At 68.6% G+C, this 52,496-nt stretch carries 70 protein-coding genes, 2 tRNA genes and 1 pseudogene (1 of these 73 running past the window's edge); 61 read left to right on the top strand and 12 right to left on the bottom strand.

The annotated features are described in order from the left end of the window. Together STRTUCAR8_RS17820 and STRTUCAR8_RS52565 are read left to right on the top strand one after the other, a co-directional pair. Window positions 1-20, top strand: the 3' end of a protein-coding gene (locus STRTUCAR8_RS17820) for a hypothetical protein (RefSeq protein ID WP_006377247.1). 289 nt of this gene lie to the left of the window's left edge; 20 of the gene's 309 nt are visible here — the last part of the coding sequence; its start codon lies off the left edge, out of view; it ends in the stop codon at window positions 18-20. A 2-nt stretch (window positions 21-22) separates the two neighbouring features. Continuing rightward, window positions 23-163 (top strand): hypothetical protein, encoded by a 141-nt coding sequence (locus STRTUCAR8_RS52565; protein ID WP_158697415.1) that lies wholly within the window; start codon window positions 23-25, stop codon window positions 161-163. A 642-nt stretch (window positions 164-805) separates the two neighbouring features. Here the strand turns inward: STRTUCAR8_RS52565 and STRTUCAR8_RS52560 are convergent. The 5 genes from STRTUCAR8_RS52560 to STRTUCAR8_RS17800 form a co-directional block, all read right to left on the bottom strand. Then, on the bottom strand, window positions 806-958 hold the full coding sequence (locus STRTUCAR8_RS52560; protein ID WP_006377204.1) for a hypothetical protein: 153 nt from the start codon (window positions 956-958) through the stop codon (window positions 806-808). 74 nt (window positions 959-1,032) lie between these two features. Continuing rightward, window positions 1,033-1,413: a DUF6221 family protein gene (locus STRTUCAR8_RS48305; protein ID WP_006377160.1), complete on the bottom strand. Its 381-nt coding sequence runs from the start codon at window positions 1,411-1,413 to the stop codon at window positions 1,033-1,035. After that, window positions 1,410-1,685: a hypothetical protein gene (locus tag STRTUCAR8_RS17810; RefSeq protein ID WP_006377199.1), complete on the bottom strand. Its 276-nt coding sequence runs from the start codon at window positions 1,683-1,685 to the stop codon at window positions 1,410-1,412. The genes STRTUCAR8_RS48305 and STRTUCAR8_RS17810 overlap by 4 nt, the downstream gene beginning before the upstream one ends. Window positions 1,686-1,744: 59 nt before the next feature. Continuing rightward, a complete protein-coding gene (locus STRTUCAR8_RS17805) occupies window positions 1,745-3,043 on the bottom strand; it encodes a helix-turn-helix domain-containing protein (RefSeq protein WP_006377174.1) in 1,299 nt (432 codons plus the stop codon). A gap of 163 nt (window positions 3,044-3,206) precedes the next feature. After that, window positions 3,207-3,443, bottom strand: a complete 237-nt coding sequence (locus STRTUCAR8_RS17800) for a hypothetical protein (protein WP_006377165.1) — start codon at window positions 3,441-3,443, stop codon at window positions 3,207-3,209. Window positions 3,444-3,685: 242 nt separating this feature from the next. Between STRTUCAR8_RS17800 and STRTUCAR8_RS52555 the strand changes: the two genes are divergently transcribed. The 11 genes from STRTUCAR8_RS52555 to STRTUCAR8_RS17755 all read left to right on the top strand — a co-directional run bounded on the left by STRTUCAR8_RS52555 (window position 3,686) and on the right by STRTUCAR8_RS17755 (window position 9,510). Then, a complete protein-coding gene (locus STRTUCAR8_RS52555) occupies window positions 3,686-3,856 on the top strand; it encodes a hypothetical protein (RefSeq protein WP_006377176.1) in 171 nt (56 codons plus the stop codon). After that, window positions 3,853-4,095 (top strand): hypothetical protein, encoded by a 243-nt coding sequence (locus STRTUCAR8_RS17795; protein ID WP_006377188.1) that lies wholly within the window; start codon window positions 3,853-3,855, stop codon window positions 4,093-4,095. The genes STRTUCAR8_RS52555 and STRTUCAR8_RS17795 overlap by 4 nt, the downstream gene beginning before the upstream one ends. Next, window positions 4,092-4,346, top strand: coding sequence for a hypothetical protein (locus STRTUCAR8_RS17790; protein WP_006377238.1), 255 nt, complete (start codon window positions 4,092-4,094; stop codon window positions 4,344-4,346). The genes STRTUCAR8_RS17795 and STRTUCAR8_RS17790 overlap by 4 nt, the downstream gene beginning before the upstream one ends. 97 nt (window positions 4,347-4,443) lie before the next feature. Continuing rightward, complete coding sequence (locus STRTUCAR8_RS52550; RefSeq protein WP_158697414.1) at window positions 4,444-4,584, top strand: hypothetical protein; 141 nt, start codon at window positions 4,444-4,446, stop codon at window positions 4,582-4,584. Next, window positions 4,584-4,787 carry a hypothetical protein gene (locus tag STRTUCAR8_RS17785; protein WP_006377201.1) on the top strand — a complete coding sequence of 68 codons (204 nt, stop codon included), beginning with the start codon at window positions 4,584-4,586 and terminating at the stop codon, window positions 4,785-4,787. Before STRTUCAR8_RS52550 ends, STRTUCAR8_RS17785 begins: the two co-directional genes overlap by 1 nt. A gap of 90 nt (window positions 4,788-4,877) precedes the next feature. Beyond that, complete coding sequence (locus STRTUCAR8_RS48300; protein WP_006377189.1) at window positions 4,878-5,780, top strand: GIY-YIG nuclease family protein; 903 nt, start codon at window positions 4,878-4,880, stop codon at window positions 5,778-5,780. Window positions 5,781-5,782: 2 nt separating this feature from the next. After that, window positions 5,783-7,222, top strand: coding sequence for a DUF2637 domain-containing protein (locus tag STRTUCAR8_RS48745; RefSeq protein ID WP_044472394.1), 1,440 nt, complete (start codon window positions 5,783-5,785; stop codon window positions 7,220-7,222). A 14-nt stretch (window positions 7,223-7,236) separates the two neighbouring features. Then, window positions 7,237-7,527: a hypothetical protein gene (locus tag STRTUCAR8_RS17770; protein WP_006377149.1), complete on the top strand. Its 291-nt coding sequence runs from the start codon at window positions 7,237-7,239 to the stop codon at window positions 7,525-7,527. Between the two features lie 110 nt (window positions 7,528-7,637). Beyond that, a complete protein-coding gene (locus STRTUCAR8_RS52165; protein WP_199791691.1) occupies window positions 7,638-8,096 on the top strand; it encodes a hypothetical protein in 459 nt (152 codons plus the stop codon). Continuing rightward, window positions 8,093-8,677: a hypothetical protein gene (locus tag STRTUCAR8_RS17760; RefSeq protein ID WP_006377207.1), complete on the top strand. Its 585-nt coding sequence runs from the start codon at window positions 8,093-8,095 to the stop codon at window positions 8,675-8,677. Before STRTUCAR8_RS52165 ends, STRTUCAR8_RS17760 begins: the two co-directional genes overlap by 4 nt. Next, entirely contained in the window at window positions 8,674-9,510 is an 837-nt protein-coding gene (locus STRTUCAR8_RS17755) for a hypothetical protein (RefSeq protein WP_006377184.1), read from the top strand. Before STRTUCAR8_RS17760 ends, STRTUCAR8_RS17755 begins: the two co-directional genes overlap by 4 nt. 60 nt (window positions 9,511-9,570) lie before the next feature. Here STRTUCAR8_RS17755 and STRTUCAR8_RS17750 read toward each other — a convergent pair whose 3' ends face one another. The 3 genes from STRTUCAR8_RS17750 to STRTUCAR8_RS17740 all read right to left on the bottom strand — a co-directional run bounded on the left by STRTUCAR8_RS17750 (window position 9,571) and on the right by STRTUCAR8_RS17740 (window position 10,515). Continuing rightward, window positions 9,571-9,756, bottom strand: coding sequence for a hypothetical protein (locus tag STRTUCAR8_RS17750; protein ID WP_006377157.1), 186 nt, complete (start codon window positions 9,754-9,756; stop codon window positions 9,571-9,573). Window positions 9,757-10,057: 301 nt separating this feature from the next. Next, window positions 10,058-10,321, bottom strand: a complete 264-nt coding sequence (locus STRTUCAR8_RS17745; protein ID WP_006377237.1) for a hypothetical protein — start codon at window positions 10,319-10,321, stop codon at window positions 10,058-10,060. After that, window positions 10,318-10,515, bottom strand: coding sequence for a hypothetical protein (locus STRTUCAR8_RS17740; RefSeq protein ID WP_006377182.1), 198 nt, complete (start codon window positions 10,513-10,515; stop codon window positions 10,318-10,320). Before STRTUCAR8_RS17740 ends, STRTUCAR8_RS17745 begins: the two co-directional genes overlap by 4 nt. Window positions 10,516-10,636: 121 nt before the next feature. Here STRTUCAR8_RS17740 and STRTUCAR8_RS17735 point away from each other — a divergent pair, with 121 nt between their 5' ends. From STRTUCAR8_RS17735 to STRTUCAR8_RS52535, 41 genes are all read left to right on the top strand, one after another. After that, on the top strand, window positions 10,637-10,978 hold the full coding sequence (locus STRTUCAR8_RS17735; protein ID WP_044472386.1) for a hypothetical protein: 342 nt from the start codon (window positions 10,637-10,639) through the stop codon (window positions 10,976-10,978). A gap of 59 nt (window positions 10,979-11,037) precedes the next feature. Then, the gene (locus tag STRTUCAR8_RS17730) at window positions 11,038-11,748 is read left to right on the top strand and encodes a hypothetical protein (protein ID WP_006377175.1); all 711 of its coding nucleotides are present in this window, start codon (window positions 11,038-11,040) and stop codon (window positions 11,746-11,748) included. A gap of 93 nt (window positions 11,749-11,841) precedes the next feature. Next, window positions 11,842-12,381: a hypothetical protein gene (locus STRTUCAR8_RS17725; protein WP_006377210.1), complete on the top strand. Its 540-nt coding sequence runs from the start codon at window positions 11,842-11,844 to the stop codon at window positions 12,379-12,381. Between the two features lie 26 nt (window positions 12,382-12,407). After that, the gene (locus tag STRTUCAR8_RS17720) at window positions 12,408-12,887 is read left to right on the top strand and encodes a hypothetical protein (RefSeq protein WP_006377173.1); all 480 of its coding nucleotides are present in this window, start codon (window positions 12,408-12,410) and stop codon (window positions 12,885-12,887) included. Between the two features lie 151 nt (window positions 12,888-13,038). Continuing rightward, a complete protein-coding gene (locus tag STRTUCAR8_RS17715; RefSeq protein ID WP_006377186.1) occupies window positions 13,039-13,542 on the top strand; it encodes a hypothetical protein in 504 nt (167 codons plus the stop codon). A gap of 31 nt (window positions 13,543-13,573) precedes the next feature. Further along, the gene (locus STRTUCAR8_RS17710; protein WP_044472383.1) at window positions 13,574-13,996 is read left to right on the top strand and encodes a hypothetical protein; all 423 of its coding nucleotides are present in this window, start codon (window positions 13,574-13,576) and stop codon (window positions 13,994-13,996) included. An 88-nt stretch (window positions 13,997-14,084) separates the two neighbouring features. Beyond that, the gene (locus STRTUCAR8_RS17705; protein ID WP_006377150.1) at window positions 14,085-14,729 is read left to right on the top strand and encodes a hypothetical protein; all 645 of its coding nucleotides are present in this window, start codon (window positions 14,085-14,087) and stop codon (window positions 14,727-14,729) included. 128 nt (window positions 14,730-14,857) lie between these two features. Further along, window positions 14,858-15,103, top strand: coding sequence for a hypothetical protein (locus STRTUCAR8_RS17700; RefSeq protein WP_241784692.1), 246 nt, complete (start codon window positions 14,858-14,860; stop codon window positions 15,101-15,103). Window positions 15,104-15,197: 94 nt separating this feature from the next. Next, window positions 15,198-15,270, top strand: a tRNA-Met gene (locus STRTUCAR8_RS17695). A gap of 143 nt (window positions 15,271-15,413) precedes the next feature. After that, window positions 15,414-15,486, top strand: a tRNA-Trp gene (locus tag STRTUCAR8_RS17690). Next, on the top strand, window positions 15,460-15,861 hold the full coding sequence (locus tag STRTUCAR8_RS48945; RefSeq protein ID WP_078507231.1) for a hypothetical protein: 402 nt from the start codon (window positions 15,460-15,462) through the stop codon (window positions 15,859-15,861). Before STRTUCAR8_RS17690 ends, STRTUCAR8_RS48945 begins: the two co-directional genes overlap by 27 nt. Continuing rightward, window positions 15,861-16,025 carry a hypothetical protein gene (locus STRTUCAR8_RS52545; RefSeq protein WP_006377196.1) on the top strand — a complete coding sequence of 55 codons (165 nt, stop codon included), beginning with the start codon at window positions 15,861-15,863 and terminating at the stop codon, window positions 16,023-16,025. Before STRTUCAR8_RS48945 ends, STRTUCAR8_RS52545 begins: the two co-directional genes overlap by 1 nt. Before the next feature lie 20 nt (window positions 16,026-16,045). Continuing rightward, window positions 16,046-16,342: a hypothetical protein gene (locus STRTUCAR8_RS17680; RefSeq protein ID WP_006377168.1), complete on the top strand. Its 297-nt coding sequence runs from the start codon at window positions 16,046-16,048 to the stop codon at window positions 16,340-16,342. A gap of 17 nt (window positions 16,343-16,359) precedes the next feature. Next, the gene (locus STRTUCAR8_RS17675; protein WP_006377242.1) at window positions 16,360-16,557 is read left to right on the top strand and encodes a hypothetical protein; all 198 of its coding nucleotides are present in this window, start codon (window positions 16,360-16,362) and stop codon (window positions 16,555-16,557) included. A gap of 20 nt (window positions 16,558-16,577) precedes the next feature. After that, window positions 16,578-16,952 carry a hypothetical protein gene (locus STRTUCAR8_RS17670; RefSeq protein WP_006377223.1) on the top strand — a complete coding sequence of 125 codons (375 nt, stop codon included), beginning with the start codon at window positions 16,578-16,580 and terminating at the stop codon, window positions 16,950-16,952. 10 nt (window positions 16,953-16,962) lie between these two features. Beyond that, complete coding sequence (locus STRTUCAR8_RS17665; protein WP_006377203.1) at window positions 16,963-19,053, top strand: hypothetical protein; 2,091 nt, start codon at window positions 16,963-16,965, stop codon at window positions 19,051-19,053. Window positions 19,054-19,081: 28 nt separating this feature from the next. After that, complete coding sequence (locus STRTUCAR8_RS17660) at window positions 19,082-19,531, top strand: hypothetical protein (protein WP_048818775.1); 450 nt, start codon at window positions 19,082-19,084, stop codon at window positions 19,529-19,531. Continuing rightward, window positions 19,531-20,196 carry a hypothetical protein gene (locus tag STRTUCAR8_RS17655; protein ID WP_006377206.1) on the top strand — a complete coding sequence of 222 codons (666 nt, stop codon included), beginning with the start codon at window positions 19,531-19,533 and terminating at the stop codon, window positions 20,194-20,196. The genes STRTUCAR8_RS17660 and STRTUCAR8_RS17655 overlap by 1 nt, the downstream gene beginning before the upstream one ends. Window positions 20,197-20,214: 18 nt before the next feature. Continuing rightward, window positions 20,215-22,923 (top strand): LAGLIDADG family homing endonuclease, encoded by a 2,709-nt coding sequence (locus STRTUCAR8_RS17650; protein WP_006377163.1) that lies wholly within the window; start codon window positions 20,215-20,217, stop codon window positions 22,921-22,923. Continuing rightward, window positions 22,920-24,491, top strand: a complete 1,572-nt coding sequence (locus STRTUCAR8_RS17645) for a phage portal protein (RefSeq protein WP_006377193.1) — start codon at window positions 22,920-22,922, stop codon at window positions 24,489-24,491. The genes STRTUCAR8_RS17650 and STRTUCAR8_RS17645 overlap by 4 nt, the downstream gene beginning before the upstream one ends. 207 nt (window positions 24,492-24,698) lie before the next feature. After that, window positions 24,699-25,598 (top strand): HNH endonuclease signature motif containing protein, encoded by a 900-nt coding sequence (locus STRTUCAR8_RS55660; protein WP_078507230.1) that lies wholly within the window; start codon window positions 24,699-24,701, stop codon window positions 25,596-25,598. Between the two features lie 52 nt (window positions 25,599-25,650). Next, window positions 25,651-26,553: a hypothetical protein gene (locus STRTUCAR8_RS17630; RefSeq protein WP_158697412.1), complete on the top strand. Its 903-nt coding sequence runs from the start codon at window positions 25,651-25,653 to the stop codon at window positions 26,551-26,553. Window positions 26,554-26,565: 12 nt separating this feature from the next. Next, on the top strand, window positions 26,566-26,973 hold the full coding sequence (locus STRTUCAR8_RS17625) for a hypothetical protein (protein WP_006377233.1): 408 nt from the start codon (window positions 26,566-26,568) through the stop codon (window positions 26,971-26,973). Window positions 26,974-26,978: 5 nt separating this feature from the next. Next, entirely contained in the window at window positions 26,979-28,817 is a 1,839-nt protein-coding gene (locus tag STRTUCAR8_RS17620) for a DUF6582 domain-containing protein (RefSeq protein ID WP_006377200.1), read from the top strand. A 154-nt stretch (window positions 28,818-28,971) separates the two neighbouring features. Further along, window positions 28,972-30,345 carry a hypothetical protein gene (locus STRTUCAR8_RS17615; RefSeq protein WP_006377202.1) on the top strand — a complete coding sequence of 458 codons (1,374 nt, stop codon included), beginning with the start codon at window positions 28,972-28,974 and terminating at the stop codon, window positions 30,343-30,345. A gap of 77 nt (window positions 30,346-30,422) precedes the next feature. Continuing rightward, entirely contained in the window at window positions 30,423-30,743 is a 321-nt protein-coding gene (locus tag STRTUCAR8_RS17610) for a hypothetical protein (protein WP_006377169.1), read from the top strand. A 3-nt stretch (window positions 30,744-30,746) separates the two neighbouring features. Next, on the top strand, window positions 30,747-31,415 hold the full coding sequence (locus tag STRTUCAR8_RS17605) for a hypothetical protein (RefSeq protein ID WP_006377219.1): 669 nt from the start codon (window positions 30,747-30,749) through the stop codon (window positions 31,413-31,415). 14 nt (window positions 31,416-31,429) lie between these two features. Continuing rightward, window positions 31,430-31,921: a hypothetical protein gene (locus STRTUCAR8_RS17600; protein WP_006377209.1), complete on the top strand. Its 492-nt coding sequence runs from the start codon at window positions 31,430-31,432 to the stop codon at window positions 31,919-31,921. A 79-nt stretch (window positions 31,922-32,000) separates the two neighbouring features. Next, window positions 32,001-32,261: a hypothetical protein gene (locus STRTUCAR8_RS17595; RefSeq protein ID WP_006377235.1), complete on the top strand. Its 261-nt coding sequence runs from the start codon at window positions 32,001-32,003 to the stop codon at window positions 32,259-32,261. Next, on the top strand, window positions 32,258-33,421 hold the full coding sequence (locus STRTUCAR8_RS17590) for a phage tail tube protein (RefSeq protein ID WP_006377239.1): 1,164 nt from the start codon (window positions 32,258-32,260) through the stop codon (window positions 33,419-33,421). Before STRTUCAR8_RS17595 ends, STRTUCAR8_RS17590 begins: the two co-directional genes overlap by 4 nt. Before the next feature lie 88 nt (window positions 33,422-33,509). Next, a complete protein-coding gene (locus STRTUCAR8_RS17585) occupies window positions 33,510-33,914 on the top strand; it encodes a hypothetical protein (RefSeq protein WP_006377148.1) in 405 nt (134 codons plus the stop codon). 110 nt (window positions 33,915-34,024) lie between these two features. Continuing rightward, window positions 34,025-34,177, top strand: coding sequence for a hypothetical protein (locus STRTUCAR8_RS52540; protein WP_158697411.1), 153 nt, complete (start codon window positions 34,025-34,027; stop codon window positions 34,175-34,177). Window positions 34,178-34,180: 3 nt separating this feature from the next. Next, window positions 34,181-34,639: a hypothetical protein gene (locus STRTUCAR8_RS17580; RefSeq protein WP_006377218.1), complete on the top strand. Its 459-nt coding sequence runs from the start codon at window positions 34,181-34,183 to the stop codon at window positions 34,637-34,639. A 50-nt stretch (window positions 34,640-34,689) separates the two neighbouring features. After that, complete coding sequence (locus STRTUCAR8_RS17575) at window positions 34,690-38,421, top strand: phage tail tape measure protein (RefSeq protein WP_006377213.1); 3,732 nt, start codon at window positions 34,690-34,692, stop codon at window positions 38,419-38,421. Between the two features lie 48 nt (window positions 38,422-38,469). Beyond that, a complete protein-coding gene (locus STRTUCAR8_RS17570; protein WP_006377230.1) occupies window positions 38,470-41,883 on the top strand; it encodes a hypothetical protein in 3,414 nt (1,137 codons plus the stop codon). A 15-nt stretch (window positions 41,884-41,898) separates the two neighbouring features. Beyond that, a complete protein-coding gene (locus tag STRTUCAR8_RS17565; protein ID WP_006377240.1) occupies window positions 41,899-42,447 on the top strand; it encodes a hypothetical protein in 549 nt (182 codons plus the stop codon). A 22-nt stretch (window positions 42,448-42,469) separates the two neighbouring features. Beyond that, window positions 42,470-42,724 carry a hypothetical protein gene (locus tag STRTUCAR8_RS17560; protein ID WP_006377234.1) on the top strand — a complete coding sequence of 85 codons (255 nt, stop codon included), beginning with the start codon at window positions 42,470-42,472 and terminating at the stop codon, window positions 42,722-42,724. A 97-nt stretch (window positions 42,725-42,821) separates the two neighbouring features. Then, window positions 42,822-43,721 (top strand): hypothetical protein, encoded by a 900-nt coding sequence (locus STRTUCAR8_RS48290; RefSeq protein WP_006377245.1) that lies wholly within the window; start codon window positions 42,822-42,824, stop codon window positions 43,719-43,721. Between the two features lie 2 nt (window positions 43,722-43,723). Further along, window positions 43,724-43,990, top strand: a complete 267-nt coding sequence (locus tag STRTUCAR8_RS17550) for a hypothetical protein (RefSeq protein ID WP_006377153.1) — start codon at window positions 43,724-43,726, stop codon at window positions 43,988-43,990. A gap of 14 nt (window positions 43,991-44,004) precedes the next feature. After that, window positions 44,005-44,352, top strand: coding sequence for a hypothetical protein (locus STRTUCAR8_RS17545; RefSeq protein ID WP_006377229.1), 348 nt, complete (start codon window positions 44,005-44,007; stop codon window positions 44,350-44,352). Window positions 44,353-45,019: 667 nt separating this feature from the next. After that, a complete protein-coding gene (locus STRTUCAR8_RS52535; protein WP_006377154.1) occupies window positions 45,020-45,172 on the top strand; it encodes a hypothetical protein in 153 nt (50 codons plus the stop codon). 471 nt (window positions 45,173-45,643) lie between these two features. Here STRTUCAR8_RS52535 and STRTUCAR8_RS17535 read toward each other — a convergent pair whose 3' ends face one another. Beyond that, window positions 45,644-45,826 carry a hypothetical protein gene (locus STRTUCAR8_RS17535; RefSeq protein ID WP_006377227.1) on the bottom strand — a complete coding sequence of 61 codons (183 nt, stop codon included), beginning with the start codon at window positions 45,824-45,826 and terminating at the stop codon, window positions 45,644-45,646. Between the two features lie 130 nt (window positions 45,827-45,956). Between STRTUCAR8_RS17535 and STRTUCAR8_RS17530 the strand changes: the two genes are divergently transcribed. Genes STRTUCAR8_RS17530 through STRTUCAR8_RS17520 form a run of 3 tightly spaced genes read left to right on the top strand, consistent with a single transcriptional unit; the run spans window position 45,957 to window position 46,986 of the window. Continuing rightward, window positions 45,957-46,469 carry a hypothetical protein gene (locus STRTUCAR8_RS17530; RefSeq protein ID WP_158697410.1) on the top strand — a complete coding sequence of 171 codons (513 nt, stop codon included), beginning with the start codon at window positions 45,957-45,959 and terminating at the stop codon, window positions 46,467-46,469. Beyond that, window positions 46,469-46,672, top strand: coding sequence for a hypothetical protein (locus STRTUCAR8_RS17525; RefSeq protein ID WP_006377215.1), 204 nt, complete (start codon window positions 46,469-46,471; stop codon window positions 46,670-46,672). Before STRTUCAR8_RS17530 ends, STRTUCAR8_RS17525 begins: the two co-directional genes overlap by 1 nt. 32 nt (window positions 46,673-46,704) lie before the next feature. Then, window positions 46,705-46,986, top strand: a complete 282-nt coding sequence (locus STRTUCAR8_RS17520) for a hypothetical protein (RefSeq protein ID WP_006377158.1) — start codon at window positions 46,705-46,707, stop codon at window positions 46,984-46,986. Window positions 46,987-47,232: 246 nt separating this feature from the next. Here STRTUCAR8_RS17520 and STRTUCAR8_RS17515 read toward each other — a convergent pair whose 3' ends face one another. Next, on the bottom strand, window positions 47,233-47,412 hold the full coding sequence (locus tag STRTUCAR8_RS17515; protein WP_044472376.1) for a hypothetical protein: 180 nt from the start codon (window positions 47,410-47,412) through the stop codon (window positions 47,233-47,235). A gap of 180 nt (window positions 47,413-47,592) precedes the next feature. Here STRTUCAR8_RS17515 and STRTUCAR8_RS17510 point away from each other — a divergent pair, with 180 nt between their 5' ends. Genes STRTUCAR8_RS17510 through STRTUCAR8_RS17500 form a run of 3 tightly spaced genes read left to right on the top strand, consistent with a single transcriptional unit; the run spans window position 47,593 to window position 49,721 of the window. Further along, window positions 47,593-48,786: a helix-turn-helix transcriptional regulator gene (locus STRTUCAR8_RS17510; RefSeq protein WP_044472375.1), complete on the top strand. Its 1,194-nt coding sequence runs from the start codon at window positions 47,593-47,595 to the stop codon at window positions 48,784-48,786. Between the two features lie 57 nt (window positions 48,787-48,843). Continuing rightward, window positions 48,844-49,308, top strand: a complete 465-nt coding sequence (locus tag STRTUCAR8_RS17505; RefSeq protein ID WP_241784691.1) for a hypothetical protein — start codon at window positions 48,844-48,846, stop codon at window positions 49,306-49,308. Continuing rightward, window positions 49,305-49,721 carry a hypothetical protein gene (locus tag STRTUCAR8_RS17500; protein WP_006377211.1) on the top strand — a complete coding sequence of 139 codons (417 nt, stop codon included), beginning with the start codon at window positions 49,305-49,307 and terminating at the stop codon, window positions 49,719-49,721. The genes STRTUCAR8_RS17505 and STRTUCAR8_RS17500 overlap by 4 nt, the downstream gene beginning before the upstream one ends. Window positions 49,722-50,012: 291 nt before the next feature. On the opposite strand, the gene STRTUCAR8_RS17495 is transcribed toward STRTUCAR8_RS17500, so the two are convergent. Beyond that, window positions 50,013-50,255 (bottom strand): helix-turn-helix transcriptional regulator, encoded by a 243-nt coding sequence (locus STRTUCAR8_RS17495; protein WP_006377236.1) that lies wholly within the window; start codon window positions 50,253-50,255, stop codon window positions 50,013-50,015. Between the two features lie 303 nt (window positions 50,256-50,558). Continuing rightward, window positions 50,559-52,193: a recombinase family protein gene (locus STRTUCAR8_RS17490; protein ID WP_006377179.1), complete on the bottom strand. Its 1,635-nt coding sequence runs from the start codon at window positions 52,191-52,193 to the stop codon at window positions 50,559-50,561. A gap of 42 nt (window positions 52,194-52,235) precedes the next feature. Here STRTUCAR8_RS17490 and STRTUCAR8_RS17485 point away from each other — a divergent pair. Further along, window positions 52,236-52,454: pseudogene (locus STRTUCAR8_RS17485) on the top strand (pyridoxamine 5'-phosphate oxidase family protein); the annotation flags it as partial. Window positions 52,455-52,496 lie beyond the last annotated feature (42 nt).

The raw sequence follows: 52,496 nt of genomic DNA, 5'->3' as shown, positions 1-52,496 counted from the left end.
CCACCAGCGAGGAACAGTAGCCGTGACCATCGAGGGCATCGACGAAGACGACGCGTGCACCGGCACCTGCTGTACGGAACCCAGGCGCCGGCCCGGACTCCTCGCCCGCATACGGGCCGTACTGCGCGGTCGGCTGACGCGCCGTCGGGACGTGGCATCCTGACGGTGGCAGTGCGGTCCCCGGGGACCGTCCGATCGGCTGCCAGACGCGCTGGCCCGCGAACCAGTGCAACGCCTTCCGCCCCGCGCCTCCTTGAGGCCGGGGCGGTCGTGCGCCTGGCATCCTGAACGTGCGAGCCCACTGCGGCGAGGGCTCGTCTCCGTGGCGTCCGGCGCCCTCCGGAGTAACCCGCCGCATGGCCCGTCCGTCTGCTCGCAGGAAACTGGGGCACCCGGGATGTTGCCGGTTCAACAGCCGGGCGGGCCGCTGGCGCTCCCCGCGTGGAGCCCAGAGGCGGTGGCCGACTCACCAACGTAGGCGCGACCGCCAGCATCCGAGAGCCCGGCCCGCGTGGTCGGGCTCTCGCGTTGCCCGGAGACGCTGAAGGCCGGGCCCATGCGAGGGAGCCACCCTCAGAGCCCGGCCGTGCGAGGTTTCCCAACCCGTGTCCAGCACGCACAGTCCAGCACGGGCGCCGAGGGCGCGCCAGAAACCCCTACGGGCAGGGACTCCGGGCGTTGTCACAGGGCGGGCGTACGATCGTGGCGCGTCCCCGGTCCGGCTGGCTCGCCTCCTGGACGCGCTGCTACAGCACGACACCCCCGACCGTCACGCTCGGTCGGGGGTGTCGCTGCGTGCGGATACTCAGTCGTCCCAGTCGCCGCCGGGGACACCGGGCAGGCCGAGCGCCTCACGCCGGTTGATCTCCGCGATCACCACGTTGGCGGTCTCCTCATCCATGGTGGCCATGGTGGGCTGCACCTCGGCGTCGGTCTCGTCGATCAGTGGCTCGTCCATCGTGTCTCCTCGGGTTGGGGTTCCATCACAGCGCAAGATCCGTTGGGGTCTCTAACGCCTGACTAACGGTCCGGCTATCCGGCGGCAGCGACCGCCTCCGCGTAGCCCGGCCGGTGGGAGTACCCGAGCGCCATCTCCCGCAGCGTCTGCTGTGCGAAGTGCACGAGGCGCGGGATACCGGACAGCATCTCCTCCTGGCAGCGGATGACCGTGCGTCGGCGCCCGTCGATCTCCCGCAGCACCCGGGCCGGAGACCACTCGGCGATGTGTGGCGCGTCGCGGTCGTCAGGCGTGCAGACCAGTGCACCGGTGGCAGTGCGGACGTTCGTGCAGCATTCGCACGACGCCTGCTCGTCGGCCTTCCATCCGCCGCCGCCATCACACGCCGCCCGCGCGATCCGCTCATCCTCGGCGAACTGGGCGCCGAGCCACTGGGCCAGATCCACGCCGCTCACGTCGTCGCCTCCGTCGCGTTCAGCAGCTCGTCCAGCTCCGGGTTGTCCTCCACCAGCTTCGCCGCGACGTCGTGCCCGGAGGACTGCTCCAGACGCCAGAGGACATCGCGGAGCACGGCCGCCCGGAACGCGTCGATGAGCTGCTCCGCCTCACACAACGACGCACCCACCTTCCCCGCAGCCGTGTCGTACGGCGGAGTGTTCAGGGCGCGCAGGAGCGCGAGACGCGGGTTGTCCGGTGGGGAGTCGGTGGACGGCTGGGTGGTGGTCATGGCGGTACTCCTTCGGGGGGGCGCCCACGACGGTAGCGGGCGCGGAACGGTGGCGCTGGTCAGTACCACTGGAGTGCGGGATGACATCCCGAGCAGCACGACGGGCGGAGTTCGCCGGAGCCGTCGTCGGTGTCCCGCATGCGGGTGATCTCGTCACAGTCCGGGTGACCGCAGTGCGGGTACTTCTCCCAGCCGTCGGGGCGTTCACCCGCATCTGCCTGCTGCCGGATGCGGTCCCAGGCGTCGTTGGGATTCTGGGGCCGGTAGCCGCCGCGCCGGGCGTCAGCTTCGGCCTGCAACTGGCGGCCGACACTGAGGGCCTGGTGCACCCGCTGGTCCGTGACGGAAGGCCTGGAGGCGGGGTCTCCTCCCTGGCCGAGCTGGTCGGCGAGCTGGAGCCAGCCCGCGACGGTGGCATCCGTACCTGTGAGGCCGCCCCACTGCTGCTGCTTGTTCAGCCAGTGCGCCTCGTGCTCGGCGAGGTCCGTCCAGGCGAGGTTCGTCTCCGCCATGTCGGCAGCGATCAGGGCGAGTTCGTCGACGCTCTTCCCGGCGCGCAACCGGGAGCCGGCGGATGTCCGCACCCGGGCGACGGCCTTCGCGGACGGCTCGCTGCCGTTGCTGCTGCGCTTGTAGGCCTCGACCCATGAGGCGGTCACCTGGGCGGCGGGGTCGGGCTCGGGTTGGTGGTGGTCTTCGAAGGAAGGAAGCATCTCTCTCTCGTGAACGGGATCGGGCTCCGGCCGCTGAGCAGGGAGCGGCGAGAGAGAAGTAGGCGGCTCAAAAATAGGAGGATCAAAAGAGGAGGTTCGGGGGTCTTGAAGTCCCCCCGTCCGGGACTCAGAGTCCCCCCGTGCCGGACTTGAAGTCCCCCCGTGGCCGGGCTCCTCCGGCTTGGAGCGAGGGGACTGAGAGTCCCCTCGTGCCGTCTTCGGTCTCGGCACCCCCGCATCCTTCCGCCGCACCTTGGCCGCCGCCTCCGCGATGTCCGGCCGGTCCGCCGGTGTCAGCGGCGGGAGGCCGCGCTTCTGCCGCTCCTCGTTCACTCGCTCCGGGTCGGAGAACCACGAGTACGGGATCATCAGGTCGTACACGACGGGCCGCCGGTCCGCCCGGATGTACTGCGCCGCACCCTGGTCACCGGGCGCGATCAGCTTCCGCTTGACCAGGCGCTGGATCACCCGCTGCACCGTCTTCGGATCGGCGAGGGCCAGTGCCGCGATGGTGTCGCGGGACGGGAAAGCCGTGCAGCCGTCCGCCCCGCCCGCATGCTCGCCGAGGACGACGAGGACCAGGCGCTCCATGCTGTCGGCGACCGGCGCATCCTTCAGCGCCCACAAGATCGGAGCGAGGCTCATCGGGCGCTCACCGCCGAGGCGGCGTAGCCGAGCAGGAATGCTTTGGGTACCCTCATGCGCACAGAGCGCCTTTCCTGTTGGTGCGGTTCTGTAGATCTGCGGGCTGGAACCCGCTGGTCATCCGGCCGGGGTGGTGAGACACCCCGGCCGTTGCGTTGTCCGGCTACTTGGCGGCGGGTGGTTGTTTCGACGGGCCCCTTCCGGCCCATGTGCGCTCGGCCAAGTACTTCTTGACCGGCGCCCATGGCATCGCCCAGGAGTTCCCGATCTTCATCCACTGCTCCTCTGGCACCGGCCAGGCTGGATCGGTATCCGCCATCTTCCGGACGCCTTGGCGCGTCAGGTGGCCGGTGAAGCCGTGCTCGACCGCCAGCCGTGCGATGTCCGTGAAGGTCACCATCTGAGGTTCTGACCTCCCCTCATTGCTCGCCGACATGCCCACAGTTTCCCATAGTAGTTGTCAATGCGCCACTACTCCCGTACTGTCGTCCTTGCACAACACGAAGCCCCGGCAGGTGGTGACAGATCTGCCGGGGCCGCACGAGAACCGGGCCCGGCGGTGACACGCCGGGCCCGGCTAGACCCCGGCGAGCGGTGACACGCCCGCACGGGACGCCCACCCCTGAGCAACCAGGAGTAGACATGCGTGATCGTAGTGGCGCTTTGCCCACTGAGCACAGCCCCGGCGCGCACGACCCGAAGGACTGCCGCCTCTGCGCCACCCTCCGGCACCCCGCGCAAGCGAAGAACCGGCGCGCGCTCACCGCGCACCTCAAGACCAACCCGCTCCCGCGTCAGGCGGCCAGCGCATGAGCGAGCAGCCGAACACCACGCCCGACGACGGCACCCCCGCCAACGACCCCGCCGCCGCACTCCACTGGGCGGCCGTCGCCATCGGACTCGCCGAAGCCCGCGAACAGCAAGGCAACCCGCTCACCGGCGACGAACGCGCCGAGCTCGACCGCTACCAGAACGCGGCCCGCGCCCACGGGATCACCGAGCAGCAGATCCGCGAGCACCTCGCCGAGTACCGGCAGGCGGTCGCCCGATGAACGAGCCGCAGAACACCGAGCCGTGGCCGGATGGCGTGCAGCTGCGCTTCGGAACTCTCCTCGGCGCCACCGTCGACATCCGCCTCCACGGCTACAACGACCACGCAGGCCGCCCCGCCCAAAGCGCCCAAGCCAAATGCACGGGCTGCGGCGACGGACACGGCAACGACCAACTCGGCCGCGTCCGCGACTGGGCCCAAACACACGCCGCCATGTGCCGCGGGCTGCCCCGACCGCAGGTGACGACGTGAGCCGCCCGCCCGGACGCGCCGCAACCCGCGCGATGACCGTCGTCGCCATCCTCGCCACCGGAGCCCTGTTCGCGGCCGTCGTCTGCGGGTGGCGCTGATGAGCGACACCTACGACGACACCGAGACCGAACCCGAAGCCGACGACACGGAAGACCTCACCCCTACGGACGGCGAAGACCCGCAGCCGCCCTACGAACCGCCCATCGGCCACACCTGGGCCAGCTGGACGGACCGCTAATGGCCTGGTTCCGCCGCACCGAACAGTCCACCCGCACATATCCCGCCGCCGGAGCCAGCGTCACCGGCGATGCCAGCCGCTTCCGACGGGCCAAGACCAGCGGCGCACGACAAGCCGGAGCCGAAGCCGAACGGTGGGAGCAGCGAGACCGCGCCCGCGATCGCACAGACGGCGGCTGGCGCATCACCAACTGGCGCGACTGACCCACCCATAAACCGCCGGCCCCCTCGCGCCTCCGTTCCCCCACGGCCGCGAGGGGGTCGGCCTCCGCTCCAGAACAGGACCACACCACCGTGATCACCGCACCCCAGCAGCTGGGACGACTCGACGCCACCCTCGAACGCGTCATCCGCGGCATCGCCCTGGCGTTCCAAGTCGGCGCAGCCGCCGTCTACCTGACCATGTCCCTGCGCCCGTCCGCATGGCGGCAGGTAGCCGACACGACCCCCGCGGGCGGCGCCTGCATGTGGGCGTTCGCCGTCTGCTTTCCGATGGTCTGGGCGGCTGGCCTATGGCTGGAGTACGGGCATTTCTATGACCGGTCAGCCCGGAGCGACTTCCGGAAGCTGGGGCTCATCGGTCATGTCGGCGCCCTGGCCGTTGCCGTCGTCGGCGCATCGGCGAGCTCGTACCGGATTGCTCTGTGGATCGTCATCGGCGCGGTAGCGGTCACGGCGAGCATCACGTGGACGGCGTGGATGCAGACCAGGCTCCTACCCGACGAGGACCAGGCCGTCATCGACGCACTCCTCTCCCGGGAGGCCGCGCAACGCGCCGCCGTCTTCGACGCGAGCCAGCGGGAGCAGCGACGCGAACGGCTCGCTGCGGTCATGGCTGGCCTCGGCTACACCCTGACCGACGCTCCGGCCCAACCCGCCGCGCCGGCCGATGTCCCGGCCGCCAAGTGGACGGTCCCCGCGGGCAAGCACGCCCCGTACGTGTACTTCATCCGCAACGGCAACCGCATGAAGATCGGCACGACGACCGACCTGAGGCGCCGTATCCGCACTCTCGCCCTCCGCGCCGAGAACATCGCGCTCCTCTTCGAAGGCGACCAGCGCCGCGAACGCGAGTTCCACAAGCAGTTCGCCGAGCAGCGCATCGGCACCACCGAATGGTTCGCCTACGAAGGCGACCTTGCCGACTTCGTCCACGAGCGCACCGCCCTCATCGCCGAAGAGGGGAAGTCGAAGTGACCATGCCTCCTGCCGGCGTCGGTGCGGGTAGCCCTCTCCGGCCTCTGACCCGCACGCAGAAGATCCTCACCGGCATCGTCGTCGGCTCGGTCCTCATCATCGCCGCCCTCGGCTTCATCGGCTCCTACAGCGCCGTCACCGACCTCGCCGCAGCCAAGGGATTCGGGAAGTTCGCCCGCGCGTTCCCCATCGCCGTCGACGCCGGCATCATCGCGTTCCTCGCCCTCGACCTCCTCCTCACCTGGCGCCGCATCACCTTCCCCCTCCTGCGCTACACCGCGTGGGCGCTGACCGCAGCGACGATCGCGTTCAATGCGGCGACCGCATGGCCGGACAAGCTCGGCGTCGGCATGCACGGCACCATCCCCGTCCTGTTCGTCATCGCCGTCGAGGCCGCCCGGCACGCCATCGGCCGCATCGCCGACATCACCGCGGACAAGCACCTCGAAGGCCCGAATGCCTCCCGGTGGATCCTCAACCCGGTCGGCACGTTCGTCCTCTGGCGACGGCAGCGCCTGTGGGAGATCCGGAAGTGGGCGACCGTCCTGGAGCTGGAGCGGGAGCGCCGCATCTACCGGGCGCAGCTCCGCCGCGAGCACGGCCGCGGATGGCGCCGGAAGGCGACCGCCGCACAGCGGTTGGTTCTCGAACTGTCCGCCGACGGCATGTCCGTCCAGGAGGCCATCGACCGGCCGCACATCGAAGCGCGGAAACAGGCCGACGCCGAAGCGAAGCGGGAAGCCGAAGCACGGTCGAAGGCCGAAGCGGAAGCGGAAGCCAGGCATGAAGCTGAACTCCGTCAGGCCGAAGTCGACGCGAAGCGCCGGGCCGAAGTAGCCGAAGCCGAAGCGGCCGAAGCGCGCGCCCGGGCCGAAGCCGAAGCGGCGGCCGAAGGGCTGCGCCTCGAAGTCGAATCGAAGCAGCGGGCCGAAGCTGAAGCCGGCCGGATCCTCGCCGCCGAAACCGAAGCGAAGCTCGCCGACATCGCCCGCGGGCAGCAGAACGCCGAAGCCGAAGCCGAACTGAACCGGCAACGCCGGGTCGCCGAGCAGGAGCGCCTTCAGGTCGAAGCGGCACGTCAGGCCAGGGAGAAGGCCGCCGCCGATGCTCTGGCGCGGCGGGAGCAGGAGGCGCGCGACCGCGCCCAGCGCATCGTCGCCGAAGCCGCGGCCACTTCGGGCACCACTTCGACTATGGCCAGCGACACCGCCAACGCTTCAGGTTCGGCTTCGACCCCGGTGTCCGCCATCACCGGCCCGCGCGCCAAGAAGCAAGCCGAAGTCGAAGCGGTCCTCGCCCGCATGGTCGAAGCGGGTGATCCCGAAGCGGTCTCCCTGAAGTGGATTCAGGAGCACTTCGACCTGAAGCAGACCACCGCGTACGACCGGCTCGTCACCGCGCAGCGGCTGTACGAGAAAGCCAAGAACTCGAAGTCCGCCTGAACCCGGAGCCCGTCATGCTGATCGCAGTCCTCTGTCTCGCCGCGCTCGCCCCGGGCGCGGCCACCGCCTGGCTGCTGCGCGAACGCGGCACGCTGATCGCCGTCCTCGCCGGGGCCGGGGTGACGGTCAGCCTGCCGTTCCTGCTGGCGTGCTCGCTGGTCGCGTTCCCGCCCCTCGGTGTGGCCATTGCCGCGGTTGCGGCCCTCGCGGCATTGAAGGCGTACGACGACGGCCGGGTGTGGATCGGCACCGCCTGGACCGCCGCCATGCTGATCGCCTGCGCGTGCGCGGGGTGGCCGCGGTGAGCAGCAGCAAGAACACGCCGATCACCCCGACCAGGATCATCCCTGCGGGAACGTCGCTCCCCGCGCCGGCCAGCCCACCGCCCCCACCGCCTGCTCCTCCACCACCTCCCGTGCAGCCTCCGGACTGGTGGCGCTCCAGACTGCCGGACCCGCCCCCTCCCGTACCTCCCGTACCGGTCGACGTCCACGTCACCGTCACCGTTGACCTGCAAGGACCCCTGGATCCGCCCCCGGATCCGTGGTGGCGGCGGGTCCGCTGGGGCTACCACGCCCTGATGGTTCTGCTCGCGTTCCCGGTGAGCGGGCCGTGGGCGGCAGTCCTGGACAGCGTCCGCCACCAGGAAGGCCTGCCCGCAGCGTGGGTGATGGCCGCCATCGTGTGGGCGCTGGTCGCGGTCTGGGACAACGTCTCCCGCATTCGCGCCCTGCACGCCCACCCCGAAGCGTGGCTCCCGAAGATTCGCGCCCGGGTCGCGCGGCTCCTGCTGTATGCGGTCATCACCGCGACCGTTCTCACCCTCCCGATCACCACCCTCGTCTACTGGATCACCGGAGTCGACACACCATGAGCGCCGTCACGCTGGCCGTAAGCCAGTACACGACCACCACCATCTCCACCGCCGGATTCGCCCTCGGTCTCGCCCTCCTCGGCACCGAACTGTGGCGCTGGCACAAAGGCGGCAAAAGCGGCGGCAAGGGAATCGGTGATGACGGTGGCGGCAAGGCGAAAGACCCCAAGGCGCTCATCCCGCTCGGGTTCGGCATCGTCTGCGGCATCCTGATGATCGCCTGCCCCGCCGGGCTCCTCGGCACCATCGCCGACTTCCTCCGCTGGGGCGGCAACTCGGTGGGCGACGTCGCCATGAAGTGGCTGACCGGCACCCCGAGTCAGCAGATGGGCACCGCCGCCACGCCCCGCATCGACGGGTACGGGGCCATCGTCGTCGCAGCCCTGTTCACCGTGCTCTTCCTGCTCCGCAAGACCTTCGCCAAGCTCATCAAGGGCAAATGGTGGAAGGGCGTGCTGGTCGGGGTCCTGCTGTGCGTGTCCACTGGTACCGCCGCCATGCTCGCCGACCAGATCGTGCAGGGCGCCAACGGCCTCGGCGCGTGGGCGATCGACGGGATCGCGAAGGGGAAGCTGACGTGAGGGCCCCGACCACCGTGCAGTGGCTGCGCACCGCCGTGCACCGCATCGCGATCGGCTCCGGGCGGCGCGCCACCTACCTGGCTGCCTGGGTAGTACGCCGGGCGCGCAGCCTCTGGTCCGGCGCCCGCAAGTGGCTCGACGAGGGCACAGGGATCGGCTGGCTGCTGCGGGCAGGCGTGCTGCTCGGTGCCGCCGCCATCCTCCGGAAGGTCGCCGTCGCGCTCGCGGCCGGCATCTACCACCGGGTCGAGAACGGGGGAGCACCCTGGCTGTTGTGGGGTGCCGCCGCCTGCTGGGTCGTCTCCGCCTACCGGGCCGGCGCCGACGACTGGAAGCCGAAGCGGCCGGCCGCGCCCGCCCCTGTTGACGAGGAGCAGGAGCAGCCGCCTCCGAAGGATGAGGCCGGCGGCGAGGAGAAGCCTGCCGTCGTCGAGCAGCCGAAGGCGCCACCCGTCTCTCCGGTCGAGCTGGTCGCCGCAGTCCGCGATGTCGGCACCCCGCACGCACAGCTCAAGCCCCTCGCCGAGCACCTCCGTACGACCACCGACGCGGTGCGTGCCGCTGCGGCCGGGATTGGTTGGCCCGTGAAGGATGTGCGGATGGAGGGCCGCTCCTCGTCGGCCGGGCTGCGCTGGGACGACTGCCCCTCCCCCGAGCAGGCCTACCCCTCTCCGGGCGTCGTTGGTGCAGGTCAAGCTGCAACCGACGACAACGACGACAGGCCGGGAGAGGGGCGCGAGAAGGGGTTGCGGGTAGTGGCCATCGGACAGGGCGGGGTGGTCGTTCAGCGCCTCGCCGAGATGGTTCGACATCACTCGCTGCGGAAGCCGTAGCCTGCTGCCACACTGGAAGCCCGGCCCTGCGACGCAACCCCCCGTCGTCGCGGGGCCGCCTCACGCCCTGTCGGGCTCTTCGTCGGGTACGGGCCGGAGGACGGCACGCCCGATCCAGCCGGGCGGCATCGTGTCGGTGATCCCGCCGGCGGGCTTGGCGCCGAGGTGCTGGCAGACGAGGTCGAGGTACTGCTGGCAGATCGCCCGGGTTTTCCCGCGCACCATGAAGGCCACCTCGTCGTCCATGCGGCCAGTGTGACGGCAGGGTCTGACAGTGGGGGTGGAAACGCGAGAGACCCCGCCCGGGATGCGGTCCCGGGCGGGGCCTTCGTCATGCGGTCTCGCTCTTGAACTCGTAGACCGTCGCTCCGTCATCGGCGTGGATTGTGCGGCCGTCCCAGTTCCGACCGCGCCAGTAGTGGGCCGTGCTGGTCGGTGCTATTGGCGTGTCGGGGGGAACTGGCAGGCTGATGACGTCGGGAGTTCGCCGTCTCCCACGTCAGCGTTTGGCCATCGTGGGGACCTCCGCTGATATGGATGCGCGCGCTCATGTGGTGGTCTCCTCGTCCGGGCGCACCGGGCCCGCGCCGTAGAAGCCTTCCAGTTGCACGTTCAGCTCCGCCAAGTCCGGATGCTCGGCCAGCTCACGCATCTCCGACTCCGTGAGCAGTTCGGCGAAGCGCCGCATGGACCGAGTGGCCAAGGCTGCTTCGGCCGCCGTGTCCAACTCGGCGGCGCGCTTCCTGTGCAGGCCCGCCAGGATGCGCAACTGGCGCGCTCTCAGCTCGTACCGGTCCGGCTGCCCGCTCATCCGTGCTGCTCCTCGCTGCCCACCGGGCTCGAGCGTTGCCGGTCCTTCTTCTTCAGCCAGTCATGCAGGGCTTCGATGATCACGTCCGCATATGGACGCTTCTCTGCCTCGGCGTGCTTCACGACCTCGTCCCATAGCGGGATCGGTGGCCGGAAGGTCTTGACGGGGGTCTGGCCAGTCTTGGGCCGGGCCATTGGATGCTCCCTAGGTGTCGTATTACAGGAACTAGCATCCACCTGCGCAAGTCGCTTGACAACCCTGCCGGTCCGGGTGCATTCTCGTATTACAGAAACCGCACCGCAGCAGGGGGACAAGATGACCGACCGCACCCGCACCGCCCGCCGCATCCTCGCCCAGCGCACCCGCACCAACCGCGCCGCCGCGAAGATCCGCCGCAACGGCGTCGGCACCCTCGCCACCCACTGCATCGCCGCCGGACTCGCCCCCAAGGAGGCGCGCTCAGTCGCCGGGTCCCTCCGCAAGAACGCGGACAAGGCCGACGTCACTGGACAGGCCGGAATCAGCTACGCCAAGAACATCAAGGCCCACACCTGCACGAGGTACACGCCCGCCGAGGTCGCCCGCATCGCGGTCATCTACCGCCCCCGCAAGCCCGCCTACAAGGTCGCCGCCGCCAGGCTCGCCCTCGCCGCGTAGATCACTCCACGACGAAGCAGACCACCCAGACCCGCAGCACGCACCGTCAGGAGACCGCGTTGAGCACCATCGAACTCGCCACCGTCAGCATCATCGGAACCGCCCTCGTCCTCGCCCCCATCGACCCGCAGCCCATCCGCGACCTCAACACCCCGACCCCCGACCCGGAGCCCGAGCCGGTCGTCTTCGACGAGAAGCTCGCCCGCCAGGTCCGGGACGCGCTCGACCTCCGGTACTGGAAGCCGAGCGCCGAGCACGGCGAGACCGAGACCCGCATCATCCTGTGGTCCCAGTTGGAGCTGAACGACCTGTACGAGCGCGTCGGCGGCACCGTCACCTCCCGCCAGGTCGAACGCAGCATCAGCGACGGCACGAAGTGGACCGCCGAGGAGATCACCGTCACCATCGACGTACCCGCAGTCGGCCCCGTCGAGGCGACGACCGACTGGTGCGACGGCCTGGAGAAGTACGGCAGCCGCGACGACCTGCCCCTCATGCAGGCTCTCACCGGTCCGAAGCCGGAGATCCTGAAGACCGTACCCGCGAACGGGCGCGCGCTCGGCTACGACCAGTACGCCATCACCCCCGGCGCCCCCCTGCCCGACGACCGCACAATCGCCACCGTCGAGGACCCGCTCGGCTCGTCATGGCGGGTCACCGACGACCAGGGCGCCGTGCACCGGCTCCACAAGCACGGCGAGCTGATCCGCTACACGTCCGGCACCGTCAGCTTCATCGAGCCGGAGTGGGCCGGCTGGTCCTCCGACTGATCACACCCAGGGGCCCGCCGTCCACGGGCCCCGCCACCGCCCGCGTCCAGCTGCTCGCCGACGCACTCGCCGCTTGATCCGAAGGAGCCCGCCATGGCCTACACCCCCGCCCCCGGTGACCGCATCACCGTCACCCGCACCCCCGGCAACCACGGCCCCGTCGGCGTCATGACCGGAACCGTCCTCGACGTCCTCACCATCGGGGGCATCGACGGGATCCTCTACTTCAAGAACGACGAGGGCGGTCGCGCCTACCTCGCCACCAACGAGCAGATGGCCGAGATCGGGAAAGTGCAGACGATCGAGCGGGCACCCGGCTGGCGGGGCCCGCTCACGGCAGCAGGCGCGCCGGCCTCCGACCCAACACCCGACCCTGAACGGATACCCGCCATGGCCAGTCACTTCGTGGACTGCATCACGATGCAGTCGTACGCGCTCCCCGCCTCCCCGTGCACCTGCCCTCCGTGGGTGGGACTCGACCCGGACGGCTGGTACCGCCTCGACTGTTCCGACCCCTCCAATCCCCGGATCGTCGAGTACGGCGACGAAGACCGCGACGACGAGGCGCCGCTGACTCTGGACGATGCGATCCACGAACTCCAGGCCTGCGAGCAGCAGGACGACCCCGCCTGACCGCCCGACCCGACAGGATGAACCACATGCCCGTATATGAGACTCAAGCCGAACTGGACGCAGCCGAAGCCGCCTACCGCCGCGCCGACGCCATCGAGGAAGCCTGTAAGGCCACCGGAAGGCCGTGCGAGCACACCGGGAACCATCACGTTGAAGCCGCCCACCGGAGGGGCCTGCACCTGCGCGCCGCCAACGGCATGTTCCACAGCGGCATCCGGGCCGTCACTCTCTTCGGCTGTCGCTGGTGCGGTCACGTCAAGGACGGGCACTGCGGCGGCTTCCACACCGGGCACGGCCTGCACACCTGGGAGCAGCCGACGGACGCCCAACTCCGAGCCCGGAAGATCGTGGCCGGGCTCGACCCGGACGTCGACATCCCGCTCCTGGCCGACCCGCAGCCCTACGAGTCCGAGTGCCGCTGCGACCGGGGCGACGAGGACGCCGAACCCTGCGACGCCGACGACTGCGTAATCGCCGAGCTCCTTGAACTCGGCACCCCCCACTGACGCCACAGAGACGCCCGACGCCTGACCCGCCGTATAGCCGAGGGCCCCCTCCCCGTGAGTGGGCCCTCACGCGTGCGCGGTCGCCGAACGGTTCGTCACAACTTAGACACACCGTCACCACCCCGGCACCCCAGGCGACACCATCGCCCGCATGAGACGAACCCTCACCACCACCACAGCCGCCCTCTTCCTCGCCGGACTCGCAGCATGCAGCAGCAACCCGAAACCCGCCGCCGACGCGAAGGCCGGCCCCGCGAGCCAGCCCCTCACCGCCAGCAGCGCCTTCGCGAAGGTCTCCGCCTCGGTGGCGTCCGCGAAACTGTCCGGGACCGTCACGGCAGAGAACGACCCGAACCATCTTCTCGGCCGGCCCAGCCAGTACACGTCGAAGGTCACCTTCGCGGACAGCCGGATCAAGGCGGCCGACATCAGCGGCACGAAGGAAGGCGACGTCGAACGCGGGGGCGCCATCGAAGTGTTCGGGAGCGAGGCCGACGCACAGACCCGGGCGAAGTACATCCAGGCCGTCACCAAGTCACTGCCGGCGCTCGCCGAGTACGACTACGTGCACGGCTCGGTTCTCGTCCGGGTGTCGCACTATCTGACGCCGGCGCAGGCCGCGGGCTACGAGTCGGCGGCGGCCGAACTCGGCTGAGCGTCGGGTGGGGCGGTCGCATACTGGCGGCATGGACCTGGTCCCGATGTCGGTCTTCGAGCGCACGGGCGCCCTCTGGCTGCCGCCGCTCGCCGAGGTGCGCCCCGAGCCGGAGTTGCCCGCCACGATCCGGATCGTCGGCGACCGCCGGATGCAGTGCAAGGACATTCCCGACGAGGCGTTCCTCGGCGCCGTGCGGCGGACGCTGGGCTGGGCGAGCGGTAAGCGGTCGACGGCGGGGGAGGCCTGGCGGATGCGCTGGGACGTCCAGGCCGAGTTGGAGAAGGAGACCGGGCCGCTTCCGCTGAACCTGTTCCTCGCGAAGGCGAGGCGACTTGGGCGGCGCCGCCTCCTCGGTGGCTGTACGGACTGCCTGTGCCGTGGCGACTACCACATCGCAGTCGACTGCCCGTGGCCGACGTGCTGCCCGCCGAGGAATCCCAGCGGGGCGTAACCGCACCCTACTGACCAGCCATTCAGTAGGCGATGCGGCGGACAGTGCACAATTGGGCCCAACACCCTCAGCACCACGGGAGGCCCGCATGCCCGACTCCCCGCTCAACGACTACACCTGGCCCGCCTGCGCCTGCGGACGCCAACTCCGCCACGACGAACTCGCCCGCACCGCCTGCCACCTCTGCCAAGAACGCGCCGACCAAGCACTCCGCACCCTCCCCGGACCTGACGGCCTCTACGCCGCACTCGCCGGCGTCCTCGCCCCCGGCTCCGGAGGCGGCGCCATCCGCGTCGCCAGCTCCCGCACCGCACCCCTCCCACTGCGCCTCGAACCCCTCAGCCTCACCGCGCGCGGCGGCATCATCACCGTCCTCCAGACGTGGCTCGTCGACTGGCATGAGCACCTCGGCTGGCTGCACCCCCGCTGGGAGGGCGGCCTTCAGGAGCAGCTCGACCAGGCCGTGAAGGCACTGCGCATCAACCTCGAATGGGCCGCCACGGAGCATCCGGCGTTCGTCGAGTTCGCGCGGGAGGTCTCGGATCTGGTCCGCCAGTGCGAGCGGCAGATCACCGGCGAGCGGGCCGAGCGGCCGATCGCTGTGGCGTGCCCGTGCGGAACGGTACTGAAGGTCACGGTGTCGACGCCGGGCGCCCGCTGTCGCGGGTGCAGCACGCAGTACGGACGTACCGAAGTACTTGACCTGCCGCTCGCCACCCGGACCGCCGCATAGGGCTATCTCCGGCCCTGGTTGCGCAGGCGATCGCCTGCATGTCACACTGCCCCCGTCCGGAACTACGTGTGTCCGCATCTACTTCAGCCCCCAGCTTCCGGCCGGGGGCTTTCTGTATGTCGGGGGTGATGATGCGCCCGAGCGAGTTGTACGCCGACGATCTGGTCTTCGAGCACGAGGCGACTGCCAGGACCGGCGTACCGGGGCCGGTGATCCGTCAGTGGGCCCGGCGCGGGAAGATCCAGAGGTTTTCGGGTGACGGCCGACTGACCGGCAACGGCCACGAATTCAAGACCATGTACGCCCTTCCCGAGATTCGCGAGCGGGCCAAGACGTACCGGCCGATGCCGCAGCGCAGCCCGGTCGCCGCATAGTCGTCCGCCGCTGGCAACGCTGAGGGTCGGGGTCAGCGGCGGATCAGCAGGAAACCCGATCGGCTCCGACGTGACCGACAGCTAGTCTGAGCGGAGCGCCGTAGAGCAGTTGGTAGCTCGCTGGGCCCATAACCCAGAGGTCGCCAGTTCGAGCCTGGTCGGCGCCACGTAGGGGAAGACGCGGGTTCGAATCCCGTCCAGCCATAGAAAAGGCCGCACGCGGCCTGCTGGTAGCTCAGTGGTCTAGAGCGTCCTCGGGTGATCGCTGGTTGGTCGCGGAGATCTTCACCCCGCGGACCGGCGGTCGCTTTGGTTCGTAGCTCAATTGGGAGAGCAGCGGTCTCCAAAGCCGCCGGTTGCAGGTTCGAGTCCTGCCGGGCCAGCTCAAGGCGGTGACCATGCGCGAGGTCACCCAGACGATCCTGCACGGCGACCCGTCCGGCATCCCCGGGAACTGCCTGCAAGCCGCGGTCGCCTCACTCCTCGACCTGCCACTCGATGACGTCCCGCACTTCATCCTGTTCGACGACTGGCTGGAGCGCCTCGCCGCGTTCTGCATCGAGCACGGCTACCGGCCGATCATGCGAATGCCGGATGTGCCCGTCGCGTACGGCATGGCGTGGGGCCCGTCCGTACGGGGCGTACGGCATGCGGTCGTGTGGGTCGACGGCGAGATCGTCTGGGATCCGCATCCGTCACGTGTAGGCCTGTTGAGGGTCACCGAGTTGATCGCGTTCGAGCCGGTCGGAGGCGCCTGATGACCGCCCGCTCCCGCCTCGCCTTCGTCGCCACCTGCCTGTCCTGCTGCCTCGTGTTCCAAGTCGTCCCGATGTCGATCGTGCTGCCGACGGTCGGGATCTACGCCGCCTGCGTCCTCGCCGCCAGCCTCCCGTACGCCTGGCGCGCGATACGCCGCCGCTGAACAACCTTCGGAGCGCCCCCATGACGAAAAGCCTCGACGAGGCCTCAGAAGACGTTGAGACGCCTGCCGAGGGAATCGCTGCGACCTACGAGGTCACCTTCACTCCCGCCGAGGCGAAGCGCGTCAGGCGCGCGGCTCGGGATGCGGGCCAAACGGTCTGTGCATATCTCCACTCCCTGGCCGTCAATCGGGACTCCCACATGACGATGAACGTCGTCATCAACGGCGGCCTGTCGGACAAAGAGGCCGCACGCCGGGCGATCGCGCACGAGATCCAGCGCGCCCTTGCGACGCCCCACGGCCGCTTCCATCGCTGACTTGGAAGGACCGGACCATGCGCCGTTGCCCCGCCACCGCCCCGCTCGACATCGGCGGCGAGCCTCTCGAACTCCGCTGCGTCCACTGGAGCAAAGACCCCGACGGGCGACACGAGGACGACCACCTCGTGCACACGCCGCCCGCCATGGGCGACGACCACACCTGGACCAACGACAACCCGCTGCCCGCCGAGGAACCGCCAGCAAGCGAGTAGCCGCGAGGCGCGGAGAGGCGGTGACCGTGTCCAGCCTCCCGATGCAGTGGAACACCTCAGCTGCCGCAGGATCCCAATGGGTCGAGTCGTTCACCATGGGCGATCCCGGCGCCCTCGTCGACATTACGGGCCTGGACTGGGAATTCGTCATCCGCCAATCGGTGACCGACACGTCGCCCACGCCGCTCGTCAAGGTCACCCCCACACCGAGCGCCCAGGGCTACATCACCGTCACGTTGGCCACGTCCACGGTGCTGGTCGTCCTCAGCCCAACCGCAACCAGCCTGCTCGGCAAGGGCGCTCGCCCGTTCAACCTGTGGTCGAACCCCAACACCAGCACCCAGACCACGTGGGTCGAAGGCGTCTTCAATACGCAGCCCGTCGCGATGCCCTGAGGGAGGTGCTGTGCCGAACGTGATCATCTCCCCGACCGGCGTGCAAGGCCCGCGCGGCAACGCCGTCCTCAACGGCACCGGCGCACCCGGGCCCACGGTCGGTATCGACGGCGACTACTACATCGACAAGACGGGCTACCCGACGTCCGTCGTCCTGTACGGGCCGAAAGCGGCCGGGGCGTGGCCGGGCAGCGGAGTCACCGTCGGCGGCGGCGCCGTCGGGGCGCTCCTCGCCGCGAACAACCTGTCCGACCTCCAGAACGCTGGCGCTGCCCGCACGAACCTCGGACTCGGCACCGCAGCCACCCAGAGCGCCGGGGCCTTCGACGCGTTCGGCGCCGCGTCTGCCGCGCTCGGCAGTGCGAACTCGTACACCGCCAGTCAGATCGCCTCCGAGGTCACCCGCGCGAACAACGCCTACGACGCCTTGGGGGCCGCGTCTACCGCTCAGGCCGCGGCCATCGCGGACGCGGCGGGCAAGTATCAGGGGCTCCAGCCGTGGGTGTTCGACGTCACCGCCACGGCGTACGGAGCAGCCGGAGACGCCCAGGTCGTCGCAGACGGCGCCATGAGCTCCGGGTCGGCCGTCCTGACGAGCGCGACCGCGAACTGGCCGGCCACGGGCATCGTCGGCAAGTCGATCTCAGTGAAAGGCGCCGGGGCGCTCGGGGTCACCACGCTGGTCACCACGATTGCCTCCCGCCAGAGCGCCACCCAGATCACCCTGAACGCGGCAAACGCTTCCGGCGGCGCACTCACGGGCGCGGTCGTCATCTGGGGCACCGACGACACCGCCGCCGTCCAGGCCGCCACCGACGCAGCCATGACCTACCTGCAAACTCACTCCTACGCGCAGGTCTTCAACCCCCGCCTGTCCGTGATCGCCGGGCCCCTCAACACCAGCAAGCACGGGAACGGGCAGATCGTCTTCGACGCCGTGAGCACCGCCGGCGGGAAGAAGATCCTCGAATTCCGAGGAGTCACCAGTGGCGCCGCAGCAGTGCGCCACTGGCTCCAGCAGGTGCCGCAGATGGCTGGCTCCGGGTTCATCAGCTTCGGCGTGTACGCATCCACCGGGGCGCAGATCGCCAGCATCAACGCGGCAGGCAACCCGGCCGTCATCTCGGGCCCCAACGAGGGATCCGGCTACGGCGCTGGCGCCAACTTCAGCAACATGATGGTCGTCGTCCGGGACCTGCTAATCCTGACCACCCACAGCGCGTACGGGCTGACCTACGGGGCGCTGAACCTGTACGGCGTCGCCAACGCCCACATCGAGAACCTGGGATACGGCACGGCCGGCACCGTCGCCTCGCCGTCCACGGACTACACCAGCCCAGGCACGTTCGGCACCGGGCTCAGCGTGGGGTGCTTGCTGCCCGCACCGGGCAACAACGACTACGTCATCGCGAAGAACGTCAGCATCGGCGGCGGCTACACGTATGCGATGTTCATGACCGAACACGGCGTGATCGACCGGTACATGGCCCTGTACTGCTGGGCCGGACTGTGCGCCGTCGGCAACTACGCAGGGTCCGTCGGGTCCGTTCACGCCATGGACGCCATGTCGGCGAGCATCGAGGCCTGCGCCAGCGAGCTGTACATCGTCGGCGCAGGTTCGGGCGGCGCCGGGCCCACGGTCTACGCCAACATCTCCACCGAGTCCAGCGCCCCCATCATCGCGGGCAACTCGACAGGGGCCATGAACGCGGCACTCGGCCGGGTCCGCCTCACGGGCCTGTTCACCGAGTCCGGCGTGTCCACCTCCGCTCCGACCGGCATCGAAGTCGTCAACGGGCAGGTACCCAGGGCGATCAAGCGGAAGACGAGCGCGTTCACGTGCAGCGTCATCGACCGCACCCTCGTCTGCGACACCACCACCGCAGGCTTCACCGGCACCCTCCCGGCCGCCGACTTCTGCCCCACCGAGTACGTGTTCAAGAACGTCGGCACGAACACCTTGACCGTGGGCACGACCGGCGGCCAGCTCATCTACAGCAGCAGCGGCACCGGAGCTGCTACCGCCACCCTCACCACCGGGCAGACCGGCCGCTACCAGGCGCTCTACAACGGCACCTCGTGGGGCTGGTACGCCGTCTGACCCGCCGTCCGACCCTCGGAGCACCCTCATGCCCACACCCGAACCACCCATCATCGAACCGGCCCCCGCCGCGCCGACCGCACCGCCCGTACCCGCCGCCGGCCCCTTCTGCGCGACCTGCCCGGACCGTGCCGTCGTGAACTGGCGCCGCCGCCCCACGGACGACGAACTCGCCGAGGTCGTCGCCGCCGAGGAGGCGCGCCGGGCCGCGCTCTTCGACCTCAGGGACAGGCAGCTGCCGGACCCCGAGTTCGGGCCGCTGCCCACCGCAGACGGCATGACCCGCACCGTGTACGCGTGCGGCCCCCACGCCATCACCATGGACGCCGCCGCCCTCATCCACGCCAGCGCGTGCACCGCACCCAACGAGGCGGACCTGCCTGGCTGCGACTGCACCCCCGAACCCCACCCCGCCGACCCGCCGGAAGAAGCTCCCGCCTCGACACTGCCCGACCACTGGGTGACAGGCGGCGCCTGATGAGCAAGCGCCTGCGGGCCCTGCCCGACGGATTCGACGAATTCCGCACCGACGGCCGCCGCCGCTGCTGGGCCCGCTCCAAGAAGACCCACGGCCAGTGCGGCGGCATGGCCCTGACCGGGCAGAACATCTGCTTCTTCCACGGCGGCAACGCCCCCCAGAGCCTCAAGGCAGGCGAGCAGCGCGTCGCCGAGGAGAAAGCGCGGGCCCTCGTGGCAACCTACGGCCGGAAGATCGAAACCACCGCCACGGAAGCCCTCCTCGACGAAGTCCAGTGGACTGCCGGGCACGTCGCCTGGCTCCGCGAACGCGTCCAAGAGATCGAATCCGATGCCGTCGTCGCCACCTCCGACCGCGAACACCCCCTCGTCTGGGGCGTCACCCGGGAGAAGTCCGGCGGCGAAGACCGCGGCACGACCGAAGAGGCCGCGCCGAACATCTGGCTGAAGCTCTACCAGCAGGAACGCACCCACCTCGTGCGCGTCTGCGCCGAAGCCATCAAGGCCGGCATCGAAGAACGGCGGGTGCGGCTGGCGGAGTCCCAAGGTGCTCTGGTCGCTCAGGCCATCCGGGCGATCCTCGCGGACCTCAACCTGACGGGCGCGCAGCAGCAGCTCGTCTCGGAGGTCGTGCCACGGCACCTGCGGGCACTCGCGTCGGCCTGAGCTGAGGGGCGGTACAAGATGACCGCCACCGTCGACTGGGCCGAGTTCGCAGCCCAAGCGTTCGAGCCGCGGAACGTCTTCGGATTGCTCGACTACGTTCCGACGCCGAAGCAGTGCGAGTTCCACGCCGCGACCGAGTTCGACGTCCTCTACGGCGGCGCCGCGGGCGGAGGGAAAGGTGGACGCTGTCCGGACCGTGCGGCACCCTCGTATAATTCAGAGGTGGAGACCAAAGTACTGACCCCCAAGGGGTTCAAGCTCATCGGCGACATCCGCACCGGCGACGCCGTCTGCAACCCGGACGGCACCACGGCGAAGGTCATCGGCATCTTCGACAACGGCCCGAAGCAGTTCTACCGGATCACCCTTGCCGACGGTTCGACGGTGGAAGCCGACGAAGACCACCTCTGGGCCATCTCCATCGCTGGCACTCGCAAGCGCCGCAAGGAGGCTGCACCCGTCATCCCCGCCGGTCTGCGGCCTGAGGACGAGTGGAACCTGCGAGTGCAGTCCCGCTGCCGCATCGTCAACACCATGGAACTGCGCGAGCTGGTGCTGCGCGCGGCCGACGAGAAGGCGCGCGGCCTGCGCCCCCGCTATGTGCAGCTGCCGCTGACCAATCCGGTCAACCTCACCGCAGCCAAGGGCCGGTGGCCGGTCTTCAGCCCGTATGTACTCGGTGCGCTGATCGGCGATGGGAGCACCCAGAACCGTTCTGTTGCCATCACGGGCATCGATGCGGAGGTGTTCGAGCGGATCGCCGACGAGCTGCCTGACCACCTTCAGCTGGTCGCCGGAAGTCAGAAGTCCGGTCGTTGCCCGAGCTACGCGATCACCCGACGCAACGGCGAAGGCGACTCCGCCACAACCCTGATCAAGCGCGACGGCTTGGACAAGCTGCACTCTTGGGAGAAGTTTGTCCCGAGGCGCATCAAACTCGCCCCGGCCGCCGACCGCTTCGCGTTCATCCAGGGCCTGATGGACACCGACGGTCACATGGACGCCCGTGGCCACGTCGAGTTCGTCACCGTTTCCGAGCAGCTGGCCAAGGATGCGCAGGAGGTACTGCGCTCCCTTGGCTACCGGGCCACGCTGACTACGAAGACCCCGACTTATACCCACAACGGCGAGAAGCGCGACGGACGCCTCGCGTACCGGCTGTACGTCCAGGGCCGCCACATGGATCGACTGTTCCACATGCCCCGCAAGCGGGAGCGCGTGTCCCAGTTCAACGGCGGCGACGTCGAGCCCTGGCATCGCATCGTTTCCGTCGAGCCGACCGGGATCGACAACAGCCGGTGCATCCAGGTGGACAACCTCAACCACCTGTACGTGACGGACGACTACATCGTCACGCACAACACCAGGGCACTGCTCATGGACGCCATCAGGGACTGCGATACGCACCCCGGGCTGCGTGTGGGCGCCTTCAGGCGTTCCTACCCGGAACTCAAGGAATCGCTGATCGCAGAGCTGGCGCAAATGGAGTACGCCAAGGCGATCGGCGCCCGCTGGAACGGCACCGAGTACGAGCTCCGATTCCCGAACGGTTCACTGATCATGTTCCGGTACGCGGAGACCGTGCAGGACGCCACCCGACGGCAGGGCGGGCAGTATCAGAAGCTGCTGTTCGACGAGCGGACCCTGACGCCGCCCGACGTGGTGTCGTTCCTGGAGAGTCGCCTCCGGTCCGGCCGCCGCGACATCCCGGTGCTCGGTATCCGCTCCGGCACAAACCCGGGCGGCGCCGGCCATGGTGCGGTGAAGACCCGTTACATCAAGCCGACGAACTATGGCGAGAAGGTCATCACCGACGCCCGTAACCGTACGGTCCGCTTCATTCCGTCGAAGCTGTCCGACAACCCACACGTCAACCCGGAGTACGCCCAAGACCTCCAAGCCCTCGACGGTAAACTCCGCTCCGCCTTCCTGGATGGTGACTGGGACGTGTTCCAGGGCCAGATGTTCCCCGAACTAAAGCGCGACCGGCACGTCGTGGAGCCGATCACGCTGCCCGCCTCGTGGAGGCGGTACAACGGGCTCGACTGGGGATTCACCGCCCCGTGGGCCGTCCTGTGGGCGGCGGTCGACGAAGACGGCCGCGTATGGGTGTACAGGGAGATCTACCGGCGCGGCGTCGGTGAGGCCGACCAGGCGAAGCAGATCCTCGAAGCAGAGGCTGCTGGCGAGCACATCGCCGTACGGTTCGCCGACGACGCCATGTGGGCCACCCGCGGAGATGCCAAGGCCATCGCCGATGTCTACAGCGAGAACGGCGTCCACCTCACCCAGGCCGGGAAAGGCGCCGGATCCCGGGTCACTGGCTGGCAGCGCGTCCGCTCCTACCTCAAAGAGGGGCCCGCCTGCCCACAGCACCGTGCGCAGGGCTGGAACTCCTGCCCGATGCTGCACCTGTTCTCGACCGTGACCGAGCTGTACCGAGAGCTGTCCGACCTGCCGCACGCCACCAAGGGCAACCCCGAGGACGCTGACACGACCGCCGACGATCACGCGTCGGACGCTGTCCGGTATCTCCTCACCAATCTGGGCACCGGCCCCGAAATGGTCATCCTCGACGCCCCGCCGGCCGAACCGGCCGTCGAATTGCTCCAGCCTCTCGGCCCGACCATGGCGTACCGGCCGGCCGAACCCGCCCTCGCGGACGACGCCTGGTGGTACGAGGACGACGAGACGCCGCGAGCGGGGAGGACGGTGCAGGCCCCGTGAGCTTGAAGACTTGGTGGAAAGGCCTTCGGGCCGAACCTGAAGTGCTGGAGACCGCCTCCGCCGAACGGAAGCTCCCCGGGCGCACCGGCTACGAGTACGGCATCGGGCCCGGCGGCCTCAGCGAAAGCAACCAGGGCATCGGCGCCGCCACACAGACCGACCGCCGCACCATGCTCGACCAGCTCTTCCAGGCCTACATGGCATGCCCGTGGGCCTGGGCCAGCGTGAACGCCATCGCCCGCACCATCACCGCAGGCGGCCTCGTCACCGACTGGGACAACGACAACGGCGAGGCCGACGAGGAGACCCCCGACAAGCCGGCCGAGGTGCTCCTGCTGGAGCGGATGATCGGCTACTGCAATCCGCGGGAGAACATCCGGCAGATCCTCCGCTCGGTGATCGTCGACCTCCTGGTGTTCGGCGACGCGTACATCGAGGTGGTGTGGGTCGGGAAGCAGCCGGTGGCGCTGTACTCGCTGGACTGCCCGAGCATGCTGCCGATCGCGGACGAGCACGGCACAGTCACCTCGTATGTGCAGATGACGGAGCTGGGGCAGCGGGCGGTGTTCGAGCCGCGCGAGGTCATCCACATCAGCATGGACTCGCCGCGCTCCAGCGTGTTCGGCGTATCGCCGACGCAGGCCGCGCTCCTGCCGATCACGGCGTGGCTGTTCGCCGCGGCGACCAGCAAGGAGATCTTCCGGAAGGGCGCGCCCGCACAGATCCACGTCGACTTCCCCGCCTCCAACTCCACGGGCGACATCAACCGGTGGAACGCGCAGTACCAGCAGCGCAACATCGGCCCCCGCAACATCGGCAACCCGATCTCCACCAAGGGCGGCGCGCAGATCCAGGAGCTGGCGCAGTCCCGGACGATGGACTACCTCAAGTTCCTCGACCAGAAGCGCGACGAGATCATCGCCTCGTACGGGGTGCCCCCGGCGAAGGCCGGTGTCATCGAGTCGGGGAACATCGGCGGCGGCACCGGTGAGGCACAGGACCGCACCTTCATGGTCAACACGTGCCAGCCGATCGCCGAAATCGTCCTGGAAGCCCTGAACTTCGCCCTCGCCAAGCTGGGCTTCGGAATCGACGGCTGGAAGCTGAAGTTCCGCGACATCGACATGCGGGACTCCAAGACCGTCGAGGAAATCCGCGACATGCGGCTCCGCAACGGCTCCTGGACGCTCGACCGCTACCGGACAGACATCGGCGAACCCACGGTGGACGGCGGCGACCAGCCGATCCTCGTGGACCGCCAGAACCTGGTGCGCTGGCACGACATGGACGCCGCCAGTAAGGCGACCATCGCGAACAAGCTCCGCGGGACAGCACTGGAGCCTGCGACACCGGAGGACGGGAAGCCGGTCACGGTGGAGAAGCCGGAGCCCAAACCGGTGCCGCCCCAACTGGTCCCGCACACAGGGCAGCCGCCGGGTGAACCTCCCGTACCAGGCGAGGAGCCCGGCGATGCTCTGCCGCAGGAGAGCGCCCGGGCCGCGTACCGGCGCCGACTTCGGGAGGCCCTCGCATCACTGCCTGGAGGCGTCGATGAGCGTGCCGCCTGACCCGGGACCGGTGGTGGTACTGCCGCCGGACCCGCCGAACCATCCACTGCGGGCCAAGGACGTCGGGGCGCTGATCAAGAAGAGGATCGGATGATGAGCGGTTTCACGCCCATATGCCGCCTGAACAGGTAGAATTGTCACATTGAAGACCCCGGCGAGTGCGCTAACACTCCCGGGGCGTGGACGACCTGAGAGACCAGGATCGACATGTCACAGCGTACTTGCACAGTCGAAGGCTGCGAACGTCACCACTTCGGCCGAGGCTTCTGTCGGCATCATCATTACCGGTGGCGCACTCACGGGTCTCCGACCGCAGGCGCACCTATCACCTCGCGTTCGATGACTGCATCACAGCGTTTTTGGGCGAAGGTTGACAAGAGCGGACCGATCCCCGACTACCGTCCAGAACTGGGACCTTGCTGGATCTGGAATGGAACTCGCAGCTCACGCCAAGGAGGCAGGCCGGGGTACGGCAGGTTTGCGGCTGAGGGGCGAACGCATCAGGCCCATCGATTCGCCTATGAGTTGCTCGTCGGCAGGATCGAAGCAGGGCTTCAACTTGATCATCTGTGCCGAGTGACCCAGTGCGTGAATCCCTCGCACACCGAACCGGTGACACCCCGCGAGAACTACCTTCGCGGAATCAGCCTCTGGGCCGAGAACGCCCGCAAAACGCACTGCCCGCAAGGACATGCGTACGACGAGGCGAACACCTACGTAGGCCGCAGCGGGGCCCGGAAGTGCCGGGAGTGCTCGGCTGCTCACCTTCGGGACCTTAGGCATAGGCGAGGCGCAGGAGCCGCTCCAGCCGCTCGTACACATTGCCCGCAAGGCCACCGCTACGACGAAGCCAACACGCTCGTCCAGCCAGATGGCTCTCGAAAATGCCGCGAATGCCGCCGCGAATACCTGCGTGAATACGACAAGAAGCGCGCGGGTCGTAGGCGGAAGCCGGGTGCGGTGCGAAACGCCAACAAGACCCACTGCCCGCAGGGCCACCCCTATGAAGAGGTGAACACCCTGTATGAAGCAGATGGATCACGTAGGTGCCTCACTTGCCGCCGAGAGTCAGACAGGAGACGACGGGCGCGGCGCCGAAGCGGCTAAGCCATATCTCCGCGAGGCGTTCGCCGCCGGTTGGGCTCTCTCTGGGGGTCCAATGACGGACCGAGTGCGAACGGCCTGCGCCGTCGCGGTCGAGACGGCGATCGAACGCCTAGATGACCCGAACATCTTCGAAGTCACCATCGACCTCGGCAAGCTCGAAGGCATGTGGGCCAAGCTGTTCGGCCGCCGCGAAGAGAAGCAGGCCGAACACACCCGACTCGTCGCCGACGCCTGGCGGACCCTCATCGACCGCGACACCGTCGCCGCAACGGTCGACGCCTACCGGGCCCGCATCGGACTCGGCGAGTCCCTCAGCGACTTCGGAGCCGAAGCACTCGCCGCAGCCCGCGCCATGCTCCGAGCCCTCGCCGACCTCACCGGCTGGACCGCCCTGCGCACCGCCATCCGCAACGCCATCGCCGCCGGCCGCGCCGAAGGAATGGTCAACGCCGTCGCGATCGCCGCCGAACGAGCCAGCGTTGTCGGGCTGGAATGGAACATCGCCTTCGGTGATGCCTACCGGTCGCTGGAACGCCTCGATGAACTGTGGGGCGACGCGGACGGCTGGCTCGGCCGCATGGTCGACCGTGCGGCCGGAGACCTCGGCCGCGTCCTCGCCCAGGCGGCAGAAGACGGCGCCTCGCGGGACGAGATGGTCGACGCGGCCATGGACGTCCTCGTCTCCGACGACGTCGAGGCGGTCGCGTTCACCGTCGACTGGGCCATGACGACCGCAGCCGACGACGGCGCCCTGCGCCTATACCAGTCCGAAGGCGTGCAGCAGGTCGACGTCATCACCGCCGGAGACGGCCACGTCTGCCAGACGTGCGGTGACTACGAGGTGGGGAGTCCCTGGGCATCGCTGGACGTCCCCAGGCTGCCCACGCATCCACGCTGCCGCTGCTGCTATGCCGCAGCCGTGTCCCTCTCCCACTTCGCCGACTGGTTCGCCTGACCTGGAGACCTGATGAGCATTTACCGCCCGGCCCGGGTCCTGTGGAACCTGAGCGACTCCGGGACACCGAAGACCCTGTCCGTATCGGGAAACAGCGGCGCGGCCCCGATCAACCTGATCGACATCAGCGATGTATGGCTCGCCGTCACCGTGGTCGGCACACCCACCGGGACCACGCCGACTCTCGACGTCGGCCTCGACGTCCAGGACCCGGACGGAAACTGGTACCCGACCATCGCGAAGATCGCCCAACTGACCACGGCCGCAGGGCGCGGATCCGCGTATGCCGGACTGCACATGCCGATCTCGGGCACCGTCAGCGCGGCCCTGGTGCTGCCTTCGTACGGGCGCGTCACCTGGACGATCAGCGGCACCAACCCCGTGTACCCGCAGACATCAATCGCGCTGGTCGGGAGGTGAATGGCATGGCCGCACGGGTCAAAGGCCGCACGATCGCCACGATCTCCGGCACCGCACTCAGGCCCGGCATCAGCCGCAACCGCCGCCTCTACACGACGGAAGCCATCAGCAATGCCGTACGGCGCGCACAGGAACGCATCGACGACGGCTCGATGCCCATGACGATGCTGACCCACCACGCGGCCGACGACGACTCCACGCAGATCGCCGGACGCCTCACCTCCGTCACGCTCGCCGAGGACGGCTCCGCCAAGTACACAGCCGACCTCGTGAGCACCGAGGCCGGCCAGACGATCGCCGCCCTGGTCGACAACCGCGACGGACAGCCCTTCCTGCGCGGAGTTTCCATCCGGGGCGCCTGGGTGGGCAAGGTGCGCCGCCAGGCCGGCCCCGACGGCGACACGGTGGAGACCGCCGACGATCTGGAGCTCGACGGCCTCGACTTCACCCGCAAGCCGGGCGTCCTCGGCGCGGACGTCGACACGTTCATCCCCGCGGAGGCCGCCAGCGCCCCGGCGGAGACAGCCCCCGAGGGACGGGTGCTGATCCACGAGTCAGTACAGGAGGCGCTGGTGACCACCACGACCGAGGCCGACACCCCGAAGGCGGAGACGCCCGTACCGGGCGATGGCCCGTACGCGGATCCCGGGTACCAGGCCGACAAGAAGAAGCGGTACCCCATCGACACCAAGGCTCGGGCCAAGTCGGCCTGGAGCTACGTGAACCAGGCGGACAACGCCCGCGCCTACACGGCCGCACAGCTCAAGCGGATCAAGCAGCGCATCACCAAGGCCCTCAAGGGCTTCGGCGTGACGGTGGCCACCCAGGAAGGGTGGCTGATCGAACCTGCCCTCTCGGTCACCGAGGCGCTCGCCGAGTGCTGGGGTATGGACTCGAAGGACGCCGGGAACCTGTACGTCTCGCTGACGAACGGCCCCACGACCGTCACCGTCTCCTCGTACAGCCTCGATCCCCACGACCTCGATGCCGTCGGCCGGGCCGCGATGGCCGGCGCCTGTCAGACGCTGCTCACCATCGACCCCGACATGGACGGCGACGTCGACGTTCCTGGCGAGCTGGGCAACGACACGGCGACCGCCACAGCTGCCGGCGCGGCGTGCCCGTGCGGCTGTGGCTGTGCTGTCCCCGAGGCTCCCGGCGCCTGCCCGTGCGAGTGCTCCGAGGGCCAGTGCGTGCACTGCATGGGCGAAGACGACGACACGACGGAAACCGCCATCGTCTCGCCCGCCACCCAACTCGCCGAGACCGCCCCAACGGCCGCCCCTGGGCTGGCTGACGGCGTCACACAGACCCCGGCGCCGGAGAAACCGGCCGCCGAGAACCCCACCCCGGAAGGAGGCCCCGCCATGGCGGAGCCCACCACCGCAGCGGAGACCGCTGCCGCCCCCGCCGTCGGTGGGGTCACCCTGACCGACGACCAGTTCCAGCAGCTCCTCGGTCGCCTCGCTCCCATTCCCGCCGTCCCGGCCGCAGCCGCAGCGGAGTCAGCCCCGGCAGAGGCCGTCGCCGAGACCACGGCGCCTGCGACCCCGGCTGCCGAGGTGACGGAGACCGAGGACCAGCGCATCGCCCGGCTCGTCGCCGAAGGCGTCAAGGCGGCGCTCCCCGGCGCGATCCAGGAGCACGTGGAGTCCACCGGCGGCCCCGCCCGCAAGGGCCTCGTCCAGCCCGTCACCGAGAGCGCGACGGCCGCCTCCGGCCTTCCCGAGGGCTGGCCGCAGAAGCCGCTGCACCAGTACACCGACGAGGAGTGGCGCGCCCACGTCGCGCCGGGCACCGTCGGCGCGATCCTCGGCGCCCGCGGCGCAGCCCCCGCCGAGTAACCCACCCCAGGCCGCCCGCGCGGCCGATCACGCTTCCTGACCGCCAGCTCTACGGCTGGTGCCACTCGGCAGAGATGGTCACCCGGCCCCGCCCACACCCTCCTCGTGGCGCGGGGCTTCTCCATTCCCAACTGCCGAGAAAGGCAAGCTCGCCATGACCGCTGGTGACCTCCGCGAGGCGCTGACCGCAGCCGGTGCAGCCCCCCTCATCAACAAGATCATCGACCCGATGCTGCTGGAGTACCAGCGGCGCTACTCCCCGCTCACCCGGGCCATCCAGACCCGCAAGTGGGACTCCACGGTCTACTACTTCAACCAGCGCACCGCCCGCGCGTCCGGCGGCTTCGTCACCGACGGCGGCGCCCGCCCCGTCTCCAACAGCACCTACGCGCAGAACCAGTTCACGATCCGCAACATGCAGTCCGTGGGCGCGGTCACCGGCTACTCCCAGGCCGTCACCCGCCAGCTCGTCGGCGACCTGCGCCAGCAGGAAATCGAAGGCGGCATCCAGGGCCTGTACTGGGACATCGAGAACGCCATCCTGTGGGGCAACCAGGGCTCCACCCAGTTCGGCGCCTACCCGCAGTTCGACGGCCTCGACACGATCGCCTCGACGTTCTCCGGCACCAGCCAGAACGCCATCGACGCCGCGGGCGCCTCGTTCTCGCTGGGCTGGCTCGACAAGCTCATCGACATGGTCGAGCAGCAGGCCGCCATGGCCGTACAGGACCAGTCGTGGATGCTCACCATGTCCCCGACCGCCGCATCGAAGGTCCAGCAGCTCGTCGTCGCGAACCAGCGGTTCGTCGACAAGGTCGAGGTCGCGGCCGGCCTGAACGTGCTGACCTACCGCGACATCCCGATCATCAAGACGTCGTTCCTGTCGGCGCGCGCGTTCTCGATGGGCACGGTGACGACCGCGACCGCGACGACGGGCGGCAGCCTCGCGGCGGCCACGTACTACTACCAGATCGTCCCGGTCATCGCCCGCCAGGGCGAGATCCTGCCCTCGACCGAGGTCTCCCAGGCCACGACCGGCGCAACGTCGACGGTCACCCTGTCGTTCTCCACCCCGTCCGGCCTCGACGGCTCGCAGCCGAACCTGTACAAGGTGTTCCGGTCGACGGCGACGGGCACGGAGACGTTCCTCGGCTACGTCGACGCCACCGTCGGTGTCGCCGCGGACGGTGTGACGCCGGTCCTCACCACGAGCATCCTCGACGACGGTGTCACCCTCACCCCGAAGAACGGTGCGACCGTCCCGGCCGTCGTGCCGTCGACCTACCAGGGCACGAACACGTCGATGAAGCCGCAGGCGGCCGGGTCGGAGAACATCTACCTGATGGCCCGCGACCCGAACTTCATCGTCCGTCCGTACGTCCGCGAGCTGACCCCGCTCGATGTGTACCCGACCACGTCGAGCCCCGACTCGCTGCCGTTCGCCATCGCTTCGGACACCTGCCTCGCCGTGCGGGCGCCGAAGTACCTGGGCCGGATCAGCCGCGTCTCCACCGCCCTGTCCAGCTGACCGACGAGACTCCGGCGGCGCGCGGGACACAGGCCTTCCGTGCGCCGCCGGGCTCCGACATCGAAGGGAGCGCGCGCATGCCGCTCATCCGTAAGGAACATGCCGGGAACGACTCGTTCGGGAACTCCTGGCCGGAGGACGGGGCGGTCGTCGAGGTTGCCCCCGATCACGCTCAGGCGCTGCTGGCCATTGGTGACGGCGGCTTCAGCGAGGTCGCCCCGCCCGCCGCGGAAGACCCGGACCCCGATACCCCTCCGGCCACCCCTGAGGCACCCGAGGGGGAGAAGGAGATCTTCGAGGTCGACCCCGAGGCGCCCGAAGGCGAGCCGGCGGCCAAGTCCCCCGCGAAGAAGACAGCGGCCCGCAAGACGGCCGCCAGCAAGCCCGTCGAGGAGTAGCCCATGGCCGCGGACTCACCCGTCCCGCTCGCCACCAGCGCGGACATGCTGGACGGGCAGTTCGCGGACCTGGTGCGCGACTACAGCGCCCCCGACCTCGACCAGATGATGATCGAAGCCACCCGCATGTGTGAGGGAATCGCCGGACGACGGCTCGCCCCGTTCACAGGCGTCCCGGAAACCCACCGGGCGACGGGCATCGACCCGGACGAGTACACAGATGCAACGACGCTCCCCATGGACGTCGTGAGCACGCTCGGCACGTCGTACGCGAACGCGCTGGGCTCCGGGGATCAGGTGCGGCACTGCTGGCTGAACGAGTTCGCGGCCCGCTACCCGGAAATGTGGACGTACTCCAACGTGCAGGTCACGCTGGTGCGTTCGTACGGCGGGTCGCAGGCGCTGGGGCCGACGAGCATCATCGGCGCCGAGCCGGACTCCGGTCACATCTGGTTCACGCTCGGCACGTTCCTCCCGCTCGGCTCCCTGATCCGGGTCACGTACGACGGCGGCTACACCACCGTCCCCGCGGACCTGGTGCGGGCGGCCAAGCTCCAGGCTGCTGTGCTGGCGCTCGGTGAAATCGACCCGGGCGGCACCCAGTTCGGGCACGATCCCGGCGCCCTCAGTGAGCAGGCCGAAAAGATCCTCTGCCGCTACCAGCCCACCTGATCGGAGGTGTCCTGGTGAGTTCAGCGGACGCCGTCGCACGCGAGACAGCGTGGCTGGCCGGGTACGACGCAGGCGACGGGCTGCCGGGGCTCCTCAAGGCGTACGGCGGCCCGTTCGACGTGGTGCAGGCGTACGTGCCCCGCACCGGGGCGCAACGCCAGGCCCGCCTGTATGTGACGCGGTCGCAGTTGCGCGTGGAGAGGTTCGGCTTCAACCGGAAGATCAACCACCACACGTTCATGCTGCGCCTGTACTGGCCGCAGTCCTCTCCGACCGGACAGGCCGAGTCCGTGCAGCAGGACTTCGACACGGCCGTCGACCTCGTCGTACAGCGCATCTCCGGCCTGTTCATGGACAAAACGCACGGCGCCCGCTTCCTGTCCGTCGCCGAGAACCCCAACGACATCGACGTCCAATTCGGCGACCCGGAGGCCTCCATCCAGGCCAAGGCCGAACTCACGGCGCTGATCACCTATCAGGCGGACGACCAGGACTACACCTCCTGACCCGACTGCACCCTCACCCTTCAGGCTCTCGCGCGGCGGGGGCCTTCTTCACATTCCCTGCCCGCCTCAGGAGCCCACCGTGAGCCAGGAGCCCGACACCCCGCCGCCCGTCCGGCAACGCAACACCACCCCCTACCCGTACACCTTCGCCGAGACCGAGAGCGGCCCGGCCTACACGGTGCTCCCCGGCGAGACCGCAGAACACCCGGCGCTCCTCGACGGCTGGACCGCCCTCGACGACGAGCCCGAGAAGCAGGCCGCCGAGCCCACACCGAAGCCCAGCAGGAAGCGCGCCGCCACGGCGGACACCGAGACCAGTGATGGAGGTGAGCCGCAGTGACCTTGCTCGGACGGCTCGGATACGTCGGGCTCGCCAAGGAGACCGTGCAGGGCACCTGGGTGACGCCCTCCTACTACCTGGCCTGCACGAAAATCGACTTCGAAATCAACTACGACCAGCTGCGCGACGAGTCGTACCGCAACAACGACTCCAACCTGCAAGGCCTCTACCAAGGCGCTGGGGACTCCTCGGTGGACCTGGAGTTCAACGGCTACCCCGACGCGCTCGGCTACGCGCTGCGGATCATCGGCCCAGACACCGTGTCGGCCGGCGTGTCGACGACCCTGTCCGCATCCACCACCGCAGGTGCCACGTCGATCAGTACGGCGGCGACCATTCCGGTCGGCTCCACCATCATGATCGACACCGGCGCGAAGATCGAATATGCCACCACTGGCACCCCCACCGGCTCCGGCCCGTACACGATCCCCATCGCCACCCCGACGACGGGCCTGACGTACGCGCACAACTCCGCAGTGGCCGTGCTCTCCCAGACGACGCACACCTTCAAACAGTCGTCGACCGTCGCGAAGCCCACCTACTCGCTGACCCAGTCGAACGTCTTCGAGGCGTGGGGATACATGGGCTGCATGCTCTCCGACGTGTCGCTGAAGGTCGACCCGAAGGGCATCGTCACGGTCGGCGCCAAGTACACCGGCTGGATCCCCAGCGTCCAGGCGGGCCCGTTCACCCCGGCGTTCTCGCAGCCCGCGCCGATGCTGGGCTGGCAGTTCGCCATGACGAACGCGGGCGCCACCTCGACGCGCGGTCTGTCGTACGACCTGACGCTGAAGCGCCCGGTCGAGGCCATCCACGCCTCCAACGGGGTGCAGCAGCCCCGCGAGGTGTTCTCCGGTGTCCTCGACGCAGACATCTCGTACAAGGCGATCTACGAGAACGACACCGACTACAACCTGTACCTCCAGGCCCTCCAGGGCAACCCGACGACCATGGCGCTCGTCGCCCCGGTCGGGGCCGGGGTCGACGCGAACGGCTCGTCGCTGACGATCACCACGACACAGGGCGGCTGGAGCAAGGGCAAGCCCGACATTAGCGGCACCTACGTGACCGCCGACTTCGACATCAACGGCATCTACAACGCCACCGACTCCGGCTCCGTGCAGGTAGTGCTGAAGAATTTCACCGCCAGCGCGTACTGACGATCTCCCCGGCCGTGCCCGCGCGTGAGGGCGTCGCGGTACGGCCGGGGCCTCACGCCCTCAACGCCCTCACCCCGCAAGGAGAACCATGTCCGGCTACACCACCCCCTACATCCTCGTACCGTTCCCCGACCTCGGCGACGACGTCAGCGTGCTGATGAAGAACCCCCAACTGCTGCCCCCGGCCGAAATGACGCCGGAGGACGTGGCCCTCGACGCGAACGGCCAGCCCGTCGACCCGCAGGCCGCCAACGAGTCCATGTACAAGGTCATGGCCAAGCTGATCGTCTCCTGGAAGGTGTACGAGGCCTTCACCCCAGGCGACACCCTCGACATCGACCCGGACGCGGACCCCGCCGACGTCCTCGCCTCCCTCGGAGGAGGGGAACAGACCCGCCTCGGGAAGATCACCCCAGAGAACGTGGCGAAACTGCCGCTGGCCATCATCAACCGCATCGGTGAGGAGATCGGCCGCGTCGCGGACCCTCACTAGGCCCGGGCTCCCCGTACTACGAGGACGTCCTCCTGCCCGTCGAGTCCATCATCGAAGGCACCTGGGGCGGGAGCGGGCCGCAGCCGGCGGAGTGGCTCGACTTCGCCCTGATGCGCCAGATGCGCTGGTCGTGGGATGAGCTCCAGCGGACCCCCATGTACGTGCGCCGGTACTGCGTCGACTTCCTCAGCATGGTCAACGAGAACGAGGAACGCCAGATGGAGCGGGACCGGCGCAAGGCGGAACGCGAATCCCGGGGGTGAGTGATGGGTGAACTCCGGCCGGGCGTGTTCACCCGGCTCTTCGCCGAGATCCAGCACGCCGGCCAGATGAAGGCCCACCGCGTGATCACTCAGCTCGCGCTGGCCGTCGAACGCCAGGCGAAGATCAACACATCGGTCGGCGCGCACAGGCGGGGCACCCCGACCCCTGCGAGACCGGGCGCCGGGCCGGCGGTCGTCTCCGGCACGCTGCGCCGCTCCATCACCCACAGCCCGGTCATCTACGTCGGCGGCGGCTGGGAGACGAAAGTCGGAACCGCCGTCGGGTTCACCCCGCCGCACGGGCGCACGCCGGCGAACAAGTACGGCTACTACCTGGAGAAGGAGGGGCTGAAGAACGGGGCCACGTACCCGTTCCTGAAGCCCGCCTTCGACTTCGGCGCGCGCGTCGTCGCCCCCCAGCTGTACCAGGCCGTGTTCCGGCCCGGCTGGCCGCGCATCTGACCCGCTCAACACCGTTCGTCCACCCCTGAGTTCGAGAGGCGGTGGCAGGCGTGGCGGAAATCGCCGATCTCTTCGTCCGGCTCCGTGCCGAGACCGCCCCGTTCGCGGCCGGGATGCGGCGAGCGTCCGAGGAGGGCGAGGCGCTCACGTCCCGTATGGGCGGGGCGACGGCCATGCTCCGCAAGCTCGGGGCCGCCACCACCCTGGTCGGCATCGGGTTCGTGGCGTACGGCGTGAAGGCGGCAGGCGACTTCCAGCAGCAGATGAACCTGCTAGTCACCGCCTGCGGGGAGTCGTCGAAGAACCTGAAGATGGTCTCGAACGGCGTCATGGCCCTGGCCCGGGAAACCGGCACTTCCACCGGCCAGCTCGCCGAGGGCATGTACCAGGTAGAGAAAGCCGGATATCGGGCCGGGGACGGCCTGAAGGTCCTGCGCGCAGCCGCACAGGGCGCCCGCGAGGAGGGCGCGGACCTCAAGGACGTCACCAACGCCATGACCTCGGTGATGGCGTCGTACCACCTCAAGGCGACGGACAGCGTCCGCGTCATGAACGCCCTCAAGACCGCTGCGGGCGAAGGCAAGATGACGATGCAGGAGTTCTCCGCATCGCTGGCCACGGTCATCCCCATCGCCTCCGCGAACAAGGTCTCCTTCGGCGAGGTGGGTGGCGCGATCGCCACCCTGTCCCAGCACGGCACCTCCGCCCGAGAGGCCACGCAGGAGCTGGCGTCGACGATCCGGAACCTGGCCGCCCCGAACAATGTGGCGGTGCAGGAGATGCAGCGCCTCGGTCTGTCCTCCGTCGACGTGTCCACGAAGCTCGGCAAGCGCGGCCTGACCGGTACCCTCGACCTGCTGTCGGAGACCGTCCTCAGCAAGATGGGCTCGTCCGGGACGCTCCTGCTGTCGTCGTTCAACAAGACGAAGCAGGCCGCGCACGACGCCGACGTGATGATCAAGTCGATGCCGCAGAGCGTCCAGGGGCTGGCCAAGTCCTACAGCTCGATGAGCAAGTCCGACTGGACGAAGGCGCTGAAGGGGATTCCCAACAGCCAGCGGAACCTGCTCACTCAGTACGCGACCCTGATCAACAAATCGAACGGGTTCTCGGCCGAGCTGAAGAGGGGCGGGCCGGCCGCCCAGACGTACACCGAGGCCATCAAGAAGATGACCGGCGGCGCCATCGGGTTGAACACGACACTCCAGCTGACCGGGGAGAACACCGAAGGCTTCAAGGACCGCGTCGACAAGGTATCCAAATCCTTCAACCATGCAAGCAAGGACGTCGAGGGCTGGGCGCTCACGCAGAAGTCCTTCAATGTCCAGATGGGGCGCCTGAAGGAAGCCGTCACTACCGCAGCGATCACCGTGGGCGCGAAACTCATCCCGGTCATCCTCAAGGTCGTCACCTACTTCGAGAAGCACAAGGCGGCGGCCATCGCGCTCGCCGCCGTGATCGCTGGCGTCCTGACGGCTGCCGTGATCTCGTTCGCCGCAGGGGCTGTAGTCGGCGCAGTGAAGGGTGTCAGTGACATAACGAAGGGCCTCATCGCCGCCGCGAAAGCAGTGAAGGCCTTCGCGTTGTCCGAAAGGGTTGCTGCTGTCGCCTCGAAGATCTGGGCGGCCGGCCAGGCGATGGTGAACGCGGTGATGTCGGCAAACCCGATCATTCTGATCGTCATTGCGGTCGTCGCCCTGGTCGCCGCACTGATCTACGCGTACAAGCATTCGGAGCGCTTCCGCGCCATCGTGCAGGCCGCTTTCGCCGGGGTGAAGACCGCCGCGCTCGCCGTGTGGCATGCGCTGGGCGCGGTGTGGAACGGCATCGTCGCTGGCGTTACCTGGCTATGGCATGCCCTCGTGGGCATCTGGAACCGCATCTCAAGCGCCACCAGCACCGTCTGGAACGCGATTGCCGGGTTCTTCAAGAAGTGGTGGCCGCTGCTGATTGTGGTCTTCGCGTTCCCAATCGCCGTACTGATCTCGATCTGGAACCACTTTCACACACAGATCACGGCTGTTGCGCAGGCAGTATGGAACGGGATCCTTGCATTTCTGCGCGGCACCTGGAACGCGATTAAGGCTGTCGCATCTGTCGCCTGGGCTGTAATCAAGGCCGTGATCGTGGCGCCCATGGTCGGACTATGGCACTTCCTGCAATCGATCTGGCACACCATTTCGGGCTGGCTGCGCTCGGCGTGGGGCGCGATCCGGGGCGTCGCCTCGTCTCTGTGGGGGTCGATCAAGTCCGCTATGACCGGGCCGGTGAAGGCGGCCTGGAGCGTCATCAGCTCCACGATGGGGCTGGTCAAGTCGGTGATCGGGAGCAAGCTAACTGCGGCCTGGAATGCGGCGAAGGACTGGGGCTCGAAGTTCTTGTGGGTCGGCAAGGACATCGTGATGGGCATCGTCAATGGCGTGAAGAACGCCGGCGGCGCCCTGTTCGACTCGCTGAAGAGTTTGGCCAATGGCGCACTGAAGTCCGCGAAATCATTCCTGGGCATCAATTCTCCGTCCAAGCTGTTTGCGGCGGAAGTCGGAACCCACATTTCGACGGGCATCGCGCAAGGCGTAACGGAAAGTTCCGCACAGGCGCGTGCTGCGGTGCACGGCGTCGCGAAAGGCATGATTGACCAGGCGTCGAAAACTCTCGGGATCGCCTCACCGTCGAAGGTGTTCCGGCAGCTCGGCATCTACGTCAACGAGGGCCTCATCGACGGCCTGACCAGTTCGATGGCGCGAGTGAAGGCGGCGACCCGCCGCATCGAGAGCCTGCTGATTCAGGCGTACAACAAGGTCGCCGACCTGAAAGGCACGAAGGGCGTCTCCAACAAGTGGGTGAAGTCCCACGAGGCGACGATCAAGCGACTGGAGGCGTATGTCGGCAAGGAAGACAGGCTCCTGCGGTCGCTCGCGGCGAAGCGGGACTCCGTCGCGTCGAAGCTGAAGTCGGCGCAGTCGCGGCTCGCCTCCCTCCAGAAGGCCTGGTCGGACCAGGTCAAGTCCGTGGCCGACGGCGTCATGCAGGGCTTCTCCATCGTGACCGACGCCCCGCAAGAGGGGTTCGCGCTGACCGCGCAGGACGTCGTCAACAAGATGCGCGACCAGATGGCGAAGGCCATGCAGTTCGCCGCGCAGTTGCAGGCGTTGAAGAAGAAGGGCCTGTCGTCGGACCTGATCGCACAGATCGCCGCTGCTGGGGTGGACCAGGGCGGGGCGACGGCCGCCGCGTTGGGGTCCGCTTCGAAGTCCCAGATCCAGCAGATCAACGCGGCGAACAAGGCGACGAAGGCGGCGGCGACGAGCGCGGGCAAAGCGGTCGCCGACTCCATGTACGGGTCGGGAATCAGGGCCGCCCAGGGCCTCGTGAAGGGTCTCCAGTCGCAGGAGAAGGCGATCGAGAAGCAGATGCTGCGGATCGCGAAGGCCATGCAGAAGGCCATCAAGCGGGCACTGGGCATCAAGAGCCCGTCGACCGTGTTCGCCGGGATCGGGCAGTGGATTCCCCGCGGTCTCGCCGCCGGCGTGGAGGGTGGTGCGCATCATGCGACGCGGGCTATGAACCGGCTCGCGAGCTCGGTGGCGGGTACGGGCTTCGGCGGCTCGGGGCTGGCTCTCGCGGGCGGCGGGGGTGGTGGCGGGTCGGTGAACCACTACCACTTCACGTTCAACGTGGAGGGCAGCGTCGCCACCGTCGACAAGCTGTCGAAAGAGGTCGAGGCATCGTTCCTGCGGCGCGGCATGCGCAATCCGCTCACCTACCAGCAGTACAAGCGCTGACCTGCTCGTACGGGGCGCCGCCGGGCGCCAAGAAGGAAGGGGTGCCCGGTGGCGAACCCGAAATTGGCCACGCTCGCCGACATGTTCAGCGGCGCGGCCCTCAACGCGACCGTGTGGAACAACTCCTCCGGCCTCCCGAACGTCTCCCTCGACACGGCCCTGGACCGGGTGCAGATCAACTGCACTTCCGGCTATCCGGCGTTCGGCTCGAACGGCCCGTGGGAGTTCACCTCCAGCTCGATCTATGCGCGCGTCAGCCCGGCCCCGATCGGCGCAGGCACCACCCAGACGATCATGCGGGTGGCCCTCGACGCGAACAACCGGGCCAGCCTCTACGCGGATGGCGGGAACATCCTCTCCGCGACCGTCCTCAACGCGGGCGTCGCCACCGACGTCACCATCGGCGCCTACGACGGCTACAACCATGCCTGGTGGCGGATCCGCGAGGCCTCCGGGAACGTCCTGTTCGAGACCGCCCCGGACGGCTGGACATGGACGACGCGCGCCACGATCGCCCACTCCTGGTCCGCTGCCGCAGTATCCGTCATCTGGATCTGCGGCTACTACGGCACCGAAGCCGCAGGCATGGCCGCCTTCGTCGACCACGTGGGCACCACGAACTCCGCACCCGGCCAGCCGAACTTGAACTGGCCGCTCATCGAGGACGGCTGGGGCGCCTACTGGAACGCCAACGGCGGTACACAGCCCTTGGACCGGTATGTGGAGGTCACCGATCGGACGCGGGACGGCGGGTCGATCAGCCGCGGCCGGCAGTACGAGCTCGACCAAGTGCGTTCCGGCGAGGCCGGCCTGACGCTGGCGAACACGGATGCGGCCCTGGATCCGCTGAACGCGTCGGGCCCGTGGTACGGGAACATTCAGCCCTATCAGCCGGTCCGTAAGCGCGCCCAGTGGCCGGCCACCCGGAACTTGCTCGACCAGGTGATGGCGACCGGCGGTGACCTCGGCGGGTTCTCGGGGACGATCTCTGCGTCGACGTCGGACATCTTCTCCAGCACGGACACTTCCGGCGGCGCGTTCACCGCGTCGGCGACTGCCTGGCAGGGCGCAACGGTCATGCAGTTCGCGGTGCCGAACGCCACCGCGTCCCCGACGAGGATCTTCCACACGCCGCGCTGGTCGCCGATCCCCGGACAGGCGTACACGATCCAGCTGCGGGTCCGTAACGTCACTGCGGCGACGTCCCTGTCGGTGGCGGCGCATATCGGCTGGTACACGACGCCGGGCGCTGGCGTCACCTCGTTCACGTACGGGGCGACGAGCGTCCTCACGGGTTCGACGACGGCCGCGTGGACGACGGTCACGGTCACCGCGACGGCTCCGGCGAACGTGACGGGCATGAACGTCGGGGTGTCGACGGCCGCGACGGCTGCCGCGACGTGCAATGTGCAGGTCGACGGCGTGCAGTTGGAGAAGGGTTCGACGGCCACGACGTGGCAGGCACCCGGCGTCTGGTTTCCCATGTACGCGGGCTGGACGGAGCGCTGGTCGCCGCAGTGGGACATGCAGGGCACGTACGGCACGGTGCAGCCGACGGCGGTGGACACGTTCTCCCTGCTGTCGCAGCAGCAGTTGTCGGATCCGCTCACCCAGGAGATCAACAGCAACAGCCCGCGGTTCGTGTACAAGCTGGACGATCCGAGCGGCTCGGTGGCGGTCACCGACTGGACGGGCAACAACCCGGCAGCCCAGCTCGGGATCAGCAAGTACGGTGCCGGGTCGATCGTCTTCGGTAACTCGATCACGTCCACGGACCCCACCGGCGCGTACACGGGCAGCTCGGGAACCGTCTCCACGGTCAACAACTCCAACCCGGGAACCAACCTCACCTCGGGCGGTGCCACGTTCATCAAGCTCGGCTCGGCGGGCATCCTGGGGCCTGCGGACATGAGCGCCTGGACGCGGATGATCGCCTTCAAGTACACGGGGCCCACTCCCGCATCGGCAGCGGTGGTCTGGTCGGGGTTCGACCGACAGCGCTCCGGAGGCAACCCGAGCGGTTCGATGATGTACTGGCGGATCGCCTCCGACGGGAAGATCGGGCTGGTGCTGCGAGGGCCTGCGACCGGCGGCCCGGGTGTCCTCTTCGAGCAGGGCACGACCGCTCTCGACGGGAACTGGCATCTGGCGTTTGCCGCCTACAGTCGGTCTGGCGCTCTTCTGCGCGTCAACATCGACGGCGCGACGGCGGCCTACAGCAGTTTCGATCCGACCCTCGAACCAAGCGGACTGATCAGCGACAACGTCGCCGCCTACGTCGACCCGACGGTAGGCAACGGAACCACCTACAACTTCAAGGGGGACATCAGCTTCGTCGCCGAGTTCCCCAGCCAGTTGTCGACCACGGCCATGTTCAACATCTACACGGCGTGGAAGTCGGCATGCACGGGCGAGTCGTCGAACGCCCGCTACTCGCGGATCCTCCGGTACGCCGGATACTCGGGGTTCACCTCCATTGGTACAGGCCTCACCACCTCGATGGGCCCGGCCGCGATCGACGGCCAGGACGCCATGTCGGCGCTTCAGAGTGTGGTGGATACGGAGAACGGCGCCCACTACGTCGACCGGGCCGGGGTCATCACCTTCAAGGCCCGCTCGGCCCGCTACAACTCCCTGACCCCGATGTACACGTTCGGGGAGAACGCGGGCGAGTACCCGTACGAGGACTGCACCCTCGACTTCGACTCGACACACCTGTCGAACCAGGTCACGGTCACCCAGGAGGGAACGGGCCAGAACTTCTACGCGACGGACGCGACCAGCCTCGCGGACTACTTCCCGCGCACCATGTCCCGCAGCATCAACGCCTCCGACGCGGGCGAATGCCAGGACGCGGCCAGCTATCTCCTGTCTCGCTACCGGCAGCCCGCACAGCGCGTCTCCTCCCTGAAGCTCCACCCCAGCGCGAATCCGGCCCTGTGGCCGGTCTGCCTGAATCTGGAGCTCGGCACGCGGGTGCGGGTGATGCGCCGGCCGCCGAACGTTCCAGCGATCACCGTCGAGTGCTTCGTCGAGAACATCCAGTGGGACGTTGACGACACGGGCGAGGCCTGGTGCACCTTGCAGTGCTCGCCAGCGGACTTGACGCCGTACGGCATTTTCGCCGCCTGGCACACGACGCTCGCCACGTCGCCGGGGTCGGGTGTCACAACGGTCACGGTGAACGCGTCGCAGGACAACACGAATCCGCTCGCCACGCAGTTGGCGGCCGGGCAGCAGATCGTTCTCGGCCAGAACACCGCCAACCAGGAGACCGTCACGGTATCGGCGGTGGGTGCGACGTCGCCCGGCTGGACGACGGCGGTCATCACGCTCACGGCGGCAACCACGAAGGCGCACACGGCGGGCGACCTGGTGAACGAGGCGCTGCCTGCCGGGACCACCGACCCGACGACGTGGGACACGGTCGCCAAGTTCGACTCCATTACCTTCGCCTACTGAACGGAGAGTCAGCACATGCCCCGTACGGTGCCCGCCTCTGCCAGTGAAGCGCCCGGCAACTATCTGACCGGAGCCCTATGGAGCGCCCAGGTCAAGGCGACCATGGACTTTCTGATGGGCTCCGGCACGAACGGCGTGCCCCGCTTCAAGGGATGGGCGTCCTCCTCCCAGTCCATCGCCACCGGCACCACCGATGTCGCGATCACGTTGGACACCGAGGACTACGACTCGGACAACGGGCACTCCACGTCGACGAACACCAGCCGGTACACGATCCAGGTCGCCGGAACCTACCGTGTCGTCGCACTCGGCGGGTTCGCGGCCAACGCAACCGGCAACCGCAAGTTGGGCATCAACATCAATGGCACGGCGGTCCGTGCCGGATCCATTCAGCAGCAGGGGATTGCCAGCAACAGCTGGAACGGGTGCGTCGTCACCGAAGTGGCGTGCTCGGTCGGCGACTACATCGAGATCGCCATGTGGCAGACGTCCGGCGGGAGTCTGTCGACGGCGGCGAGCCTCGGTTTCGGGCCCGCCCTGATGGTCTGCTGGATCAGCAGCTGACCGCACCGACACGAGGAGCGTTGTGAGCACCAGCCAGAGCAGCACCGACTATCAGGTTCAGCTCGACGTCGCAGGCCATGGCGCCCAGCTGTTCGCGGCGATTGATCTTCCTGCGCAGCTCGGCATCACCGACGCGCTTGCCCTGGCTTTCGTCAAGGCCCTTCAGGACTTCCCCTGGCCCGCAGGTACGACGACCAACGTGCAGGTCAACAAGTCTTCGACGACGTCCGTGTTCTTCGAGACCCATCTCGAAACCGACCCGCCTGTCTTCACCTGACCCTGCCGCAGTCCCCTCGGCCCGTGCCTGGCGTGCGGGCCTTTCTCATGCCTCGTGGAGCCCTCTCGGAGCCCTCGACAGAACCGAGGAGTAGCTGATGCCCGAACTGTGGATGCCCGGCGCGGCCCGGCACTCCCTCGGCAACACCGGCGCCATGGACGGCGGTCCCGCCCGCGCCGTCTGGCACATCACCAGCAACGAGCACGACTGGACGTTCACCAACGAACTGGGCTGGTTCACCGGGGGCGGCGCCGATGTGGCGCCGCACCTGCTGTGGGACCCGTTCACCGGAGAGATCGCACAGTTCTTCCCCGCGGACTCCCGAAGTCTCAGCTTGCAGAACGCCGGCTCGGTGCGCACGAACCGGACGGGGAAGTACTGCATCCAGATCGAGACCGTCTTCACTGCGGGCGAGACGGTCGGCGGTAGGACGTACGCCACCGTGCGGGACACCCCTTGCAAGGGTCTGTCCGGCATTGTGGCTTGGCTTCGGTCTCTCGGTATCGCCGATGGGTGGCCGGGTGGTGCGCCTGTGGCGTTCGCCCGCGACACCGTCTCCATTGACACCTGGATGGGTAGCGGTGGCCATTACGGCCACAACCAGGTCCCCGGCAACTCGCATGTCGACCCGGGCCCGATGCCCAGCTTGTTCACCACCATCCCGAACGAGGAGGACGACGTGCCGCTGACCGATGCGGAAATCAGCAAGATCGCCAAGGCGTCGGCGAAAGAGAACTGGGCGTACCTGCTCGACTCGCCGACCGCAGCCGAGGGCACGAACCCGGCGCGGACGGCAGGGACGTTCCTGCGCTACGGCGACGCCAAGTACGCCGCGACCACCGCGCAGATCGGCGCGTTGCAGGGCGCGGTGACCGCGCTCTCCGCTGTGGTGGGCAGCGCGGGCGGGATCACGGCCGCGCAGGTGGAGGCGGCGGCGAAGGCCGGGGCTGATGCGGCTCTCGCCGAACTCGGTGAAGCACTCACGAAGGAGCACTGATCATGTCTGACCTCAACCTCCCCGCCGTCGACACCGTCGTGAAGACGGCGGCCACCTACGGCAGAGACCTCGCCGAGCGGATCATCTGGACGTTCCTCGGCGGCACCACCGCCGTCGTCGTCGCGTCCGGCCCGGCCGACATGTTCCACGCCTCGTTCTGGCAGGCCGCCGGGACGGGCGGTGTTGCGGCCGTCATCTCTCTGGTGAAGGGCCTCGCCGCGCGCTGGCGGGGTGCGACGAACAGCGCGTCCACTGCCAAGGGCGTCTGAGCAAGGAGCACTACATGCCGGACGAGCCGACACTCGGCGAGGTCGTACGCCGCCTTGAGGCCGTGCACCAGAGCCTCAAGGAGGACTTCCGCGACGTCGCCGGGCGGCTCGACGGCAAGGTGTCCATCGAGCGGTTCCAGTTCGAGAAGGATGCCCAGTTGGAGCGCGAGCGCCTGTCGAACGAGCGGATCAAGGCGATCGAGACGGCGCGGGCACAGGAGGCACGGGAGAGGCAGGAGGCGGAGCAGAAGGCGGCCGACCGGCGTGCGGCTGACCGTCGGCTGCTCTTCTCCGCGCTGATCGCCCCGGTGTTGATGCTGCTCCTCACGCTGTATCTGACGAGCCAGGGGGCGGGGACGTGACGGCGGCGCATGCGAGCTGGCGGCAGCAGCGGCGCCGCAAGGACCTGCTGTTCGCTCTCGGGCTGCTGGCTGCGCTGGCGGGGTTGGCGGTGCTGGCGTTGTGGGTGCAGGGTGTGACGCGCGATCTGCGGTCGGCGGTGGAGGATCGGGATGCGCTGGCCCGGCAGGTGGAGCGGTTGGGTGGCACGCCGGTGGCGGGTCCGTCGGGGAGTCCGGGTGTGCCGGGTGTTTCGGTGACGGGGCCTCCGGGTGCGCTAGGGGCGACGGGTCCGACGGGGGCGGTCGGCCCGTCTGGTCCGCCGGGCGCCACTGGTAAGGCGGGCAGCCCTGGCGCGGTCGGCGCTTCGGGTGCGCCTGGTAGCCCGGGTGCGGCTGGTGTGCCTGGTGCTAACTCGACGGTGCCGGGACCCCAGGGTCCACAGGGTGTCCCTGGTCCGGTTTCCACGGTGCCGGGCCCGCAGGGTGAGCGCGGCGAGAAGGGCGACGCCGGAGCGACTGGTCCGGCTGGCCAGTCGTGCGAGGACGGCTACTCGTGGCAGACCCCGTCGTACGATCCGGATGCGCGGGTGTGTCGTCGTGATGGTGCCCCGGATCCGTCGGAGTCCCCGTCGTCGAAGGTTGCTGCGGGGTTGGATCCTCGCCGCTTGCAGTACGCCTAGGGGTCGTTATGCCTGAACCTGCCCCGCGCGAGCCCCGCCGCGACGACACCGCCGCCGACGCCGCCAGCCTCGAACTGATGGGCCGTCTCCCCGAGCAGCCCTCCCCGCAGTGGTCGGGCTTGTTCCTCGAACCGCCCCCGCTGCCGGAGCCTGAGGAGTAGCCGTGCCCCGCATGCTCGCCCGCGTCCACCCCTCCTTCTGCCCGGTGTGCCGTCGAAGCCCGGGCGTGGACTGCCCGGACTCGGGTGTGGATGGGAAGACCCAGCGGTCCCGGGAGAAGCGGGAGTGGCGACGGGAGGTGCGGGCCGTGATCGCCTCGCGGCTACCCACAGAGTGACAAGGGTTTTCAGTAGCCGCGCGCCCGTGAAGTGATCTACCAGTCTGGGACGAATCAGTAGCTCAGTAGTAGTTCGGCCCCTCCCGCCTTCGGGCGGGAGGGGTCCTTTCGCACGTCCGGGCACCACCCCGGGTTGCTGGCGGACCGACCGGGTGCAGCGTCAGCACGACCACGGTAGGGCGCCACGTCCCGTACGTCTCCCCAGGGCTGGGGGATTCGGCGGATTCCTCCGCCGCTGGCGTCTCTTGGCCTCGCCTTCCTCCGGGAGGGCGAGGCCGCTTTACTGTGCGCGGGGTCAGGTGGCGGCGGGCGGCTCTCCTGCCTTGGCGGGCGTTGAGGCGTACCGGTGGAGCGCAGTGACGACGACGTCAGTGATGGTCCTGCCTTCTGCTGCCGCTTTGGTCTTGACGGCGTCCCAGACACCGTCGGGTACGCGGACGTTCCGGATAGGTGTCTCTCCGGTCTTCGGCCGGGCCATGCGGTCACCCCCTCATCTGTAGGTACAGAAACTAGCATCCATCTTGGAAGACGGCTTGACAAGGGGTGGAGTGTGCGCGCATTCTGTAGGTACAGAAACTTGTGACAAGCAGGGAGAAGTAGTGAGCGTCATGACCGAGAACAAGCCCGAGACGTTCGAGCCCGTCGACTTCAGTAACGTGCACGAGGGCGACCGACTCCAGTTCGTCACCGCCAACAACGGGTTCGATGGCGGTGACCAGGTGTGGCGCACCGGAAGGGTCACCAAGGTCACCGCCAAGACCGTGACCGTCGACTGCGACTCCAGCCTCCTCGGTAGGGGTGCTCGTCTACGTCGGGCCGACTGGCCCTACCGCTGCGTGAGCAAGGCCGTCGCCGAGCAGCCTGCCCGACAGTCGAACGACGCCGAGGGCGCCAAGGTCGATCTGGATGACGGCTACAGCACCTGCGTGTACTGCGGCTTCGCAGCGAAGACCCGCACGGACGGCACCATGCGCAAGCACCGTGTCGCCAAGGACGCGGGCCGCATCGGTTCCAGCGGCTCCCTCCCTCAGGACCCGCACGGCCCCATCTGTCAGGGCTCCGGCCAGAAGATGGGCCGCTGGGTCATCGACAGCAACGGCTTCCTCGCGCAGGAGTGGTGATGACCGAGACCCCCGTCTCCCGCGAGGCCGCCCTGACCGGAGTCCTCCGCGCCACCGACCATCGTGACGCCTCGGCGAGCTCGGACACCGGCCGCAGCGTCCGCCCGGTCATCGAGCACGCGCTCACCGTCTACTACGACGGGAACGCCGAGCTTGCCCGCACCCTCATCGATCGCCTGATCGCCGAGGGTCAGAGCCGCTGAGGTCCGTCCACCGTTCACCAAGGAGGAATCCCATGCTCTCCACCGTCATTCGCCCCAACCCGACCACGCCGGGCGACTACCACGAGGCCCTGGTCCACCACATCGGCCACGACCTGGCCGTGCGCTCCAACATGCAGGAGTTCCAGGTCGTTGTCGTGCAGTGCGTGTCCGATGACGGCCGGGTGTCCCTCACGGTGCGTCCGGACGAGGTGCCGGTCGACGAGGCGCGGTGGCGGCCCCACCTGTACGCCCCGCTGTTCTTTGCGGGCCGGTCGGTGGGATGCCGTACCTGCCAGATGCCGGTTGCTCGGTGACGAGAGCACGGAACGGTGCCCCGGCTGAGGTAAGCAGCCGGGGCACCGCCGTACACTCTATGCAGGCGCTCGCGCCGCTGGACTCCCACCCACACAGCAGGGGCGTCCAGGGATGGGATGCCGGGGCGGCCCTACGGGGCGGAACCCGGCGAGGCTGCCGCAGTACGGCCTGAACGCGGACCCTGCCGCCCCGCCCGTAGGAAGCTGAAGCCCCATCGCCTTCGTGGCGGTGGGGCTTCGGCGCGTTCACGCCGCTTCCGCGACCCCCGTCCGCACTGCCTCCGCCCACTCCCCGAGCAGCGCCTCATACTCCCGGCGTTGCCCGTCCGTCAGCTGCCCGCCTGCCCGCAGCCACAGCGCGCGGATCTGGTCGTTGATGGCGGCAGCAGACCGCGCGGAACCAGGGGCGAGGTCGTCGGGAGGCATGCAGCCAGGATATCGAGCGAACAGGCCGGAAACTCATGGCCGGCCACTCGGAGGCCTCACATAAGGAAGGTCCCGCCCCATACCCTGACAGTGTCGAAGCTGTTCAGAGATAGGGGCGAGACCGTGCCTGCTGATGCTACCCCGGACCCGTACGCTGACCCATTGAAGTTCGGCCAGAGAATGCAAGTCCTCCGCGAACGCCGCGGCATGAGCCAGGTCCAGTTGGCCGACCTGGTGGGCATCTCCCCACACACCCTCCGGAAGATCGAGAACGGGCAGCAGAAGGCGCCCGGCCTCGAGATGGTGATGCGGATCGCCGAAGCTCTCCGCGTCCGTGACCTCGCCGATCTGACAGGCCACCCCGACATGCACGTCGACCTCTTCATCGGCCCCGGGCACCCGCGCCTGGCCGCGGTCAAGGCCGCCATCGACAGCTTTCCGCTCACTTCGAGTGTTGAGCCGCCGCCCGTCGCCCACCTCGAAGCGCGTCTGCATGCCGCGTGGAAGGCCCGGCATGAGGCAGGCAATCACCGCGAGGTGATCGGGAAGCTGCTGCCCGACCTCATCCGCGATGCGACCGCCCTGGTACGGCACGCCGACACCGCGAACGACCGACGTCACGGCCAAGGCCTGCTCGCCCAGACGTACTCGTTGTCACAGTTCTTCGTCGCCTACCAGCCCGACTCGAGTCTCCTGTGGCGTGTCGCAGAGCGGGGCATGGTGGCCGCCCAGGATTCGGGCGACCCGCACACGATCGGCGTCGCAGCCTGGCTCCTCGCCCAAGCGCATCGTGATTCCGGCCGTCACCATTTCGACGCGGCGGACGCCGTCAACTTGGAGGCGGTCCGCTTCCTCGAGCCGCTGCTGCCCGATGCGGATGATGATCTGCTGGCCATCGCGGGGGCGCTCCGGTTCGAGTTGGGCTACACGGCGGCCCGCCGACGGGAGACGGGCACGGCGTGGGGGCATTGGGACAAGGCGCGGACCATGGCGGAGCGGCTGCCTGCCGACTACTACCATCCCGTGACGTCGTTCTCCCGGGCCATCATCGGTGCGCACGCGGTGACCGTCGCCGTTGAGCTGCACCAGGGCGGGGAGTCTGTGCGGCAGGTTGCTCGAGCGGATGAGTCGGTCATCAAGTCGAAGCCGCGGCGGGCCCGTCATCGGATTGAGGAGGCTCGGGCGTTCCATCTGGACGGGCAGCCGGATGTGGCGATCGCGACCCTCGCGAAGGCGTACAAGGCGGCACCGGAGACGATCAAGTACAACGGGTATGCGCGTGCCATTCTCCTCGAGGAGACGGAGTCGACGCAGGCTCCTCGTCGGCGGCGTGCGGCTGAGCTGGCGGCGGAGATCGGCATCCTGGCTGCTTGAGGGCACCGACCGGATTCCGGTCGGCGACGCCTTGGGGCCGCACCTACGGTCACTGATGTGAGACAGATCACCGGGGCTGCGGAGCACGTCAAGGCTGGGGACGCATGGCTCGCCGACTGCTCGGCGCGCCCGGACCTCGCACGCCAGGCATGGGCACTGGGGGCCCTCGCTCCACTGAGGAGCGGCCCCCACTGGCTCGTCGCCGAGTCGATGCTCACCGACGGCATGGAGGCCCTGAGCCGCATCCGCCAGGAGCGCCGCGGCCCGGTCCTCGTCGACCCGTTGCTCGAGCGGGCCTGGTGGCTGCTGCCGACCGGTTCCGACGGGACGCTGACCCACGTCCGCCACGTCCTGGTGCAGCCCGCGGGTACGCCACTGCACTGCCCGCCAACGGGGCGGCAGGCGTGCGGCCGTTTCTGGCTGCACCGGCCCGACGGTTCTGGTCGCCTCACTGACCCTGCCATTCTTGCCGCCGCGCTCGGCCCGGTCGGCAACCCGCTCCCCATGGAGGCATCCCGATGACCGAGACGACACCGCTCCTCGACCAGGAGGAGCAGGAGGACACCGTCATCCTGGCGCTCAAGGCGCTGCTCTTCAAGCAGTCGACGCAGCCACGGGACAAGGCCGCCCTACGCGCCCTCATCGAGGAGGAGACCCTCCTCGCCCGCGAGAACGTACGCCGGGCCCTGATCGTGACGAACGATCAGGGCACGCCGGTGGGCTGCGCCTGGGACCGAGTCGCCAAGGAGCGGTTCGGTCTCGGCCTGGACGAGGAGCAGCGCATTTTCCTCGACGTGATTCTGTCGGTGGCGGGCCCGCATCATGTGAATCTGGGCTGGCTGATGGAGGTCGGCGACCGGCGTCTCGGGATCCTGCTGCGTGCGATGACGGAGATGGCGGGCAACAACACCATCGCGATCGGCACGAAGCTCTGAGCCCCCGCCACCGGTGCCTACCCCGACGCCGGTGGCGGGATGTGCCGGCCGCCCCGACGCCCCGTTCGGGCCGGCCGTGGTGGCCCGTCGCAGTGCTCCCCTGTTCTGCGGCGGGTCACCGGAGCGTGGGGTGTGAAACCGGTTGGTCGGCTCGGGCCACAGATGCACGCCGGGTCAGATGTTCACACGGGGCTCACAGGGGCCACGCAGATATATGCACCCGGCACTCTTCCGTTAACGCTGGTTCTGTTATTGACTCGGATTCAAGCCGGGCGCCGCTGGGGATGACGGCTACCCGTTGAGGAGGTCGGTGACGTGTACGCGCAGGGCGTGGGCCAGCAGGAGCAGATCTGCATACCGTGGGTCGGTGACCGCATTCTCATACCGCTGAATGGTCCTCCGCTCGACCCCCATGCGGTCGGCTAGCTGATCCTGGGTGAGTTCGGCGGCACGTCTGAGGTCCCCGATCCGGTGGCCGAGGGTGATCTGTCTGGCACGGACCCAGTCGGGTCGGGTATTGCGGCGGGCTGGCACTCGGTAAACGCTCTGAGTGCAGCGATCTTGTGTCAGTACCTAAACTGTCGCTTTTGCTCGACCCGTGGAACGCTCAGCCTTGCGGCCTTCTGGCATATGCCGCAGGGCTACGGGTAGCGTCCAGAAATCGAACGCATGTTCACTCGATCGTGTGAACCACCTCTGGCCTGTGCGTTCCGTTGAACAAGGCGGGCAACAGCACCACGCCCCCACAAGCCGGCCGGTCGTCGCATCGCCCCCCAGGCAGCGGCGATCGGTCGCCGCGCCCCTCGGTTCCGGACCCCCGGACCGAGGGGCGCACCCCTACTTCCAATCGATCTCCACGGTCGACTCGTCAAAGTAGCCGCCCCCCGGCAACCGCCCCCGCCTCGCCGGATGCACCGTCACCGACATCAGGTAGTCGATGTTCGCCCGCTTCCGTGACAGGTCGAAGCCCGGACTGTTCCACAACGCCACAGGATCTTCGGCGCTGACCAGCTCGGCCGCCGGGTTCCGCTTCACCGCCGCCTTCATCTTGTCCTCCGCGGCCTGAAGCCGGGCCCGCGCCGGCCCGGACGCGGCCCGCCACTCCTGCCGGTCCATCTCGCCTGCACCGAACGAGGCGGCCAGCTCGTCGACCCGTCGGCGTGCAGCCCGCATCTCCCCCTGCAAGGCGCGCACGTCGACCGGGTCCTCGCGCGGGCTCAACAGGTCATGAGCGTCCGGCCGGGTCAGGCGGTCCATCAGCTGCATGATCACGTAGGAGTCCAGGTCGGGGAGATCCCGGGTCACGCAGTCCTTAACCCGGCACCGGTACACCGGGCGCGTACCGCCGCCGCGCCGATTCGGCTTCGACGACGCCTTCAACGTCGCACCGCACACCCCGCACAGATAGATGTTCGACCCGAGATGCCTGCGGACGTTCGCGGCCGACGGCTTGCGGGACGGGTCTTCAAGGACTGCCGCCATGCTCCGCCACGTCGCCTCATCCAGGAGCGGCATCCAGTCCGCCCGGCCCACGACGTCCCCGCGGTGCTTCATCAGCCCCGCGTTCCGTGGCCGCAACAGAACGGCCCGCAGGTTGGGTGCACGCTGCTGCTTGCCGTGGCTGGTGACCAGGCCCGCATTTGCCATCTCGTGGGCCAGGGAGTTCAGGGACGTTCCGGCAAGGATGGCGTCCGCGGCGTCGCGCAGCGTCGCGGCCTCCGACCCTTTCTCGAACCTGGCCTCGATGCCGCAGTTCGCGCATACGTGGGTCACCGTCAGCGTGTCCTTGGCTTCGCATCCCCGGCATGAGAGGTTCCGGGTGAACTGGTCGACCGCGCCGCAGCCGTCGCACTGGCGGCGAACGGTGAATCCGTCCGGGCCGGTTCGACCGCAGTCCGGGCATAGCAGGGTGCGGGGGGTGACGCCGTCGGCCTCATATCCGAAGGGCCGCGGGCCGCCCGTGTATTCACCGTGCTCGACCTTCTGATCGCGCGCACGCCTGGCCCGCTCGATCATCCGCTCGACCTCGTAGCGCGCCTGGACGCCGAGCTGCCGGGCGATCATCCGGCCGGTGGCGGTGGACAGGTCGAGCTGGCCGGCCTTCACTGTGCGAGTGTCGATGCCCTTGGGGCCGCAGATGTCGATGTACTCCTCCAGCTCTACGGGCGAGCGGTGGAGCCGGTCGGTGTGCCAGGCGATGACGCAGTCCGCTTCTTCGTCGCGGAGGGCTGCGAGCATCGCCTGATAGTCGGGGCGGCGCTTGCCCGAGTAGGCGGAGAGGTCGTTGTCCTCGAAGACCCGGACGATCTGGTACTCGGCCTGCGGAGTGGAGAGTTGGCCGGCGATGGCGCGGCAGTCGGCGACCTGTCGCTCGGTGGCGAGGTGTGCGCCTTCACGGTCCTCGCTGATCCTGGCGTAGACGAAGCAGCGGATGACCCTGCGGACGACGGTGATTGCGGGTTCGAGTGGCACGGGGCGAGTCTGTCACTCTAGAGGTGTCTTCCGCAGCTATTCGGCGGCACCAAGAAGTGGCGCAACCTGGAGAAGAACCCGAAGGTCGCGCTGGTCGTCGACGACGTGGTGAGCGTGCGTCCCTGGAAGGTGCGCGGCGTCGACATCCGGGGTGAGGCCGAACTCCTCACGGGACCAAACGAGTTGGGCCCGCACTTCAGCGACGAGGTGATCCGGGTCCACCCGAGGCGCATCCACAGCTGGGGCCTTGAGGAGGACTGAGAGTCGTCACCGTCCCGGTCCCGGGGTGAGCGGGACGCCCTC

It is taken from the genome of Streptomyces turgidiscabies Car8, from assembly GCF_000331005.1.
Classification (GTDB): Bacteria; Actinomycetota; Actinomycetes; order Streptomycetales; family Streptomycetaceae; genus Streptomyces; species Streptomyces turgidiscabies.
This window is presented reverse-complemented; position numbering and strand designations above follow the sequence as displayed.

Excerpts from the sequence above, each read along its gene's own strand:
- STRTUCAR8_RS17525 (WP_006377215.1), top strand. The coding sequence starts at position 46,469 with ATGACCGAGACCCCCGTCTCCCGCGAGGCCGCCCTGACCGGAGTCCTC.
- STRTUCAR8_RS17550 (WP_006377153.1), top strand. The coding sequence starts at position 43,724 with ATGTCTGACCTCAACCTCCCCGCCGTCGACACCGTCGTGAAGACGGCG.
- STRTUCAR8_RS17725 (WP_006377210.1), top strand. The coding sequence starts at position 11,842 with ATGGCCTACACCCCCGCCCCCGGTGACCGCATCACCGTCACCCGCACC.
- STRTUCAR8_RS17740 (WP_006377182.1), bottom strand. The coding sequence starts at position 10,515 with ATGGCCCGGCCCAAGACTGGCCAGACCCCCGTCAAGACCTTCCGGCCA.
- STRTUCAR8_RS17735 (WP_044472386.1), top strand. The coding sequence starts at position 10,637 with ATGACCGACCGCACCCGCACCGCCCGCCGCATCCTCGCCCAGCGCACC.
- STRTUCAR8_RS17715 (WP_006377186.1), top strand. The coding sequence starts at position 13,039 with ATGAGACGAACCCTCACCACCACCACAGCCGCCCTCTTCCTCGCCGGA.
- STRTUCAR8_RS17795 (WP_006377188.1), top strand. The coding sequence starts at position 3,853 with ATGAGCGAGCAGCCGAACACCACGCCCGACGACGGCACCCCCGCCAAC.
- STRTUCAR8_RS17680 (WP_006377168.1), top strand. The coding sequence starts at position 16,046 with ATGACGAAAAGCCTCGACGAGGCCTCAGAAGACGTTGAGACGCCTGCC.
- STRTUCAR8_RS17750 (WP_006377157.1), bottom strand. The coding sequence starts at position 9,756 with ATGGACGACGAGGTGGCCTTCATGGTGCGCGGGAAAACCCGGGCGATC.
- STRTUCAR8_RS52545 (WP_006377196.1), top strand. The coding sequence starts at position 15,861 with ATGACCGCCCGCTCCCGCCTCGCCTTCGTCGCCACCTGCCTGTCCTGC.
- STRTUCAR8_RS17510 (WP_044472375.1), top strand. The coding sequence starts at position 47,593 with ATGCAAGTCCTCCGCGAACGCCGCGGCATGAGCCAGGTCCAGTTGGCC.
- STRTUCAR8_RS17630 (WP_158697412.1), top strand. The coding sequence starts at position 25,651 with ATGACGGACCGAGTGCGAACGGCCTGCGCCGTCGCGGTCGAGACGGCG.
- STRTUCAR8_RS17615 (WP_006377202.1), top strand. The coding sequence starts at position 28,972 with ATGACCGCTGGTGACCTCCGCGAGGCGCTGACCGCAGCCGGTGCAGCC.
- STRTUCAR8_RS48290 (WP_006377245.1), top strand. The coding sequence starts at position 42,822 with ATGCCCGAACTGTGGATGCCCGGCGCGGCCCGGCACTCCCTCGGCAAC.
- STRTUCAR8_RS17790 (WP_006377238.1), top strand. The coding sequence starts at position 4,092 with ATGAACGAGCCGCAGAACACCGAGCCGTGGCCGGATGGCGTGCAGCTG.
- STRTUCAR8_RS17675 (WP_006377242.1), top strand. The coding sequence starts at position 16,360 with ATGCGCCGTTGCCCCGCCACCGCCCCGCTCGACATCGGCGGCGAGCCT.
- STRTUCAR8_RS17605 (WP_006377219.1), top strand. The coding sequence starts at position 30,747 with ATGGCCGCGGACTCACCCGTCCCGCTCGCCACCAGCGCGGACATGCTG.
- STRTUCAR8_RS17580 (WP_006377218.1), top strand. The coding sequence starts at position 34,181 with ATGGGTGAACTCCGGCCGGGCGTGTTCACCCGGCTCTTCGCCGAGATC.
- STRTUCAR8_RS17650 (WP_006377163.1), top strand. The coding sequence starts at position 20,215 with ATGACCGCCACCGTCGACTGGGCCGAGTTCGCAGCCCAAGCGTTCGAG.
- STRTUCAR8_RS17610 (WP_006377169.1), top strand. The coding sequence starts at position 30,423 with ATGCCGCTCATCCGTAAGGAACATGCCGGGAACGACTCGTTCGGGAAC.
- STRTUCAR8_RS52550 (WP_158697414.1), top strand. The coding sequence starts at position 4,444 with ATGAGCGACACCTACGACGACACCGAGACCGAACCCGAAGCCGACGAC.
- STRTUCAR8_RS17530 (WP_158697410.1), top strand. The coding sequence starts at position 45,957 with ATGACCGAGAACAAGCCCGAGACGTTCGAGCCCGTCGACTTCAGTAAC.
- STRTUCAR8_RS17720 (WP_006377173.1), top strand. The coding sequence starts at position 12,408 with ATGCCCGTATATGAGACTCAAGCCGAACTGGACGCAGCCGAAGCCGCC.
- STRTUCAR8_RS17535 (WP_006377227.1), bottom strand. The coding sequence starts at position 45,826 with ATGGCCCGGCCGAAGACCGGAGAGACACCTATCCGGAACGTCCGCGTA.
- STRTUCAR8_RS52560 (WP_006377204.1), bottom strand. The coding sequence starts at position 958 with ATGGACGAGCCACTGATCGACGAGACCGACGCCGAGGTGCAGCCCACC.
- STRTUCAR8_RS52540 (WP_158697411.1), top strand. The coding sequence starts at position 34,025 with ATGCGCCAGATGCGCTGGTCGTGGGATGAGCTCCAGCGGACCCCCATG.
- STRTUCAR8_RS17760 (WP_006377207.1), top strand. The coding sequence starts at position 8,093 with ATGAGCGCCGTCACGCTGGCCGTAAGCCAGTACACGACCACCACCATC.
- STRTUCAR8_RS17805 (WP_006377174.1), bottom strand. The coding sequence starts at position 3,043 with ATGAGCCTCGCTCCGATCTTGTGGGCGCTGAAGGATGCGCCGGTCGCC.
- STRTUCAR8_RS17785 (WP_006377201.1), top strand. The coding sequence starts at position 4,584 with ATGGCCTGGTTCCGCCGCACCGAACAGTCCACCCGCACATATCCCGCC.
- STRTUCAR8_RS17545 (WP_006377229.1), top strand. The coding sequence starts at position 44,005 with ATGCCGGACGAGCCGACACTCGGCGAGGTCGTACGCCGCCTTGAGGCC.
- STRTUCAR8_RS17800 (WP_006377165.1), bottom strand. The coding sequence starts at position 3,443 with ATGGTGACCTTCACGGACATCGCACGGCTGGCGGTCGAGCACGGCTTC.
- STRTUCAR8_RS17810 (WP_006377199.1), bottom strand. The coding sequence starts at position 1,685 with ATGACCACCACCCAGCCGTCCACCGACTCCCCACCGGACAACCCGCGT.
- STRTUCAR8_RS17520 (WP_006377158.1), top strand. The coding sequence starts at position 46,705 with ATGCTCTCCACCGTCATTCGCCCCAACCCGACCACGCCGGGCGACTAC.
- STRTUCAR8_RS17515 (WP_044472376.1), bottom strand. The coding sequence starts at position 47,412 with ATGCCTCCCGACGACCTCGCCCCTGGTTCCGCGCGGTCTGCTGCCGCC.
- STRTUCAR8_RS17700 (WP_241784692.1), top strand. The coding sequence starts at position 14,858 with ATGATGCGCCCGAGCGAGTTGTACGCCGACGATCTGGTCTTCGAGCAC.
- STRTUCAR8_RS17620 (WP_006377200.1), top strand. The coding sequence starts at position 26,979 with ATGGCCGCACGGGTCAAAGGCCGCACGATCGCCACGATCTCCGGCACC.
- STRTUCAR8_RS17655 (WP_006377206.1), top strand. The coding sequence starts at position 19,531 with ATGAGCAAGCGCCTGCGGGCCCTGCCCGACGGATTCGACGAATTCCGC.
- STRTUCAR8_RS17625 (WP_006377233.1), top strand. The coding sequence starts at position 26,566 with ATGAGCATTTACCGCCCGGCCCGGGTCCTGTGGAACCTGAGCGACTCC.
- STRTUCAR8_RS48745 (WP_044472394.1), top strand. The coding sequence starts at position 5,783 with ATGCCTCCTGCCGGCGTCGGTGCGGGTAGCCCTCTCCGGCCTCTGACC.
- STRTUCAR8_RS17770 (WP_006377149.1), top strand. The coding sequence starts at position 7,237 with ATGCTGATCGCAGTCCTCTGTCTCGCCGCGCTCGCCCCGGGCGCGGCC.
- STRTUCAR8_RS52535 (WP_006377154.1), top strand. The coding sequence starts at position 45,020 with ATGCCTGAACCTGCCCCGCGCGAGCCCCGCCGCGACGACACCGCCGCC.
- STRTUCAR8_RS17585 (WP_006377148.1), top strand. The coding sequence starts at position 33,510 with ATGTCCGGCTACACCACCCCCTACATCCTCGTACCGTTCCCCGACCTC.
- STRTUCAR8_RS17500 (WP_006377211.1), top strand. The coding sequence starts at position 49,305 with ATGACCGAGACGACACCGCTCCTCGACCAGGAGGAGCAGGAGGACACC.
- STRTUCAR8_RS17565 (WP_006377240.1), top strand. The coding sequence starts at position 41,899 with ATGCCCCGTACGGTGCCCGCCTCTGCCAGTGAAGCGCCCGGCAACTAT.
- STRTUCAR8_RS17710 (WP_044472383.1), top strand. The coding sequence starts at position 13,574 with ATGGACCTGGTCCCGATGTCGGTCTTCGAGCGCACGGGCGCCCTCTGG.
- STRTUCAR8_RS17745 (WP_006377237.1), bottom strand. The coding sequence starts at position 10,321 with ATGAGCGGGCAGCCGGACCGGTACGAGCTGAGAGCGCGCCAGTTGCGC.
- STRTUCAR8_RS55660 (WP_078507230.1), top strand. The coding sequence starts at position 24,699 with ATGTCACAGCGTACTTGCACAGTCGAAGGCTGCGAACGTCACCACTTC.
- STRTUCAR8_RS52555 (WP_006377176.1), top strand. The coding sequence starts at position 3,686 with ATGCGTGATCGTAGTGGCGCTTTGCCCACTGAGCACAGCCCCGGCGCG.
- STRTUCAR8_RS17660 (WP_048818775.1), top strand. The coding sequence starts at position 19,082 with ATGCCCACACCCGAACCACCCATCATCGAACCGGCCCCCGCCGCGCCG.
- STRTUCAR8_RS17705 (WP_006377150.1), top strand. The coding sequence starts at position 14,085 with ATGCCCGACTCCCCGCTCAACGACTACACCTGGCCCGCCTGCGCCTGC.